The organism is Aquimarina megaterium XH134 (assembly GCF_000520975.1).
Classification (GTDB): domain Bacteria; phylum Bacteroidota; class Bacteroidia; order Flavobacteriales; family Flavobacteriaceae; genus Aquimarina; species Aquimarina megaterium.
Genome location: NZ_JACB01000016.1, coordinates 114970 through 162878 on the forward strand (window position 1 = coordinate 114970; position 47909 = coordinate 162878).

Annotated in this window: 43 protein-coding genes (1 of these 43 running past the window's edge); 20 read left to right on the plus strand and 23 right to left on the minus strand. The window is 33.2% G+C overall.

What is annotated here, in order from left to right; genetic code table 11:
• Both Z053_RS0112225 and Z053_RS0112230 read right to left on the minus strand, forming a co-directional pair.
• Window positions 1–160: the 5' portion of a hypothetical protein gene (locus tag Z053_RS0112225; protein ID WP_025665296.1), read on the minus strand. 116 nt of this gene lie to the left of the window's left edge; the window shows 160 of its 276 coding nt (coding positions 1–160); it begins with the start codon at window positions 158–160; its stop codon lies off the left edge, out of view.
• Between the two features lie 5 nt (window positions 161–165).
• Window positions 166–408, minus strand: a complete 243-nt coding sequence (locus tag Z053_RS0112230) for a hypothetical protein (RefSeq protein ID WP_025665297.1) — start codon at window positions 406–408, stop codon at window positions 166–168.
• A 172-nt stretch (window positions 409–580) separates the two neighbouring features.
• On the opposite strand from Z053_RS0112230, the gene Z053_RS0112235 reads away from it, so the two are divergent.
• A complete protein-coding gene (locus Z053_RS0112235) occupies window positions 581–1087 on the plus strand; it encodes a CvpA family protein (protein ID WP_025665298.1) in 507 nt (168 codons plus the stop codon).
• A 55-nt stretch (window positions 1088–1142) separates the two neighbouring features.
• Here the strand turns inward: Z053_RS0112235 and Z053_RS0112240 are convergent, their stop codons facing one another.
• The 12 genes from Z053_RS0112240 to Z053_RS0112295 all read right to left on the minus strand — a co-directional run bounded on the left by Z053_RS0112240 (window position 1143) and on the right by Z053_RS0112295 (window position 15144).
• The gene (locus Z053_RS0112240) at window positions 1143–3029 is read right to left on the minus strand and encodes a SulP family inorganic anion transporter (protein WP_025665299.1); all 1887 of its coding nucleotides are present in this window, start codon (window positions 3027–3029) and stop codon (window positions 1143–1145) included.
• A gap of 97 nt (window positions 3030–3126) precedes the next feature.
• Window positions 3127–3759 (minus strand): carbonic anhydrase family protein, encoded by a 633-nt coding sequence (locus Z053_RS0112245; protein WP_025665300.1) that lies wholly within the window; start codon window positions 3757–3759, stop codon window positions 3127–3129.
• A 102-nt stretch (window positions 3760–3861) separates the two neighbouring features.
• Complete coding sequence (locus tag Z053_RS0112250) at window positions 3862–5418, minus strand: SulP family inorganic anion transporter (RefSeq protein WP_025665301.1); 1557 nt, start codon at window positions 5416–5418, stop codon at window positions 3862–3864.
• A 124-nt stretch (window positions 5419–5542) separates the two neighbouring features.
• Window positions 5543–5872: a hypothetical protein gene (locus tag Z053_RS0112255; RefSeq protein ID WP_025665302.1), complete on the minus strand. Its 330-nt coding sequence runs from the start codon at window positions 5870–5872 to the stop codon at window positions 5543–5545.
• A 78-nt stretch (window positions 5873–5950) separates the two neighbouring features.
• Window positions 5951–6700: a tetratricopeptide repeat protein gene (locus Z053_RS0112260; protein WP_025665303.1), complete on the minus strand. Its 750-nt coding sequence runs from the start codon at window positions 6698–6700 to the stop codon at window positions 5951–5953.
• Between the two features lie 3 nt (window positions 6701–6703).
• Window positions 6704–8470: a BatD family protein gene (locus Z053_RS0112265; protein ID WP_025665304.1), complete on the minus strand. Its 1767-nt coding sequence runs from the start codon at window positions 8468–8470 to the stop codon at window positions 6704–6706.
• Between the two features lie 55 nt (window positions 8471–8525).
• A complete protein-coding gene (locus tag Z053_RS0112270; RefSeq protein WP_025665305.1) occupies window positions 8526–9413 on the minus strand; it encodes a tetratricopeptide repeat protein in 888 nt (295 codons plus the stop codon).
• 6 nt (window positions 9414–9419) lie between these two features.
• The gene (locus Z053_RS0112275; RefSeq protein ID WP_025665306.1) at window positions 9420–10454 is read right to left on the minus strand and encodes a vWA domain-containing protein; all 1035 of its coding nucleotides are present in this window, start codon (window positions 10452–10454) and stop codon (window positions 9420–9422) included.
• 58 nt (window positions 10455–10512) lie between these two features.
• Window positions 10513–11517: a vWA domain-containing protein gene (locus tag Z053_RS0112280; RefSeq protein WP_025665307.1), complete on the minus strand. Its 1005-nt coding sequence runs from the start codon at window positions 11515–11517 to the stop codon at window positions 10513–10515.
• A 2-nt stretch (window positions 11518–11519) separates the two neighbouring features.
• Window positions 11520–13172, minus strand: a complete 1653-nt coding sequence (locus Z053_RS0112285) for a hypothetical protein (RefSeq protein WP_025665308.1) — start codon at window positions 13170–13172, stop codon at window positions 11520–11522.
• A 13-nt stretch (window positions 13173–13185) separates the two neighbouring features.
• The gene (locus Z053_RS0112290) at window positions 13186–14052 is read right to left on the minus strand and encodes a DUF58 domain-containing protein (RefSeq protein WP_025665309.1); all 867 of its coding nucleotides are present in this window, start codon (window positions 14050–14052) and stop codon (window positions 13186–13188) included.
• A 90-nt stretch (window positions 14053–14142) separates the two neighbouring features.
• On the minus strand, window positions 14143–15144 hold the full coding sequence (locus Z053_RS0112295) for an AAA family ATPase (RefSeq protein WP_025665310.1): 1002 nt from the start codon (window positions 15142–15144) through the stop codon (window positions 14143–14145).
• Window positions 15145–15399: 255 nt separating this feature from the next.
• On the opposite strand from Z053_RS0112295, the gene Z053_RS0112300 reads away from it, so the two are divergent.
• The 4 genes from Z053_RS0112300 to Z053_RS0112315 all read left to right on the plus strand — a co-directional run bounded on the left by Z053_RS0112300 (window position 15400) and on the right by Z053_RS0112315 (window position 19117).
• The gene (locus tag Z053_RS0112300) at window positions 15400–16152 is read left to right on the plus strand and encodes an SDR family NAD(P)-dependent oxidoreductase (protein ID WP_025665311.1); all 753 of its coding nucleotides are present in this window, start codon (window positions 15400–15402) and stop codon (window positions 16150–16152) included.
• Window positions 16153–16237: 85 nt separating this feature from the next.
• Complete coding sequence (locus tag Z053_RS0112305) at window positions 16238–17374, plus strand: ATP-binding protein (RefSeq protein ID WP_025665312.1); 1137 nt, start codon at window positions 16238–16240, stop codon at window positions 17372–17374.
• A gap of 35 nt (window positions 17375–17409) precedes the next feature.
• Window positions 17410–18138 carry a metallophosphoesterase gene (locus Z053_RS0112310; RefSeq protein ID WP_025665313.1) on the plus strand — a complete coding sequence of 243 codons (729 nt, stop codon included), beginning with the start codon at window positions 17410–17412 and terminating at the stop codon, window positions 18136–18138.
• A gap of 493 nt (window positions 18139–18631) precedes the next feature.
• Window positions 18632–19117, plus strand: coding sequence for a collagen-like protein (locus Z053_RS0112315; RefSeq protein WP_152538296.1), 486 nt, complete (start codon window positions 18632–18634; stop codon window positions 19115–19117).
• A gap of 147 nt (window positions 19118–19264) precedes the next feature.
• On the opposite strand, the gene Z053_RS0112320 is transcribed toward Z053_RS0112315, so the two are convergent.
• A complete protein-coding gene (locus tag Z053_RS0112320; protein ID WP_025665315.1) occupies window positions 19265–19876 on the minus strand; it encodes a TetR/AcrR family transcriptional regulator in 612 nt (203 codons plus the stop codon).
• A gap of 71 nt (window positions 19877–19947) precedes the next feature.
• On the opposite strand from Z053_RS0112320, the gene Z053_RS0112325 reads away from it, so the two are divergent.
• The 5 genes from Z053_RS0112325 (at window position 19948) to Z053_RS0112345 (ending at window position 25144) form a co-directional block, all read left to right on the plus strand.
• Window positions 19948–20823 (plus strand): alpha/beta fold hydrolase, encoded by an 876-nt coding sequence (locus Z053_RS0112325; protein WP_025665316.1) that lies wholly within the window; start codon window positions 19948–19950, stop codon window positions 20821–20823.
• Window positions 20824–20982: 159 nt separating this feature from the next.
• Window positions 20983–22821: a sensor histidine kinase gene (locus tag Z053_RS30095; RefSeq protein ID WP_025665317.1), complete on the plus strand. Its 1839-nt coding sequence runs from the start codon at window positions 20983–20985 to the stop codon at window positions 22819–22821.
• Window positions 22822–22833: 12 nt separating this feature from the next.
• Window positions 22834–23586 (plus strand): LytR/AlgR family response regulator transcription factor, encoded by a 753-nt coding sequence (locus Z053_RS0112335; RefSeq protein ID WP_025665318.1) that lies wholly within the window; start codon window positions 22834–22836, stop codon window positions 23584–23586.
• A 175-nt stretch (window positions 23587–23761) separates the two neighbouring features.
• Window positions 23762–24607, plus strand: coding sequence for a hypothetical protein (locus tag Z053_RS0112340; protein WP_025665319.1), 846 nt, complete (start codon window positions 23762–23764; stop codon window positions 24605–24607).
• Between the two features lie 348 nt (window positions 24608–24955).
• Complete coding sequence (locus tag Z053_RS0112345; RefSeq protein WP_152538297.1) at window positions 24956–25144, plus strand: hypothetical protein; 189 nt, start codon at window positions 24956–24958, stop codon at window positions 25142–25144.
• Between the two features lie 514 nt (window positions 25145–25658).
• Here Z053_RS0112345 and Z053_RS0112350 read toward each other — a convergent pair.
• A complete protein-coding gene (locus Z053_RS0112350) occupies window positions 25659–25850 on the minus strand; it encodes a hypothetical protein (RefSeq protein ID WP_025665321.1) in 192 nt (63 codons plus the stop codon).
• Between the two features lie 110 nt (window positions 25851–25960).
• On the minus strand, window positions 25961–27691 hold the full coding sequence (locus Z053_RS0112355) for an AraC family transcriptional regulator (RefSeq protein ID WP_025665322.1): 1731 nt from the start codon (window positions 27689–27691) through the stop codon (window positions 25961–25963).
• 304 nt (window positions 27692–27995) lie between these two features.
• Between Z053_RS0112355 and Z053_RS0112360 the strand changes: the two genes are divergently transcribed.
• The 4 genes from Z053_RS0112360 to Z053_RS0112375 all read left to right on the plus strand — a co-directional run bounded on the left by Z053_RS0112360 (window position 27996) and on the right by Z053_RS0112375 (window position 32198).
• Window positions 27996–28823, plus strand: coding sequence for a hypothetical protein (locus Z053_RS0112360; protein WP_035095998.1), 828 nt, complete (start codon window positions 27996–27998; stop codon window positions 28821–28823).
• 24 nt (window positions 28824–28847) lie between these two features.
• Window positions 28848–29684: a hypothetical protein gene (locus Z053_RS0112365; RefSeq protein WP_025665324.1), complete on the plus strand. Its 837-nt coding sequence runs from the start codon at window positions 28848–28850 to the stop codon at window positions 29682–29684.
• A gap of 169 nt (window positions 29685–29853) precedes the next feature.
• Entirely contained in the window at window positions 29854–30990 is a 1137-nt protein-coding gene (locus Z053_RS0112370; RefSeq protein ID WP_025665325.1) for an SPFH domain-containing protein, read from the plus strand.
• Between the two features lie 104 nt (window positions 30991–31094).
• Window positions 31095–32198 (plus strand): hypothetical protein, encoded by a 1104-nt coding sequence (locus Z053_RS0112375; RefSeq protein ID WP_025665326.1) that lies wholly within the window; start codon window positions 31095–31097, stop codon window positions 32196–32198.
• A gap of 126 nt (window positions 32199–32324) precedes the next feature.
• Here Z053_RS0112375 and Z053_RS0112380 read toward each other — a convergent pair whose 3' ends face one another.
• The 5 genes from Z053_RS0112380 to Z053_RS0112400 form a co-directional block, all read right to left on the minus strand.
• Window positions 32325–32786, minus strand: a complete 462-nt coding sequence (locus Z053_RS0112380; protein WP_025665327.1) for a hypothetical protein — start codon at window positions 32784–32786, stop codon at window positions 32325–32327.
• 63 nt (window positions 32787–32849) lie between these two features.
• Window positions 32850–36539 (minus strand): T9SS type A sorting domain-containing protein, encoded by a 3690-nt coding sequence (locus tag Z053_RS30100; protein WP_025665328.1) that lies wholly within the window; start codon window positions 36537–36539, stop codon window positions 32850–32852.
• A gap of 86 nt (window positions 36540–36625) precedes the next feature.
• A complete protein-coding gene (locus tag Z053_RS0112390; protein ID WP_035096005.1) occupies window positions 36626–36994 on the minus strand; it encodes a hypothetical protein in 369 nt (122 codons plus the stop codon).
• 194 nt (window positions 36995–37188) lie between these two features.
• A complete protein-coding gene (gene amaB, locus Z053_RS0112395) occupies window positions 37189–38742 on the minus strand; it encodes an L-piperidine-6-carboxylate dehydrogenase (protein ID WP_025665330.1) in 1554 nt (517 codons plus the stop codon).
• 415 nt (window positions 38743–39157) lie between these two features.
• Window positions 39158–40081, minus strand: a complete 924-nt coding sequence (locus Z053_RS0112400; RefSeq protein WP_025665331.1) for a hypothetical protein — start codon at window positions 40079–40081, stop codon at window positions 39158–39160.
• Window positions 40082–40204: 123 nt separating this feature from the next.
• On the opposite strand from Z053_RS0112400, the gene Z053_RS0112405 reads away from it, so the two are divergent.
• The 6 genes from Z053_RS0112405 to Z053_RS0112430 all read left to right on the plus strand — a co-directional run bounded on the left by Z053_RS0112405 (window position 40205) and on the right by Z053_RS0112430 (window position 46898).
• Window positions 40205–41200: an NAD(P)H-dependent glycerol-3-phosphate dehydrogenase gene (locus Z053_RS0112405; protein WP_025665332.1), complete on the plus strand. Its 996-nt coding sequence runs from the start codon at window positions 40205–40207 to the stop codon at window positions 41198–41200.
• A gap of 39 nt (window positions 41201–41239) precedes the next feature.
• Complete coding sequence (locus tag Z053_RS0112410; protein ID WP_025665333.1) at window positions 41240–41695, plus strand: nuclear transport factor 2 family protein; 456 nt, start codon at window positions 41240–41242, stop codon at window positions 41693–41695.
• A gap of 17 nt (window positions 41696–41712) precedes the next feature.
• Window positions 41713–42564, plus strand: a complete 852-nt coding sequence (locus Z053_RS0112415) for a sulfurtransferase (RefSeq protein ID WP_035096008.1) — start codon at window positions 41713–41715, stop codon at window positions 42562–42564.
• 33 nt (window positions 42565–42597) lie between these two features.
• Window positions 42598–43704: a glycoside hydrolase family 3 N-terminal domain-containing protein gene (locus tag Z053_RS0112420; protein WP_025665335.1), complete on the plus strand. Its 1107-nt coding sequence runs from the start codon at window positions 42598–42600 to the stop codon at window positions 43702–43704.
• A 117-nt stretch (window positions 43705–43821) separates the two neighbouring features.
• The gene (locus Z053_RS0112425; protein WP_025665336.1) at window positions 43822–44556 is read left to right on the plus strand and encodes a YqjF family protein; all 735 of its coding nucleotides are present in this window, start codon (window positions 43822–43824) and stop codon (window positions 44554–44556) included.
• A gap of 1031 nt (window positions 44557–45587) precedes the next feature.
• The gene (locus Z053_RS0112430) at window positions 45588–46898 is read left to right on the plus strand and encodes a zinc metalloprotease (protein ID WP_025665337.1); all 1311 of its coding nucleotides are present in this window, start codon (window positions 45588–45590) and stop codon (window positions 46896–46898) included.
• A 230-nt stretch (window positions 46899–47128) separates the two neighbouring features.
• Here the strand turns inward: Z053_RS0112430 and Z053_RS0112435 are convergent, their stop codons facing one another.
• The gene (locus tag Z053_RS0112435) at window positions 47129–47470 is read right to left on the minus strand and encodes a hypothetical protein (protein WP_025665338.1); all 342 of its coding nucleotides are present in this window, start codon (window positions 47468–47470) and stop codon (window positions 47129–47131) included.
• Window positions 47471–47909 lie beyond the last annotated feature (439 nt).

A 47909-nucleotide genomic window follows, 5' to 3' on the forward strand; every position in this document is an offset into this window, starting at 1 on the left:
ATGCCTTATCATTACCACTTATTGCTTTGAAATGCGGTACATCATTTACATTTTTGGCAGTTTTTAATGATTCCAGAACATCTTTCACCTTATGCCGTAACGAAACATCTTTAACGCTTTTAAAATCTTTTGCAAATTGTGAAGAGGTTTTTAGTACCATGTCTGCTAGGAATTAAATAATTCTTCTTCACTTACTGTGACCTGTGCATTTGCCTGTTGCATCAAAAGCAATAACCCTAAGTCCTCCTTTTGATCCAAAGACAGTGAATCCATCTGTTCTTTTTGTTTTTGTTCTATATATTGGATGATGGCCTTTTCCATAATTTTTTTCACGCTAGATCCCTCTATTGCCGCTATAATCTTAAGTTTAGGGATTATTTGCTCATCAATATCTATTATTTTTCTCATAGTATATATTATATATATAATATGCTAAATATATAAAAAATTTAAAATATCATCTTTTTAGGAATATCATTTATCAAAACAAATTCTAGTAAGAGTATATCTCACAAAGCAAAATTGAATGTGTACTTATACACAGAAAGAATTATATTTGAGATTCAATAATCATTTATTAATGAATTACATCGATATTATTTTAGGAATTCTTTTGTTATGGGGGTTAATAAAAGGATTTAGTAAAGGATTGTTTTCCTCGTTAGCTTCTCTTGTTGCTCTTATAGTAGGTATCTATATTGCTGTTCACTTCTCGCATATTGTTGGGGGATATCTTCAACAATATGTAAATTGGCAAGAAGGAGCTATGAAATTAGTAGCTTTTGCAATAACTTTTATTGTAGTGGTTATCCTTGTTTCTTTGGCTGGTAAGATTCTTACCAAAATAGCAGATTATGCAGCACTTGGGATTTTAAATAAACTCTTGGGCGGTGCTTTTGGAGTGCTGAAAATGGCATTTATCGCCAGTGTTATTATTATTTTTATAGATGCCTTAAATAGAAATATTACAATCATCAAAGAAGAAACGCTTAATTCTTCTGTATTATACACTCCTGTTCGGAAGTTGGCACCAATGATATTGCCTGATATCCTGAAAAATGTTGACAAGAAAGAACAAGAGATTTAATAAAACAAGAAGATCCAGAAAAGCTTGATCTTCTTGTTTTATGTCTTAATAGTTTTTAATCTTCATCAAATGAAATACTCGACACTGTATCTTCTACGATATTTCCTAAATAGGCGATACAGGAATCAAAATCTTCAAATATGCAGGTTGAAGGAACCAAATCTGGAATGATATCAATTCGTTCCATCATATATCTTGGTTGATTTAGTAATCCTACAAAAAGAACTTTGATGTCCTTTTGCTGTAAATCCATAATCATTTCTTCCATTGCATATAGACCAGATTGATCCATATATTGCATACGATCTAAACGCATAATCACCACAGAAGAGGTGTCTGGGATCTGAGCGGCCAATTGCTGAAAATCACTCGTAGAACCAAAGAATAATGGGCCTTTAAGATGTTTGATAAATACTTCTTCTTTTAGTTTAGTAGGGAAACCTTTTTCATCTTTCCATGCTTCTTCTTTAAGTGATTTCACATCAGAACGCTCTGCGGTAAGATCCCCGATTTTTTTCATAAACATAAGTGATGCGATCACTAATCCGATTCCAACAGCGTAAACCAGGTTCCAGAAGGTAGACAATACCAACACGATTAACATAACCAACACTTCAGAACTTAACTTAACAGGCCCTACCTTGATATCTCTTGGTAAACTTGGTATTGCTTTTAACCCTTTATAATCCATTACACCAATCCCTACAGTAATCAATATTCCTGCAAGTACTGCAGCAGGTATTTTTGAAGCTACCGGAGCAAGTCCCATCATAACAATAAACAACACTAACCCTGCAATCATTCCTGACAATTTAGTTTTACCACCAGAATTAATATTTACCACTGTTCTGATAGTAGCACCAGCACCAGGAATACCTCCAAACAATGCTGCGATACTGTTTCCTATTCCCTGTCCTACTAATTCTTTATTAGGTTTATGTTTGGTTTTGGTCATATTATCTGCCACTACACTGGTCAATAACGAATCTATCGCTCCTAATAACGCCAATGTAAGTGCTGTAAAAATATATGGAGTAATACTAGCAAGACTAAATCCAGTAAATATCTCCCATTTAGGAATAGGTAATCCGCTTGGAATTTCTTCTATTGGTCTATAGTCTAACCCAAAACCATAAGCAATACCAGACATCACTATCAATGAAACCAGAGTACTTGGTACTGCCCTGGTAATACGTTTAAAGCCGTAGATAATGATAATAGTACCAATAGCCAGCAATAACTCTAACCAATTGATGTTTCTCATAACTCTTGGAAGGACTTTAATAGCTCCTAAAGCTCCTGAAGCTTCTTTTGCTGCCAGTGTTTGAGATTCTTGTAGGATATCATCCTGTGTAATTTTTTCTGCTCTTGAGATGGTTTCTTTAAAATCTTCGAGTACCAAAATATCTTCTGCAGCTTCTTCTTTAAGAATATTTTCGAGGATTACTTCTTCTGCTTCTGGTTTGAATTGAGCTACAAACTCTGCATCTTCTTTTGGGTAATAACCAAATGAAGGTAATATTTGCGTGAGCAAAATGATGACACCAATTGCTGTCATAAATCCAGAAACTACAGGATAAGGAATATATCTAATATATTTTCCTAAACCAATAGCTCCTAATCCTATTTGCATCAATCCACTCAACAAGAAAACTGTTAAGATTGCCGGAAGGGCTTTTTCAACACTACCATCATTGGCAGCAATAATTCCTGCAATAACCACCATACTTACAGCAGTCATAGGAGCAGTCGGACCTGAAATTTGCGTATTTGTACCACCAAAAAAAGCTGCAAAAAAACTAATAAAAATAGCACCATACAGTCCAGCTGTTGGCCCTAATCCCGATGACACTCCAAACGCCAAAGCCAACGGCAATGCAACGATACCTGCGGTTAATCCACCAAAGGTATCTCCTTTTAAATTACTGAAAAATCCTTTCATCGATATATTCTGGTTTTTGTTAAAACTTTCTAAAAAATACTAAAAAAATACCGACACTTAGAGGCATCGGTATTTTTTTAATAAAATTTTAGGAGTCCTATCCTTCAAAAAACTTGACACCTCCGTCACTAATATCATACATTCCACCAATAATCTTAATTTCATCATTCGCTTCCATCTCACGAAGCACTTCACTTTGGTTTCTTATATTATCGATGGTCATCTCTACATTTTTCATAGCTACTTCATTAACAAAATCAATATTTTTAGAAGTTCTTTCAGCAGGAGCGGCTGGTTCTGCAACCGCGGCAACTGCAGGCTTAATTTTACTTAATAAAGCAGTAAGATTTCCTAGTTTAGCATCATCACATGCTCCTTTTACGGCTCCACATGCAGTATGTCCTAATACCACAACTAGTTTTGTTCCTGCAAGCTTACAGGCAAACTCCATACTACCCAGAATATCTTCATTAACAAAATTACCAGCTACACGAGCACTGAAAATATCTCCAATCCCCTGATCAAAAATTAATTCTGAAGAAACTCTTGAATCTATACAACTAAGGATCGTAGCAAAAGGATATTGTCCTCCTTTAGTATCACTTACCTGATCTAAAAGGTTTCTATCTGCCATACGCTTATCCTGAAATCTCTGATTTCCTTCTTTAAGCATCTGTAGTGCAGTTTGCGGAGTAACTGCGGCCTGTGTTTCTTTAGTATGTGCTTTCATTTATTATATTTTTATTATTTATAATTGTGTGATGAAATTTACCATCTAATATTTCAGCTAATTTAACGTATCTATTGGTGGCTCATTTCTTTGTTTAAAAATTTATGCAGTTTTAGATCTAAGCTTAAAAAACTTAATGTAACTCTCTGGATTTTCGACAATACCTCTTTCTGAAATCAGATTAATATCAATATTTCTGTTTCTTGCTTTTTCAGAAAAATCCTCAAGAATTTCTACAATATCATAATCCAGAAAACGTGTTTTTCTAACATCCAAGGTAAGATAAGTATCTTCTGGCAAACTATCAAGTTCTTTTAAGATGGCTCCTTTATTGAAAAATGTTACCTCTTCTGCAAGAGTCATTTTTACCTTACGTTTTCCATCGCTTTCATCTTCTATATGTAAGAAATGTGAGTTTTGATAGCTCTTAAATAAAATTACCACAACTCCTACCATCAATCCTAGTCCGATTCCCCACAACAAATCGATAAAAACTATACCTAAAACAGTAACTATAAAAGGTACGAATTGTTTCCAACCAGATTTCCACATAGTGGCAAAAGTAGCAGGTTTAGCCAGCTTATATCCTACAATTAATAATATAGCTGCCAATACAGAAAGAGGAATGAAATTAAGTAATTTTGGAATAGCAATTACCGAAATTAATAGAAAGAACCCATGAACAATTGCAGAAAGTTTTGACTTACCTCCAGATTGGATATTTGCAGAACTACGAACAATTACCTGAGTAATAGGTAACCCACCTATAAGTCCCGAAATGATATTTCCTGTTCCTTGTGCCAATAACTCTCGATTTGTTGGAGTAACTCTTTTTTCTGGATCAATTTTATCTGTAGCTTCTACACAAAGTAACGTTTCTAAGCTTGCTACCAGAGCAATAGTAAAAGCAATTAACCACACATCTCCCTGCGTGATCACTTCGAAATTAGGAAAACTAAATTGCCCGAAGAAACTAGATATATCTGATGGGATTGGTACGTTTACCAAGCTTTTAGGGTTAATCCCTAAAGTTCCTGATGAGCCAAGTATTTTATAAAATACAATTCCTACAACAACGGCGACTAAAGGCCCTTGTATTAATTGGAATATTTTTGCTTTTTTAGTAAGTACATTACTCCAGAGAATTAGTATTCCCAAACCTATTAAGGCAATAAGGGTACTTCCTATACTTAAATCTATAAAAGAATTAAAAATCTGCTCAAAAGCACCTTCTCCTTTTCCCGGAATATATCCAAAGAAATATGGGATTTGTTTCAGGATAATGATAATTCCTATACCGGTGAGCATTCCTTTAATTACAGAAGAAGGAAAATAATATCCTATTATTCCTGCTTTTAATAATCCCAGTACTATTTGAATAGCTCCACCCAGAACAACGGCAACCAGAAAGTTTTCGAAACCTCCTAACGATCCGATCGAGGTTAATACAATAGCGGCCAGTCCAGCAGCTGGTCCACTCACTCCAATTTGAGAACCACTTAGGACTCCTACCACAATACCTCCAATGATTCCTGCAATCAATCCAGAGAACAAGGGAGCACCACTGGCTAAGGCAATACCTAAACATAACGGCAGTGCCACAAAAAATACGACAACACTTGCCGGTAAATCATTTTTTAATGTTTTAAAAAAACTCATAGCAATAATAATTCAATTTGTATTTAACATAAGTGTTAGTGTAATAAAAAAATTACCAAAAGAATGTACAGACCCTTTACTCATGTAAAGCATCAGTATTCAAAATTGGCGTCGATAATATACTTTATGAAACTTCTGGAGGAGGGGTTTTCTGTTCTAGATAAACCGAAGTATTATGCGCGTAAAAATAAGAGTACAAACTAATGTATAACTCAGCCAATCCGGCTTGGTTTACCGGATTTTCTTGGTAAATCTTATCTTTTTCTTTTTTATCCTCTTTTTCTGAGTTATCATTTTCTTTGGATTCAGATTTTTCTTCAGAGTCATCTAAACCCAAAATCATTGAAGTGTTTTCTTTATTATACATGTCAAATAGCTCTATCCCATAATTGGCTATACTTATAATAAAGCCAAAAAGAATTAGAAATTTTGCTATTTGAAGTTTGATAATCACTATAGGGTAATTTTAGAAAGCAAAAATAACAGTATTGCTTTCAAATGTTGTTAATGTATTGCAAATTTTATTGATCAATTATAACTCTCTTAAATCTGTTTTAGGAATCCAACCAATTTTGCCGTCAGCAAGTTTAATTTTTTTCCAATCATTTACGGTTTCTGTCACCTGTACTTTGGTTCCTTCATGAAGTTCGAAAACTTCTTCGCTTCTAAGGTTTGGTTCACTTTTTATGGTTGTTTCCTGAGCAAAAATGATTGCAAACTGGTTGTTCTTAATATAATTGTATTGTGAGAAAGCAAAGAATACTCCAAATAATCCCAAAATTAATATCGCCCATGACCCCACAAAGAATATTCTCTTTTTTGTAGAGCTATGTGCTATATAATATAAAATAAACAGGATAACAAATACAATAATACAGATCACCGAAAACCATGCCCAACTATCAAAATCCATCATATTCGTAAATTTCTTAAATGTTCTCGAAATAAAACCTTCTGGGATTACATCTATTGCATCTATTGTTGCTTTCTGGGCAAAAGCCAGGTTGTTTTTGATATCTTCATCATTAGGCAATAATGCTAACGCTTTTTCATAATAAAAAATACTAGGACCTATGTTACTTAATTTATAGTTTGCATTACCTAGATTATAGTATAGTGAAGCTGATTCCTGACCTGCATCCAAAATCGATTTGTATGCATCTATAGCTTCCTGATACTTTTCTTGATTATATAATGAGTTTCCTCTCTGAAATGCTTCTTGATTTTGAGAAAAACCCAATGCTATACTTAAAAAAATAAGTGTTTCAACTATTCTTTTCATACATTATAGTTGTTTATCTATTGAGGCAATTACTCTAGAGGCTTTATCATAATCTTGTTGCATTGCCGAGGTAGAAGATGGAGTATACCTTGCAAATTCACAACTCTCTAGCAATGCAATAAATTCTATAGATATTGCATCTTCAACATCACGCTCCTTTAATAATCTTTGGATACGTTCTTTACTCATATCGCTTGTCTGGATATGCAGTTTTGCTTTTAAATAATTATGCAATGCTCGTTCCATAGCAATATAGAATTCCTTTTGGTTTCCTAGATTTTTTTTAGCTTCAGAAAGGTATTTACGAGCCAGTTTATCTGCTTTACGAACTCTGTTCCCGCTTATATCACTTAGCCGTTCTTGCCTTTTTTTACCAAAGAAAAGGAATAGAGGAATTGCTAATAATGGTGCAGTTAATGATAACCAATATGCGGTAGACTTAAAAAAGTGTTCTTTTTGAATAGCCTGAAGTTCTGCATTTAGTTTTAAGAATCTAAATTGATTTCCAGCTTGAGTCACTAGCTTCTTATTTGTTCCTCCCGATTCTGATGTCACTACAGTATCTCCCCCATCAGGGCCATTTTTTACATTAATTACAATCTCGTCTGACGTAATTCTTTTATAGGTTTCTGTTTTTAAATCAAAATAAGAAAACGAAATAGATGGTATAGGATATTTACCTTTATATTGTGGTACTAAGGTGTAGGTATCAGATATGCTACCCCCCATACCTGTTAGGTTTGTTCGCACTCTTTCATTATGCTGCGGTTCATATTGTTCTAAACCATTAGGAACATTAAGCTTTGGTAAATCAAATAGCTTTAAATTACCATTACCTGTAACCAAAACCTTGGCATCTAAGGATTCTGTAGCATCCAACTCTGTTTTATTAGCGGTTACTTTAAAATCAAAATCTCCTACTGCGCCCGAAAAATCATCTGGTTTTCCTTGTATTGGTAAAGGTTTTGCTTCTATCACTCTATTACCTGCAGCAACAGTCTTATTAACTGTCGTATACAGTCTACCGCCAAAAATATCTCTTCTTTTTGTAGGAACATCTACAGAAACGGTTAACGTAAGAGGTTCTATATTTAATTTACCTGTCTTTTGTGGATATAGTACTGTTTTACGAAGTACTACATAACGATATGGTTCTCCTTTATATTCTCCATTTTCAATTTTGAGTTGTTTCATATCGATCGCCTGACTCCAAAAATCGCTATATTTTGGACTGTCTAGCTCTCTCCAGTTACTTACACTAATTCTCGGACTAACATACAGTTTATACACTACTGTAATTGCTTCATTTAAATAGGGGTTTGATTTAGAAACCTCTGCTATAAGATGAAGGTTTTCACTTGCCACAAAATCAGTATCATTACCATCTTTTGGTTTATCTACTGCACCTGTAACCTCAACTCTAATAGGTAATGTTTTATACGTCTGCCCATCAATCTCTATAGTTGCTTGCTTTATAGTAAATTGTCCTCTACGAGTAGGTTCAAGGAAATAACTAAATGTTTTGGCGTATGATCGTTTTCCATTAACCCAAGAATTACTAATAGATTGATTAGGTCCACCTACAACGGTAAACCCCGAAAAGGAAGGAGGTGTAAAATTGTCTCCATCTTTATTCATTTCAAAATCTACTCGTAATCTTTCATTTACACCTAACTTTTTCTTGCTTACTTTAGCCTCGAACCTCACCTGTGCCAATGCAAGCTGCATCGTGGCCAGAAATAGTGTTAGAAAAATTAGTTTTAGTTTCATTTTTTATGCTATTTAGACCATTAGATTCTTAAAACCTAACATGTCTTTTATCAAATTACCAGTCTTTATCTGTTTTAACTTTTGATCCCTGAGCTTTTTTGGCGTTAATCTTATCCTGAACTTTCTTTTCTTGATTATTCATAGCTTCGAGTAAGCTTTTAACCTGTTCTGGGGATAATTTACCCTGAACCTGTTGTTGTTGCTGTTGTTGATCTTTAGGTTCGCCTTCCTGTTCTTTTTGATCTTTTCCTTTATCCTTTTTCTCATCTTTAGGCTCACCCTTGTCATCCTTTTCTTTATCTCCCTCATCTTTTTTATCCTCTCCTTTATCTCCTTCTTTATCCTTTTGATCTTCTCCCTTTTCTTTTTCCTTATCTCCATCATCTCCCTTTTTATCTTCTTTATCGTCGCCCTCTTTCTTATCTTTATTATCTTCCTTCTGATCTTTGTTTTGGTCTTTATCCTTATTCTGATCATTTTGCTGTTGCTGTTGCTCTAGCATTTTCTTGGCCAATGCCAGATTATAACGCGTTTCATCATCTTTGGGATTATTTCTAAGCGCATTTTTATAAGCTTCAACAGCTTCTTTATATTTTTTTTGCTCCATATAGGTATTTCCCTGATTATGAAACGCCTTATGTTTTTCTGACTTAGCCGAAGCTACCTTAGCTGCTTCTGTATAACGATGGGTAGCTTCATCATATTTTTCAGAATTATAATATGCATTAGCCAAATTATACTTTGCTGTAGGGTTTACAGGATTTTTGGCAATTGCTTTTCTGTATTCTCCTTCTGCCTTAGGAAAATTACCATCTTTAACCAGAACTTTATTACCTGTAGCTATAAACTGATTTGCTTCGTTAATAATTTGATCACGATTCTCTTCCTGAGAACATATGATCCCTATCTGAAAACATAATATAACACATAAAATCTTTTTCATACCTCACTATTGTTCGTTAAACAGGTTTAATTTTTTTACCCAAGATGTTTTTCTTTCTAACAAGAAAATATCTAAAAATAATAATAACAGTCCGGCAAACAGAAACCACTGAAATTGATCTTTAAAATCTGCAAACTGCTTGGCTTCAAATTCTTTTTTATCCATATTTTGCAGTACAGTAGTCACTTCTTCTACAACTTTACTTGTATTTCTACCATCAATGTATGTGCCATTTGCTTCATTAGCAATTTCCTGTAAAGTTGTCGGGTTTAATTTGGTAATTACAGTACTTCCCTGACTATTTTTCTTGTACGTTTGTACAATTCCATTTCGCTTTATAGGTATAGGTGCTCCTTTTTCTAATCCTACACCTATTGTAAAAATCTTAATTCCTTCTTTGGCCGCTTCTTCTGCAATGGCTTTTACATTACCTTCATGATCTTCTCCATCACTTACAATAAATAAAACTCTATTGGTTTGTTCTTCATCATTATAATATGTTTTTGCTAATTCTATAGCTTCATAGATTGCAGTTCCTTGAGAAGATAGCATTTCTGTATTCATAGATTGTAGAAACATCTTTCCCGAAGCGTAATCTGTAGTAATTGGCAATTGAGGAAAAGCACTACCTGCATATGCAATGATCCCAATGCGATCACTTGCCAGATTATTGATAATCTGGGTAACTAACTGCTTTGATTTTTCTAATCTATTGGGTGCAATATCTTCTGCTAGCATACTTTTAGATACGTCTATTGCAAAAACAACATCTACTCCTTCTCGTTTTACGGTTTCGAGTTTTGTACCTACCTTAGGATTAACTAGGGCAATCACCAGGCAAGCCAGAGCTAAACTAATTATAATAATCTTTAATACTGATTTAAAGATAGATCGATTAGGGCTCAATTTTTTAAGAAGTGCTGCATCTGCAAACTTCTTTTGAGCTGCCTTTTGCCATACTAACACTCCTAAAAACAGCAGAATTAGTACTGGAATACCCAATAATAACCAGAAATATATTTTCTCTTCTAATACGTACATTTTCTACCTTATTCATTAAACCTCATTGATTTTCAAAGTCTATGAGGTTTATATTTTTTTAAATAAAACTTCTAAATATTGTATATCTAAACAAAAATTCTATAAAAATTAATAATCCTGCCAGCAGCACCAATGATCTAAATTTTTCTTCATAATTATAGAATTTAAATTCTTCGATATCTGTTCTTTCTAATTTATCAATTTCTTGATAAATCTGTTGTAATTTTTTGTTATTTGTTGCTCTAAAATATTTACCTCCGGTAACTTTAGCAATTTCTTTTAATAAATCTTCATCGATTTCTACCTGCACTCTACCATATTGAAAAGATCCGTTTGGTAATATAGCTACAGGAGCCAAAGCCATTCCGTTTGTACCAATACCAATTGTATAGGTTTTAATACCATATTCTACTGCTAGTTCTGAAGCAATCTTAGGATCGATAAAACCAGCATTATTAGAACCGTCTGTAAGTAAAATAATCACTTTACTCTTAGCTTTACTGTCTTTAAGTCGATTTACAGATGTTGCCAGTCCCATTCCTATAGCCGTACCATTCTCTAAGACATTATCATATTTTACATCTTTTAAACTACCTAACACAATTGATTTATCACTTGTAATTGGGGTTTTGGTAAAGCTTTCTCCCGCATATACGACTAAGCCAATACGATCATTAGGTCTATCCTTAATAAATTCTGCAGCTACTTCTTTTAATGCTTCTAACCTGTTTGGTCTAAGGTCTTTTGCCAACATACTGGCAGATACATCTATAGACATCACAATATCGATACCTTTGGTAGTCTTGGTTTTGGTAGATACATCTACTGTTCTAGGCCTCGCTAATGCAGTAATAATTAAAGATAACGCCATTAGACGTATGATAAACAACAATGGCTTTAATTTGGTGAGCCAACTTCCCGAAACTTTAAATCCTTTAACACTAGATATTTTTAAAGCAGCTTGCTGCTTATTTCGTTTCCATATATACCATCCTATTGCTAATGGAAGTAGTAAAAACAACCAAAAAAACTGTGGATTTTCAAATGTAAAATTTTCAAACATCGTTATTTGGTATTTCTAAGTTCTACAGAATTAATAATACGCTCGGCAACATCTTTTGCATAACGATCCTCAACATCATATACCAAAGTGATTTGTTGAAACCCTCCATTTTCTGCAAAATTCAACATCAAGTAACTGTTTTTTTGTTTCTTTTTGGTTACAGGATTCACTATTTCCAGATTTCCAAATACTTTAACTCCTTTTGCTCCGCCTAAAGTTTCATATTCTTCATCCTTTACAGAAATATTCTTCGCTCCCATAGATTCAAATTTTCCCACTACACCTTCTACTACTTTATTTAACTTTATTTCGGTAGGCTGTTTATATTGTACTGTAGTTACCACTACATAGAAATTTCCTGCCAGGCTTCCATATACAAAAGTTTCATTTCCTTTAAGAATCTGCTTTTGTTCTTCTGTCATTTGATACGCGTTACGAATCAATACTCTGGGAGTGGCAACAGTAACAGGAGGAGATCCATAAGCACTTGTAATCCATTCGGTTTCTGCCAACTCTTTTGTTGGATGCCCAAGTAGTGTGTCTTTTACAACATCATACCCTTTTACCAAAATAAAGATGAGTAATGTAATAGTAACTACTGCAATGGCTCCAATGCTACCAAAAATAATTTTCTTTCTGCGTTTTTTCTCGGCTACTGTTCTTCTATACTCTTCATCTGCCAATAATTCTTCTTCGGTTGGTTCTGGTATCGCACTTTTTGTCTTATGAATCACCTGTTCGATAACATTACGATCTGCTCTTGCTGTTATGATATCGGGTTTAGATTTGGCAAATTTGGCCATATCTGCAGTTTTCAACACATTCTTAAGTTCTTCAATAGTGGTTTTATCCAAATTAAGATTTCCTGATCTAATCTCTTCATCAAGTCTCGTAATTAACTCATCGGTTGTGCTCTCCATAGCATGATCATACACTTCTTCATCGATATATTTACGAGCGGTATCACTTAACTGCGAATAGTATTCTTTATGTGAATCTTTTTCTAATAAATGAGACTCATCAATTTTCTGAAGTGCTAATATTGCTCTTTCATAAGGAGGTAACTCATCTTCTTTATTTGCTTTTCGTTTTTTCCTTCTAAATATAAAAAAAGCGATTACTCCTAATATGAGTAGAGAAACACCAATCCATAAGAGCCATTTTTTCCAGTTAAAAGCAAATTTAGCATCTACATCAACCAGAGGTTTGATCTCATACATTTTTTGTTTAGTGGTATCGACCAAAACATCTTTGACCTCAACTTTAAGAGAATCGGTAAAAAAAACCTTATCACCGATCACTACTTTTTGCCTTGGTATGGTATAATGACCAGAATCAAATTGAGTTAATGCATACTCTTTGGTAAGATTAAAACGTTTTCCGTTTCTAGAGGTATCTATTTTTTGAGATTCGATTACTTCTAAAGGAGTAAATGTTTGTCCTTCAGGAAAAACAACTATTTGAGTCGAATCTGCTTCGACTTGCATTTTATATCGAATCTCATTTCCTATTTCTATTGTAGTAGAGTCGATTGTAGCCGAAACTTGGGCAAAAGCTCCAAGCCCACTAAAAACAAAGAATATCATCCAGGTAAAAAGCCTAAGGGCTCCCGGTTGTATAGTTCTTTTTTCAAATCGTAATTCGTAATTCGTCATTCTTAAATCTTCCTTATCCTCTTCTTTTAAAATAGCCTAACAATTTCTTCACATAACTCTCATCAATTCTACTACTCAAAGAACCCGCTCCACTGCGAGTAAAACTATCTTTAAAGTAATCTACTCTTTCATGATAATATTTACTATAATTGGTTCGTGTTTTTTTAGAACCTGTATTCACTAGCAAAAGTTCTCCTGTTTCTTCATCTTCCATTTGCACCATTCCCAGATTAGGGATTTCTTCTTCTCTTCGATCATACACTCTTATCCCAGTAACATCATGTTTTCCTCCTGCAATTTTTAATGTATGTTGGTAATCATCTGCAATAAAATCAGACAGTATAAAGACGATTGCTTTCTTTTTCATCACATTGGATAAAAACTTCAATGCTTCTGTAATATTCGTTTTTTTACTTTTAGGCTCAAATTCTAATAATTCTCTTATAATTCTTAGCACATGAGATCTTCCTTTTTTAGGCGGAATAAATAATTCTATTTCATCGGTAAATAAAATCAATCCGATCTTATCATTATTCTGAGTTGCAGAAAATGCTAAAGTTGCTGCGATTTCGGTAATGATTCCTTTTTTAAATTGTTCTTGAGTACCAAAAAGTTGTGATCCCGAAACATCTACCATCAACATCATAGTAAGTTCTCGCTCTTCTTCAAACACTTTTATATAAGGTTCATTATATCGAGCCGTTACATTCCAGTCTATATTACGAACATCATCACCAAATTGATATTGTCGTACTTCACTAAAAGTCATACCACGCCCTTTAAAAGTAGAGTGATACTCTCCTCCAAAGATGTGGTCACTCAAGCGACGCGTCTTAATTTCAATTTTTCGAACTTTTTTTAGTAACTCTTTAGTATCCATTATTATGATTTACGATTGATGAATCGGCGATTAACGATTTCGGATTCTCATATTAAAAATCCAAAATCGTAATTCTAAAATCCAAAATCTCTATGGTACTTCAATTTCGTTTACAATCTTGTTAATGATATCCTCTGAAGTTACGTTCTCTGCTTCGGCCTCGTAGGTAATCCCAATACGATGGCGAAGTACATCAAGAATTACTGCACGAACATCTTCTGGAATCACATATCCTCTTCGTTTAATAAAGGCATAACATTTTGCTGCAGTAGCCAAATTGATACTTCCACGAGGTGATGCTCCAAAGTTGATTAAAGGCTTAAGTTCTTCTAAACCATATTTTTCTGGATAACGTGTGGCAAAAATGATATCCAGGATGTATTTTTCGATCTTTTCATCCATATATACTTCTCTAACTGCTTTCTGAGCATTAATAATCTGCTCTACAGAAACAACAGGGTTTACCTTCTCAAAGGATCCTTTGAGGTTAGCACGAACAATTAGTTGTTCTTCGTCTAATTTTGGATAATCAATTACTGTTTTTAGCATAAAACGGTCAACTTGAGCTTCTGGCAAAGGATATGTTCCTTCCTGCTCAACCGGATTCTGTGTTGCCATTACCAAAAATGGTTTGTCTAATACAAAAGTCTCATCACCAATGGTAACTTGTTTCTCCTGCATAGCTTCTAGTAAAGCACTTTGCACTTTTGCCGGCGCACGGTTAATTTCATCTGCTAAGACAAAATTGGCAAAAATTGGTCCTTTCTTAATCGAGAAATCATTCTCTTTCATATTAAAAATAAGAGTTCCCACTACATCAGCTGGTAATAAATCTGGTGTAAACTGAATACGACTAAAACTACCTTGAACAGCTTTAGATAATGTATTAATAGCTAATGTTTTCGCCAAACCAGGAACCCCTTCTAGCAAAATATGACCTTGACCCAATAACCCAATGAGTAATCGTTCGACCATATGTTTTTGACCTACAATTACTTTGTTTATTTCTAGAGTTAGTAAATCTACAAATGCAGATTCTTTTTCTATTTTCTGATTGATTGAAGCAATATCAATAGCATTATTCTCTTCCATCTATTTTATTTTTTAAGGCGTGAATTTAACATTCATAATCCAACATTGCAAATTGTCGAATTAATTTTCATGCTCTTGTTAATTCTTGGTTAAATGTGCACTATAAAACCTGTTTTAGGCATAAATTTTACAGTATATTTAAACCACTTTTACAAAAAATTGGACATAAAGATTTTCATCGTTTTTACGATGATCTTATCAAAAGACGTATCTAATGTAAAGGTGTTGCATTTTTTTAAAATATTAAACTTACTTATGAAAACAGCATTAATCACAGGGGCCACTAGTGGGATTGGAAAATCTACCGCAATAGAGTTAGCAAAACATAATATAAATCTTATTCTTTGTGGGAGAAGACAAGACCGATTAGATACACTACAGAGTGAACTAAGTAAAAAAGTGCAAGTACACACACTTTGTTTTGATGTTAGAGATAAAGATAAGGTTCTTTCTATGATTGAAAATCTTCCTGCAGAGTTTAGTACAATTGATATTCTTATTAATAATGCTGGAAATGCACATGGCCTTGACCCTATTCAGACCGGAAACCTTGATGATTGGGATGCTATGATAGATATTAATGTTAAAGGATTACTGTATGTTTCTAAAGCGGTTATACCAAAAATGATTGCGCAACAATCTGGCCATATTATCAATATTGGCTCAATTGCAGGAAAAGAAGTCTATCCAAACGGAAACATATATTGTGCAAGTAAACATGCTGTAGATGCTATTAACAAGGGAATGCGTATGGATCTTAATTCATACGGCATTAGAGTAGGTGCTATTCATCCAGGATTAGTAGAAACTGAGTTTAGTAACGTTAGATTTAAAGGTGATGATCAAAAAGCAGATACTGTGTATAAAGGTTTTGATCCACTCACTCCAGAAGATATTGCAGATATTATAACTTTTGTGGTTACCCGGCCATATCATGTTAACATTGCAGATCTTATTGTATTCCCTACTGCGCAGGCGGGCAGTACAATAGTTAATAAAAGTTTATAATTTCTTTATTCTCATCGCATTGTTGACCCAATAAAAATGGCTAAGTTTATATTGGGAAAAGTTTCAATTGCTATTTGTAAACGGAATGATTAACAAACGCCTCCTTATTAAGAACCTACTGGCACATAATGACGAAAATAGTTTTTATGACAAGAAACGTAAACTTAATATTGGTGAGAAAGAGGGAAAAGCTAAATTCTTAAAGCATATTTGTGCACTGGCAAATTCTAATCCCAAAAATAATTCATATATCGTAATAGGGGTTGAAGATGAAGATAATCAAATTATAGGAGTTGATTTTTTTGACGATAGTAAAATCCAAAACCTGGTAAATGCATATTTAGACAACCCTCCTATTGTGTCATATGAAAATATTCCTTTTCCGCATTTGCCATCGGATAAAGTAGTAGGATTAGTAACCATTCGACCCCAAGGTGGACAACTCTGTTCTCTGCGCAAGAATATCTGGAAATATTATGGCGGTAGTGTCTTTTTTAGAGATGGTAGCATGAGTATGCCTAAAGTTTTTGATATTGAAATCAAAGATGTCAATTCAGAAATTGTAACTGCTATAGAAAGTCATGCCCAGAACAATATAGAACTTACTCTAGACGGAGTTTTTGATTTTATGAACTCTAGAACAGATTACAATCCGACGTATAAGGTTTTTAAAGAATATTTTGTGGTCTGCTGGGCAGCCAAAGAAAAACGGCAAAATGGAGAAGTATATTACTCCCGAGTAGATATCGAATTAATCAACGAACATGTAAAGTTATTTTATTCAGAATTAGACGAAGTGAGCATATCGTTAACCGATGATCAATTTAAAATTATAGAATATGTGCAATTAGGCTTACAGGATACTTTTAGCTATTATCCTCTAGAAGAAGTCGTAATTACCTTTAAGGACAACGCCAGTTATGATATCGAAAGTAAGCTTCTTTTTGAACCACCACAATTTGATCGTAAAACATTACATCATTTATATAATAGCAATAATGCATTAATCGAGAAATTAAAAAACAAAATTCCCCTATCAAAAAACGAAGAAAAAGATATTGTAAATCTTCCTGCTACGTATTTGATTTGTTATTTTAATGACCTTAGTGATGCAAAAGAAAAACTAGAAGAGGCAAAACCATATTTAAAACTCTATGACGATACTATATATTCTCTCTGTAAAGAAAGTATTCGGATTTTGAGAAAAGTTAGATATAGTTAATGTAATACATCAAAATGATCAATAATTAACCAACCATGGGAAGAATTTTAGTAATTGGAGATATTCACGGTGCACTAACCGCATTAGAGCAAATACTTGAAAGAGCAAAGGTAACTAGAGACGATACTCTTATATTTCTGGGAGATTATGTAGATGGTTGGAGCCATAGTGCCCCATTGGTTTCGTTCCTGATTAAGCTCAAAGCTTCTCACAATTGTATTTTTATTAAAGGAAATCATGATGAACTTTGTTATACCTGGCTCACACAACATACTCACAATCCCGAGTGGGTACAACACGGTGGCCAAGCGACTATGGATTCATATGCTAAACTATCACAAGAAGAAATCAATGCCCATCTTAGTTTTTATGAAACTCTTAATAATTATCATATAGATACTCACAATCGTTTGTTTCTTCATGCTGGGTTCACCAATCTTCATGGACCGCATCGAGAATATTTTAGTGAATTATTTTATTGGGATAGAACTTTATGGGAAACTGCGTTGGCTACAGATCCCAATCTAAAAAAGACAGATCCAAAATATCCTAAACGAATGTTACTTTTTGATGAGATATATATTGGCCACACTCCCGTTACACGAATCAATCAGACCACCCCAATACAAGCTATTTGCGTATGGAATATGGATACAGGAGCTGCATTTAAAGGGCCACTTACCATAATGGATATTAATACCAAAGAGTTCTGGCAAAGTGATCCCGTATACCAATTATATCCACATGAAAATGGTAGAAACTAAAAATTTATCGTAAATAAGGGGTAACAAAAATTTAAAGCTATTGATCTAAGGTTGTAAATGATAAAAAATCACATATCATGAAAACAACAATAAAATTTTTGGCGTATTTGTTAATAGCTTTTTCCTTACTATTTATCATTATAAAGGAAAAGATCAATTTAGTAGAAAAATCAATCCTAAATGCCGAGTCTAGCTAGGTAGATTTTGAGTACAATTACAACTCTTCTTTTTGTTCTATTCTTCAAAATGAAATAGGCTACATAACTAGCAGTATTTTTTTAAATACGAGTCTTAGGCCACACAAATTCAGGAAACAACCCTTATAAATATATGGTTTTACCCCACTTAAATTAAGGTTTTAACCTCTTGATAGCTTTTTAAGCACTCTTCATCTTTGTAGCATAAGGTTGTAATTGTGGAATCGATCACTAAAAACACTTCGCAAATAAACAATCGAATATTCACACAATTAATAATTAATAACATGAAAAGTATGGAAACAATAATGAAATTTTTTAAGTATGGCATTTTGGTACTAATCTTAGTTTTAAGTGCTTGCTCTGCAGAAGATGGAGTCGATGGTCAAATAGGACCACAAGGACCTGCAGGAGCTGATGGGGCAAATGGACAGGATGGAAACGCTAATGTAGTTTCTGTTTTATTCGAAAATCAAACGATATCTAACGGGGATAATGTTTTTGACATTCCCCAATTAACAAAGGAAATATTTGACACTGGTATTGTTTACGCCTATGTAACAGTAACAGGAAATAATTATTGGGAAGTATTACCGCTTAGTCTAGGACAGCAAATCATTCTTGAGATTGATAAGATTGAAGTTGGAAAAGCTACATTACGTGCTACTTTTAATCAATCTAATCTTAGACTTCGATTTGTACTGGTAGAAGGTAATGATGCCAGCGGCATTAATTTTGAAAACTACCTAGAAGTGCAATCATTCTATAATCTAACAGATTAGCTTCACTATGTAATAGTCAAACATACGTAGCAAAAAAAGTTTTTGACTATATAATAAACTACAAATAACCTTTACCTAATTAAATTGGGTAAAGGTTATTCTAATTATAGTGTTTCAAAACTAATTTATCTCTTTTTAGAAAAATATTTAATCCGCTTTATAGGTATTATATTGTTCTAGACCATTTGATGTGAGGTATGGAATAAGTAATCTATTTACATACTCTACATATTTGTTTTCCAGTTCTTTATCCAGAAAATTTTCTGAAGAAAGATTAAGAAAAAAGAATGTTCTAATAGCCCCGCTTAACTCCATTAAATAATCCAAATCTTTTGTACTCAATTCTGCCCGAATTATTCCTTGATCTTGCAATTGCTCTAAAATACTTTTATAGAACACTTTTCTAATATCATTGTTTTTTTCAAAGTTTATGAAAACAGTGCTGAAATTGCGTCTTATTTCAATATAATCAACATAAAAGAAAAGGTATTTCATAGAAATCTTAAACGTCTTTTTGGGGGCATCCAAGATTTCATAAAACAAATTAACATTACTAAAAAAGGTCGCTATTGCTTTTGTTTCGATCATCATATCATTATACAAAGCAGTTATCAGGTAATTTTTGGTTCTATAATGATATGTAATATTACCATAACTTTTATTCAATTCTTTTGCAACCTCTCTTAAGGTTACATTCATAACTCCTTTTGTATTAAAAAGTTCAAGGGCTTTTTCCTTAATTATATCCTTAATATTCATCAATATAAATTTAATTAGTCCAAATGGACTAATTTTTGGCAAAATAATATATTTTTGTTAAAAACAACACAATGGCAAACACAAGTATTTATAAAAATAAAAAAACGAAAGATGTTATAATGAAATTATATGATGAAAAACTACAATCATGTGAAATCGAATATGAAGATATTTATGTAAATACAAAAGCCGGTAAAACGCATATAATTACCACAGGAATGCCAGGAAATCCTCCTGTTATTATTTTACATGGCATAAATGCAGGTGCACCATTAGCTATCGAGCCTATAAAAAACCTAAGAGATAATTACCGAATTTATGCCATAGATACTATAGGTCAAACCACCAAAAGCACAGAAAACAGATTACCTATTAATGACAATTCTTATGGGGAATGGATTGCTGAAACCATGGATATTTTAAATATAGAGAAGGCTGCTATAATCGGTATCTCCTACGGAGCATTTTTATTACAAAAAATAATGTCCTACCAACCAGAGAAGGTACACAAAGGTATATTTGTTGTCCCCAGTGGTCTTGTAAATGGCTCTTTTGGCATATCAATGAAGCATTTAACCTTCCCCCTATTAAGTTTTCTATTTACTAAAAAAGAAAAATACCTTCTAAAATTCATGAACGCATTTTACACTACAATAGATCCGTATTCTATTGCTTTTCAAAAGAACGTTTTATTAGGTACAAAAATGGATTATCGAAGACCCCCTCTTTTACAAAAGAAAGATATAAATCATCTAAACGCCCCTGTTTATGCAATATTTGCTGATAATGATATCTTTTTTCCTGGTGAGAAAGCTCTAAAAAGATGTAAAGAAATATTTGACAATTTTCGGGACTCTATTTTCTTAAAAAACACAAAACATATTCCCGATCAAAAAACATATGCTCAGATCGAAAAACAAATTAGCGAATGGCTTATAGAATCATAAATCAACATAAAAAAAACATGTTATTTTACTATTATGTGATAAGCTCTAATCTAGAAATAGAAAATATTTCTAACACAATTTATATGAAGGACTGGGGTCTTACCTTCTATAAACGTTATATTAATAACAAACTCTCAACGATAAATAGCAATAGGGCATATGCTAAAAAAATTACTATATATAATTTCTGTTCTTATTGTATCGAATGTATATTGCTATAATCTCAATGCCCAAAATAATTTAGATAAAAGTATAACCCAAATTCCTTTTAAGGTATATAAAACTACTTATGATACACTATCGATTCATGGTATTATAAAATCTGATACTCTTTTTCGATCATCTAAATATTTTACTAAGAAAACCAGGCCTAAAGATATTTACTGGATAAAAATCGACCTCAATAAAGAATTAAAAAAAGATAGTCTCTGGTTCCTAAGATCTAGTAATTATGCACATGCATCTATATTTTGTGTCGAGAATAATACACTGATAGAAAAGAAATTTGGTTTATTTGACGGTTCAGAAAAAATGAATTCTATATCCTATATTAATAGGATACCTCTTAAATACAGCTCACTTATCAAAAACCGATTTATATATTTAAAAATAAGGCGTTTAAGATATTCAGATCGTGTTACTAATTGGAAATTTCACTATGCTTCACAAACCTTAAACCATACTACACAAAACCACTACCTCCATAATAATATTAAAAATCCAATACGTAAATATATTTTTACCGGAGTGTGTTTGGTTATGTTTATTCTCACTCTTGCATTCTTTATAACTTCGAGAAATTTTGAATTCTTATTTTACTCATTATACATTTTATGGTTATTTATATACCTAAATGGTCCTTTACTTATAGCAAACAACATCATTTTTGATAGCTATAGTATAGTGGTACATTGGTTTTTTCAGATTATACAGGTATTAATTAATTTATGTTATGTTTATTTTGTTTGCTTCTATCTAGCTACAAAAAAAGACTATCCTACCCTTAATCATATCATAAAATATATCATCTACGCACTTATTACCATTATCATTTTAGATAGTATCTTTTTGTATTTCAAATATTTCGAAGGAGCTATTTATATCATGAATATTCAGCGTTTAATAATGACTCTTTTTGGTGTTGGTGGGATGATTTATTTACTGCTAACTGCCAAAAACCGTTTGGCTTATTTTATAGTTGCTGGATCATTCTTATTCATGATAGGCACCCTGGGTTTCTTTTTTACCAAGGCATGTGATTATATGATGGCAGGAGCAACTCTAGAAATCATAATTTTTGCACTAGGTTTGGCGTATAAAATACATCAGGAACATAAAGAGAAACTCCTCTTCGAAAAAGAATCATTCATTAACAACTGTAAAGCACTACGAGCTCAGATAAATCCACACTTCATTTTTAATTCTTTAGGGTCGATTCAACATTTAATTGTATTCGAAAAAAAAGAAGCTGCTTTAAAATATCTTTCTAAGTTTAGTCATTTAATGCGAAACCTGCTTGAAAATTCTATAGAAACAAATATCGTATTATCTGATGAAATCAACTTATTACACCAATATCTAGAATTAGAAGCTTTACGTTTTGATGCCAGTTTTGAATATGCTATTCATATAGATGATTCGCTAAACGCAAATGCCGAAGAGGTACCTATGTTGATCATTCAACCATTTGTCGAAAATGCAATCCTGTATGGGTTATTAAATAAAAAAGGTGAGGATAAAAAACTAAATATTTGTTTCAGAAAAGAAAAAAATCATATTATTTGTGAAGTAGATGATAATGGTATAGGAAGAAGTGCTGCTAAAAACATAAATTCGTCTTATAAAAAACCTACAAAATCCAGAGGTCTAGAACTAACTGAAAAAAGATTACAACAATTTCATGAATCTGAGCAAAAAAATATAGAAATTATAGACAAAATTAATAACCATGGCAAACCCATAGGAACTAGGGTAATTATCAAAATTCAAACCGAATAAAATTTTCTAATTATGAGCTTAACAGCAATAATTGTAGATGACGAAAAACACAGTAGAGAGGCTTTAACAAAATTAATAGAAGAGTTTTGCTTAGAGACCACCGTTTTAACCACTGCAAATTCTGTAACAGAAGCCATTGATAAAATTAAGAGTAATAAACCTGATGTTGTTTTTTTGGATATAGAACTACAATCAGGAATAGGTTTTGATATATTAACCCAAATCGATACCATAAATTTTGAAGTAATTTTTACCACAGCTTACGAGCAATACGCCATACAGGCTATAAAATTTTCATCTTTAGATTATTTACTTAAGCCTTTAGGTATTGAAGAACTCAAAACTGCTGTAGAAAAAGCAAAGAAAAAGAAAGATCAAGAGGTATATAAAAAACAGTTAGAAACCCTAATAGATAATCTACAACAGCAGCCAAAATTTAATAAAATATGTCTTTCTACGGCAGATAGTGTAGAGTTTATTAATATCCAGGATATCATATACTGCAAGGCTAATGGAGCTTATACTTCATTTATTCTCAAAAATAATATATCTCTACTAGTAAGCAAACATCTTAAAGAATATGAAAATTTATTGATCGAACAACAATTTATGAGAACACATAATAGTTTTTTGATCAATTTAAAAGAAGTGAAAAAATTCGTGAAATCAGACGGAGGTTATATTATGATGAATAATAATGATATCATTAATATTTCAAAAAATAAAAAAGAGAAGTTTCTTATTGCCATGAGTCATATACAGTAATTGTGTCACTAAACTTATCTTCATCAATTCTATTTTCAAAAATAAAAACATACTGATTAATAGTACATCAATTGAAAAGCTATATCTATAAATTGAAACTAGATACCTATTAATTCTACCTGGTCATTATTTTCAGAAGTCTTTAAGTTTGATCTTAATCTTAAAACTTATAACCATGAAAAACAAAATCAAATTTAATTTAGCGAGGATCATTGTAATTTTTACTCTTTTCTTATGCTACTCTTGTAATTCTGAAGAAGATACTATCCCCGAAACTGAAGAATCGATAGAAGCACCTGTTTTAACAACTAAAACTTTGGCAACTATAAGTTTGCCTAGTAACACTATAGTTACTTTTAAAACAGAAGCCGATGGTATTGTCTTTGAAGCTTCTGGAGACTCTGATAATTTTGGCGAATTAGATGGGCTAGATGATTTAAGCTTATTAGATCGTTTTTTAACTTTAACCGACGAAAATGTTGCCGTACCTACAGATCTTATCAAATTAGAAGAAGATCAAAAAATCAAAGAAAAAGCACTACAACGAGGTACAATAGAAAAACATAGTACAAATATTCCTGTTTCTAAATCATTTTCAAACCATATTAAAGCCTTACCATTCCCTTCTTTGTGTAATGGGTGGAAAGAAAGGTACGTTGAAAACTTACTTTCTAAACCTGATCGTGTTACAATATCCTTCAAAAATTATAATACATATGATCTTTCCGGTAGTGAACTTCATAATAAAAAAAATAAATGTCGAAGAGTACAGTTTGGTTTAACCAATTGCGATTATAACAAAGAATTAAGAATCTATCACCAGTACGCTCCTAATAATGGTCCTGCAAAAACTTATGCCATTATCGATATTCCTCCACGGAAACATAAATATTACTCAAAATCATTTTTCACAAAGGGAAGACGATACATTTATATCTCAAGTATTAATGAGCAACGATATGGAGGAAAAGTACGTTTTTCAGGATACAAAGACCTTGTATTGGGATTAGATGGGATTTAAATAAGAACTAAATAATTATTTATCTATTTAACATAAAAAGTGTCTCAACTTAAACTCTTAGCATCTATAATGTTTGTTAGTAATGTTTAGTTAAGGAAAGGAGTACTCTCTAATCTCAAATTTGGGATTAGGGGGTTCTTCTTATTTTAACAACAACCAATTTGTTCGATGATCAATTAAAAAGCTATACTCATCTATTGAAACACTCCTTCTATCAATTACGCCTCACTGCTCTTAATTAATACTCTAAATTTACTCAAATATTGATATGATAGAGGTTAGAGTATAACACCTAAACTCTTGATATAAAACAGTATAATTATTTAAAAAATCATAATATTTCACATCATGCTAAACAACATTTTAAACTTAGAAAACGTCAAAAAAATTGACAAAAAACAGCAAAAAGGAATTGCTGGCGGAGGGTTATTCATTACTAGCAATTGCGGACAGTGTTGCCAGTACTGTAAAAGTCTTGGACATGACACAGGAGCTCTTCATAATGGAGATTGTTATTGCTCTAATTATAGACACTAAAAAAATATGTTTTTTTATGCCCACTCTAATTTTAATCTGATGGAGCATAAAGGCAATATCAATTCGTGACCCTTTTAATCACTCATTTCGGATATAGGTTTATACTATCCTGAGTATAACGTTTTACAAAAACACCTTGTCAAACATTGATAACATAGAGTTTTATAAGTAACCCAGAAGTAGTTTGTGTAGTATATTTTTTGAATTTAATATCACTATACCGTTTTAAATGTTTTCCAATCTTCTAAATCCCCCATCTGGGTTACTAAATATCCCCGCACTCTCTAGCTCTTGATCGAATTAGAGAGTGTTTTTATAGTATAATTGTACAATTTTGCAGTGCAGATTTACATTTACAACTTTTGTTACTTAAGTTGAGTTAAGTAAGGGTAGGAATTTTCCCTAATTACGCATTCGCAATTAGGGATTTCCTTATTTCAAAAGTATTAAAACACAACATAAAAAAACCGCCCAGAATACTTTCTTGACGGTCTTTTTTTATTTTGATATTCTGTTAATTTCGAATAACAGTTGTTCCTGGACAACCATAAGTATGACAGCCCGTTGTGTTTGCACAATCATCTGGATCATAACTTTTTATAAATGAGATAGAGATAATACCTCCTCCTCTCACGGCATCTAAACGATCAAATTTTGCAATTTTAAATTTTTTAAGTTCCAACTTTTTTGCTTCCTGTTTTTTCATGTTCCTTACTTTATAAATGTTTGTGTAATTTTCCTCAAATCTAGAATAAGCATTTTAAAATAAATTCTATAGTGTAACCTCATTTCAAGGATTTCATGAATTTCGAGAAATTATTCTATACTTAAAGCAGTTAGTTTTCTCATAAAATATGAAGGTTTCATCCCTGTATTTCTTTTAAAAGCCGATGAAAAAGATTCAGCACTATTAAAACCCATTTCCTCAGCTATACCTTGAATCGTATAATTTTTAAGAGAACTATTTTCTTTCAATTGATCAACACTATACTGTACTCTTAACTCATTTACATAATTGGTAAAACTCTTATGTTTATGATGATTAATTATCTTCGATAAATACTTGGTGTTTGTATTAATTTCTTTAGCCAAAGAAGAAATACTTATATTTTTTTTCAAGAATTTATGCCTCTCTTCAAAAAGAGCTAGTTTTTCAAGAATATCACTAACTATATCATCAGCAATACCGATATCACCTAACGGCTTTTTAGGTAATTCTTTAGTTCTCTTACCTTCATCAAGTAACTCCTTGAATTTGCGCTCATACTTCTTTCTTTTTATATATTGATAATACATAAACGTAATAGCCATTAAAAACAATACAATCAGAAATCCTACCCAAAAACTTAGTGTGTTGGTATTTTTTTCTAATTTCTTGATTAGTACTTTCTTTTCTTTAAGGAGTAATGGAGTGTCGAATTCTTTAAACAATTTTGTAGAAACAGATGTTCTCTGGCTATTTACAATACTATCAAACCGAAGTAACTTATTAATGTACACCAATTGTTTCTCTCTTTGTACTCTGAATTTGGATAAGCCGATTAAAAATTCATATCCTTTTCTGGTTTCAGAAAGGGTAATTCTTTCTTTTTGAACAATAGAGTCCATACTTAAAAACTCTTTTTCAGCTTTTATTGTATCTCTTCTTTTGAGATAAAGTTGGCCTAAATAGAAAGATCCCAGTACATAACTTTCCTTATCTTTTGAATTATACTTGTTTTGCAAAGCAATCCCTTTAATGATACTATCATATGCTTGATTATACTGTTTTTCAAAAAACAGATTGATCCCTTCGTTCAAAACCAATTTACCATAAAACTTACGCTTTAGTTTTTCCGTTTTCAAAGATTTAGATATCCCTATATAATTATAAAAAGATGCAGAATCGATTTGTTTATTATAGCGAAAAGATTCTGCCATGGGAATTAACGACTGTAAATAAGAAACCATATTCAACTCATCCCTGTCTCGTTCATAAACAAAATTTTCTTTAAAAAGTAACAAAGCTTCCTGATGCTTATCAATTTTTGTTTTAATACATGCAATATTATGATTTGTATATTGCACATATTCTTTGTTATTAACCTTTTCTGCAAGTGATAGTGCTTGTATATAATTATCTAGAGCAAGTTGATAATCACCTTTCATAAAGTAATATCCTCCCTTAAAAGAATACGCTTTAACAGGATATTTATCATGATTCTGTTTCTTACTTATATGTATAGCCAGGTCTAATAATGCAATTTTTTTAGATTCTTCTACCTCATAATATGATAAATGACTGTAAGCTTTAGCCATTTTTATGGTATCCTTTTCTGCAATTGCTTTATCCAAATATGCCAATAGATATAATCTAGATTTTATAGTATCACGACTAACGTTTCGATAGGAAGCATATAAACGATTATAACTAAGTTTTTGTAACGAATCTGAAGAAGCATCTATTTGTCCTTGTCCCAATACCATTTGCACGCCAAGAATTATCCAAATTAATAGTCTTACTAGACCATCTGGATCAAAAATGAAGTCTGTTTTTTTTGGTATCAAGAGCACTTATCTACTTTATAAAATCTTATGGTAAATATAATCTTTTGATCAAAAAATTTACTTCATAAAAACCCCCTAATTGGTATCAGAAAAAACTTACATTTTGCCATTTATTAGCTGAAGACATATCTATGAAGCTCTGAAAAAAAATACCTGAAAAAACAATATCGAAATTCGTGGAATTTCGACCTTGATTTCAGGAATTTCGATATAATCAATTTGTTTTCAATAAGATAGCGAATCTATATTTGCCTCAATCACAAATTAAAACAGTAGACTAATTAACATTAAAAAATTAAAACAAATGAAAAACTTATTGAAATTAAAAGCCAACATAACGGCAGTTATGTTATTTACATTTATCACATTCTTTTCATGCAATGTAGAAGAAGAAACCGAACCAGAAAATGAAGTTGGGTTAGATACAGAAGAAATCACATTAATACCCAAAACTTTAGCAACAATACAGCTCACCAATGATGTAGAAGTAGTTTTCAAAACTGAAAAGGATGGAGTTGTATTTGAGGCCACAGGAAATGTTAACAATTTTGACGGATTAGGAACATTAGAGAATGAGAGTATATTGAATCGTTTTTTGATACTAACCCAAGAAAACGTTCCTGTCCCTCAAGATTTGATAGACATAGAGGAGAATCAAGAATTAAAAAGCGAAGCTTTAAAAAGAGGAGCCATTAAGCAACATACTACCAAACTAAATTCTGAACTGGTATTATCGTATACCAAAGCACCTGCTAATTCTAATCACTGTTCTGGAACACCAGGGTATTATAATACCGATGCTTCTGGTCAGTTTTATCGTACCTATAAAAATTATTTGGCCGGAGGTGCCGGAACAACAATTTATAGTTCTTGGAAAAACAATGGTAACAAATGCAAAGCTGTAAAATTGTGGCTTTCAAATTGTAGTACCAGTAAAACTTTAAAAGCTCGAACGTATTACAAAAATGTATTTGGTAATTATAAACACCTTAATACAATTAATATTTCTCCCAATACTTCCAGATTTTGGTCTAAAACCTATGTGTCTCGTAGATATAGAAAAACATCTGTAGCAGCAACTGGTCAGGCTGGGCATCGATTTGGAGGATACTTACTATTTACAAATTATTAATCTAGGAAATTAAAAAACAGAATTATGAAAAATAAAATCATATCAACGCAAAGGATAACAGGCACTTCTATATTCATACTTATCATTGCTTTGTTTTTCCTTTATTCTTGTAGTAAAGAAGAAGAATCTATACCAGCATCAGAATTAGAAACTGTTAATGAAGAAATAACTCTGGTACCAAAAACACTAGCTACAATTAAATTATCTAACAATGTGGATTTAGTGTTTAGAAGCGAACTTGATGGTGTAGTCATGGAAGCTAAAGGAAGTACAGATAATTATAATGGCTTGGGAGACTTAAAAACATTAAGTTCATTAGAAATCTTTCTTGCATTAACCGATAATAATGTAGAAGTACCAGGTGACCTTCTACTTATAGAAGAAAACCAAAAAGTTAAAACCAGGGCTCAAGAAAGAAATATCATTGAAAAACATGATAAAATACTTGCCGCAAAAGATTCGCAAATATTTCAAAAATTTGAAGGAAGTTATTGTGTAGGATCTGCCAATTATAATACATACGATCAATCCGGAAAATATTATCGTATATATAATAACTATAATGCTGGTGCAGCAGGAACTACTTTTTATAGCTCAGGAAAACAAGGAGCAGATAAATGCAAAAGATTAGAATTAGAAATAACGAATTGTAATGCTAACAGTTCTATAAAAGTGAGAACTTACTATAAAAATGTATTTGGAAATTATAAAATAAAGAAAACTATTAATGTCTCTCCACATACTTGTTCTACATATAGAAAAACGTTTCCATCAAAAAGATATCGACGTACTTCAATTTCTTCATCAGGAAATTTAAACAATCATCGATTTGGCGGATACTTATTATATACCAGATATTAGCATACTTACATCATGTTAAAATGGGTGAAGCCAATAAGCTTCAAAGGAAGTATTTTCTTTGAAGCTTATTTTTTTTATCCTCTACTTTCTTTTCATTTATTCAAAATTAATTTTTCATCAACCATTCAATTTTGTAGCTTTAGAACACAAATTTAAAATCAACTCATCAATGGGAATTTTTGACGAAATAAAGAAAAAACTTAGCCACGAATTTATAGATATCATAGAATGGTTAGACCATACAGATGATACTATTGTACATCGGTTTGAACGATATCAAAATGAAATTAAAAATGAAGCAAAGCTTATTGTAAGAGAAGGGCAAACCGCAGTTTTCATTAATGAGGGACAACTGGCAGATGTGTTTACTCCCGGAACATATACTTTAAACACACAAAACCTTCCTATTTTGGCAACATTAAAAGGTTGGAAATATGGATTTAATAGCCCTTTTAAAGCCGAAGTATATTTTGTAAATACACATTTATTTACCGATGAAAAATGGGGGACCAAAAACCCGATTACCTTAAACGATGATCGTTTTGGGCTTGTAGAAATTCGTGCTTTCGGAACCTATGCGTTTAAGATTAATGATGCTGGTAAATTTGTCATTGATATTGTAGGAACAGATGCTAATTTTACCAATTTCGAGATTAATGAACATCTTAAAAGCTTAATCTCTACACGATTTACAGATACTGTTGGTGAAGCTAATTTACCTATCGAACTATATGCCGCTAATACTACAGAATTATCTGATACCTGTCTTGAGGTAATGCAACCCGAATTTAACGCTGTAGGTATTTCTCTGGAAAAATTCTTTATCGAGAATGTTTCTATGCCAGAGGAATTGAAAAAAGAAATATTTGAATACAGTAGAATTGATAAGCTTGATCTGGATAAATTAACCAAATTTAAAACTGCAAAAGCTATTGAAGCTGCAGCAGCCAATGAAGGAGGTACAGCAGGGGCTGGAATGGGAATGGGAATGGGATTTGTTCTAGCTCAACAAATGGGAGGCATGATGAACCCAATGACAGGACAACAACAAGTACAACCTCAACAAACTACTCCAGTGGCTCCACCACCAATGCCAGTGCAAGTACAGTATTTTTATGCTCAAAATGGGCAACAGGCAGGACCTGTATCCTTTGAGCAATTAAAAGCACTATTTGCCAATAGAACCATAAATAAAGATTCTTTGGTATGGAAACAAGGAATGGAAAGCTGGGTCGCATTAAAAGATGTAGAAGAGCTAAAATCTTTTCTAGGCGGAAGTACTCCTCCTCCATTACCAGGGAATTAAAAAATAAAAAAGCATCTCAAAATTAATTTTGAGATAGGACTTAACCTTCTCTCATATGGGAGAAGGAACTATTCTATATAACATCCAGTATTATTAGTTCCTAAATGGAAGAAGAAAAAAAAGCAGTTTCAGAACGTAAAAAATCCTGTACTAATTGTGGTGCAGAATTAAAATATAAACCTGGAACGACTGAGATTACTTGCGAGTATTGTGGTCATCACGAAACGATTATATCTGATCAAAATGGATTTCAAGAGTTAGAACTTAAACCCTATCTCGAAGAAATGGGTTCTCAATCACATTCTGAAGAAATCATGATGCTGCATTGCAAAAATTGCGGTGCAAACCAACATATCGAAGAAAACTACAAGTCTCTACATTGTGTGTATTGCACTATGCCTTTGATTATAGAAGATGCATATAAAGAGGATTGGATATTACCGGGAGCAGTTCTTCCTTTTCAATTTGATCAGAAGAAATCACATCAAATATTTTCAAAATGGGTAAAAGGGTTGTGGTTTGCCCCTAATAACTTAAAAAAAGCAGCACTAGATCCGCAAAACACCAAAGGTCTCTATTTACCCTACTGGACCTTTGATGCCCAATTGTATGCGAATTATACCGGACAACGCGGAGACTATTATTATGTTAGTGTTCCGTATACAACAACGGTAAATGGTAAATCTGTTACCAAAACCCGACAAGAACGTAGAACAAGATGGTCTCCGGCAAGCGGAAATGTAAATGGTTTTGTTGATGATACTTTAATCAAGGCATCACACCAAAATAAAAATCCGGTACCAAGAAAAATATCAAATTGGAATCTGGATGCTCTTTCACCTTTTAATACTAATTTTTTAGCGGGGTTTGTTACCGAAAAATACACGATTCCATTAAAAGATGGTCATTTAGCATCTACCAAAGAAGCCGAACGTATTGCTACTTCCTGGGCCAGACGTGATATAGGAGGAGATACCCAAAGAGTACACCATATAGATATGAGTTTAAGCGAAGAAACCTTTAAGCATATTCTACTTCCGGTATATATTAGTGCCTACCGATTTAATGGTAAAAAGTATAATTTCTTTATCAATGGTCAAACAGGGGCTATTTCTGGAAAAAGGCCCTACTCTTTCTGGAAAATATTCTTCTTTGTATTGTTTATACTCATTATTATTGTAATAATCGTGTGGTTTGCCGAGCAATAATTTTACTTGCGAAAGAAAAATTAGTAGCCGTAAAATTTAATTTATAAAAAAGGAGACTGGTCAAAAACCAGTCTCCTTTTTTTAATATTGTTTTTCTAAAATAATGCTATTATAAAGCCAGAGTTTCTAATCCTTAGTTTTAAACCCAATAACCTCATAGACTGTCTTACTCATATCAGGACATAGGTTTTCTCTAATTTTAAAAGAAACTTCCTTGTTCTTAGGTATTAGTTGTTTTAGCGTATCAAAATCATTTGCTGGCGAGTTCATAAAACCAAAAGTAATCTCCTGTCCGGGAGAAATCATATTTGTAATACTCGAACCAGAATTTATAATGCGTTTCACTTTTACCGTAGTAGCCGTTTTAAAGCTTTTTTCACAAATAGATGCATTTTTAGTTACATCTTGTATTACAGCAATCAAATGCACGGTATTAGGATCGATCGTATTATCCTGAAGATCGCTAAACTTCGGTTTTTCTACTTTAGGTTTAGGTTTTATTTTTTCGGTTTCCTTTTCCTGGGCAATACTATTTGATTTGCAAGAAAATAAGCCAACTACTATTAATATATATAGTATTTTATCCATTGTATAAAAATAAAAAAAGGAGTTGAAAATTTCAACTCCTTTTAAGTTTATCACTATTGCAACTTATTTCTTAATAAGTTTAAGAGTACTTTGATTTCCATTTTCTGTAATTCTTGCGAAATACAAACCAGATCTTGCATTTGAAGCATCCCAGGTTGTATTATCACCAACATTACTATTTGAAAACAACTTATTACCCATAGAATCGAAGATCTCGATAGATCTAGAAGTATCTCCATTAGATTTTAATGCTGTATCTTTAAAATTAAAAGAGAACATCCCGTTAGATGGGTTTGGTGAAGCTGTAGTGTTTTTTGACACTTCTATTACAGCCAAAGGATCTACCGAAGTTTGAGGCTCACCTGCACCACCATCATCTACCATTCCATAAATCTGGAATACCTGATCAAGAGGATCTCTACCGAATGCAACCGAAACCGGTGTCCAATCTGTAGCTCCTGTACCAAATAAGTCTAAATTATCTTTAAAATGTGGCTCCTGACCAATTCCTCCATTTTGTGAAGACCAGAACCATTGTTGTTGCCCTGCACCAAAAGCTAAGTTAGCATAAACTGATAACCAATAGTTACCACTTTCTAATGTTACCGTTGCTGGAAGCACTAGGTTTAGGTTTGTATCTGTTGGGTTAGAGATTGGAGTTATCTCTCCGCTATTATAAACCTCATCGCCTGGAACTCCTGCATTATCACTATATATTACAACAGTTGCATTAGTTAACGCTGGTGAGTTATTAGCTCCTCCAAAAGCTACAATTCTCTCTAATGTCCATTCATTCCCTGCAGGAATAACGAAGTCATCTGCAGATTGTGCAAGACCACCAAAATCTACAAAGAATTGAGATGCCAATGATGATGTAGCACCTTCTATTTGCTCATAAATCGCAAGCTCTGTTACAGACACTGTAAATCCTTCTGCAACTTGCTCATCTCCAGAAGTAGCTATTAGACCAATTGTTGCCTTACCTAGGCTATCTGGTGCAAAAGAAAGAGTGATTGTATTTCCTTCTAATGTAGCTGTCACTAATTCTGGATTAGAATTCGTAAATTCTATATCTATTGCATTTCCGTTAGAGTGAACAAATAAATCTGTTACATCTATTTCTACATCTTCACTATTTTCTGCTACAAGAAGATCATCTAGTAAATAAGCAACACTTAATGAAGATTCTGGTAATTCATTAAATACTGGGAATCTTGCACTATACAACCCACTACCGTGTGCAGCTACAGCAATAAATCCATCTTTACGAGTTTTTACCTCATCGGTTACAGCATTACCAATAGCAAAAGGTTCTTTAATCCAACGGGTTCTTTCTCCATTTAATCTATTTGCATAGTATAATCCTGTACTTGTTGCTGCATATACTTTTTGTAATCTAGAACCAAAGAATCCTTGACTACTTCCTAAGAATGCAGTACTTCTTACAGATGGTCCATTTCCTGATCCATCAGCATTTTCTTCTAAATTACCACTAATATTTGTCCAGGTATCTCCTCCATCGGTCGTTAAGAATACACTTATTACTCTATAATTTGAAAAAGTAACAATTACTCTATCAGAATCTGAAGGGTCTACGTTAATATCGTTAACAAATCCTTCTGGTAATCCTTTCCCAGTAGAAATATCTACTACTTCCTGGTCATCAAGATTAGCATTATCCATTCTATAGATACCTCCTGTATTGGTACCATAATATAATCTATTTGCAACTGGATATTTAGAAACATCTAAAGATGATATTGAAGTTCCTGCCGGAGTATCGGTATTAGGAAGATCAACCCAGTTTACTGTTGCGAATGCATTTGAGAAAAGAGGGATTTCATCCAGATCGTTATTCCTCCAAATTCTATTACCTGCAGGTAAATACATAATGTTATCATTATTTGGATCCAGAATAAACGGTGTAATAAAAGCAAGGTTGTTAGCTCCTGCTGGTCTTACTCTGGTGAATGATTGAAATTCTCCAGCTTCATCAAAATTAAATCTATATACATTTCCTCTTTGTGAAGATACGTATCTTGTACTTCCGTTATCTGCAATTGCACTATAAGCACCATCACCTCCAAAATCTTCTATCCATGGCTCTATAGAGCTCGTAGAAGAAGTAAACCAGGTACCGTTATCCTGAAAACCAGCTAGTAGATCATCACTATTTGGTTCTGGATCAAAAGATACGTGGTATGGTTGTGTTGTTACATATCCATTATTTAAAGAAATCCAATCTACAGGTTCTGCAGCAGATGTAGAAGTAGTAACATCTTCGGTTACAAATACACCTCCATCATTACCAGATAATACTTTGTTAGGATTAGATGGATAAAAAAGTAATTCATGCTGATCAGGGTGTTGATCTGGATATACACTTACGTTGTTTAGAGGAGAATATCCTGCAATCCAGCTTTCTTGTCCTGCTGGAGTTGTAAATCCAGTTGTAGATCTGTATATGTTAGTTCCGCCTACAAACATTAAGTTAGGATCTGCCGGACTAACCTTAACGATCATATTATATCCACCCTGAAGATTTAAGTTTCCTACTCTTCCACCAATTGCGGTAGGTAGATTAGCACTTAAATCTGTCCAGGTTTCTTCTGGTGTAGCTGCGGCAGCATCGTATTTAAGTAAAAATGCTGGTCCACCTGCACTTAAATTCTGTGTAAAGAAATATACAATGTTTTCATTAGAAGGATCTATCCCCATAACTGTTCTACCATAATCTGCTGGTAAAACCTCTGGTGATATTTCTGTCCAGGTATCAACATCTCCGTTGGTAGATGTAAAATATCCATTATTAGGATTTCCTCCAGAATCGATAGTTGCATAGATCTGACCTGTACTTGTAACTGCAACTTCTGCAGTATTATCAAAATCGCCTGCTAATACTTCTTCAAATGATTTTCCACCATCTTTAGATTTGTGTACACCATTAAAAGTACCTACGAAAATATCTCCATTAGTTGGATTAATCACGATAGAATTAATCAAATCAAAAGGAGAGAATGTTCTTACGTCATTATCGTTGGTAGCTTCAAGAAGTCTCCAGGTTCTTCCACCATTGGTAGATTTATAAACTCCGGTTCCTTGAAAAAAGGCTCCTCCTGCTCCTGCAGAATTACCAAAACGTTCTCCTGATCCATAATACCATGTATTATGTTTACCAGGTCTAGGATCTTGTACAATACAAGTAATACTTGGTGATTGTCTACGAGACGTTACTTTTCTCCAGGACTCTCCACCATTAGTAGAGCGCCATAATCCTCCCGAAACTCCACCGGCCAGGATTACATTCTCGTTTGTACGATCAATAGCCAATGCTCTTGTTCTTCCTCCTACATTGTAAGGACCTCTGTTTTTCCAATACGAAAAACGACCGGCTTTTGAAGATTTTGCAGCATTGCTAATTGATTGTTTCGAATCATTTCCTTCTGAAATCTTACTAGAGAAGTTAACCTCTTTGTCTCTAATTCCGAAAGGAATTTCATTAGTGTTCGGGTCTTTGAGTCTTTCAAATTCCCACTTCATTCTTTCTAATGCTTTGTCACCAACTTTTTTTACATCAGACTTAGATCCATATTTACTATCGTAAATTTTAGATTGTTTGTAAAGTGAATGACCACCAGGTTTTTCCTGTTGATCTGCCTGTGTTTTAAGCTGTTGAGCATTTACTGAAGTAATGGTTCCCACAAGAGAAACCGCCCAAACGGAACGTTTGAGATAAAATAAAAGTGTTTTCATTTTAAGCTGATTTGTGAGTGATTTTTTCAAAACTAGCTTAAATTTTTGAATTTTTTTCTTAAATCTTCAGGAATTTTACGATTTTTTTACTTTTTCTCCAATAAAACCTCTAAACTCTCGGTAATTACATGACATATATCTTCTGTTACTATAATTGGATCACTAGTAATTGTTGTATAACCTGTTTTACTCACTGTAATCACATAAGTACCAGTACGTTCATGAGCTCCAACAAAAATAGTAGTCCCTGATATATTCTCTAATGTTTCTTTATATTCGTTATCTGTCGCTACTACGGTAATACCATCTACCAAAAATGTAGCATCCATAGTATCTTTAATCGTTACTTCTAAACCAGGTCTAGCCTCTAACGTACATAGAACAGGATCTTCTGTCTTATCGTCATCATTACATGCCACACAGAATATTAATAAAAGTAAAAAAACTTTTTTCATGTATTTTAAAACTTTATAAGTTATTACTTGTATATAAGATGCTTCTAAAAAGCTATGGTTGCGTTTTTTTAACACACTCTATACAATATTCATTACATATATAAACCGAAAAAGTTACATATTAGTACAACATTTAATAAAAAAAGCATCCCACGTTGGGATGCTTTTTTATTATTTATTACAAAATTATCTGGCTATAAATCGAATTTGATTCCTTGTGCCAATGGCAATTCTGTAGTATAATTTATGGTATTGGTTTGACGTCGCATATAAACTTTCCATGCATCTGATCCCGATTCGCGACCACCACCTGTTTCTTTTTCTCCTCCAAAAGCGCCACCAATCTCGGCACCAGAAGTTCCTATATTTACATTAGCAATCCCGCAATCAGATCCTGCATGAGATAGAAAACGTTCTGCTTCACGTAAATTATTGGTCATAATTGCAGAGGATAATCCTTGCGCTACTCCGTTTTGAGTTTCGATAGCATTTTCTACATCACCACTATACTTTAATAGATATAATACTGGTGCAAATGTTTCGTGCTGTACAATTTCAAACGAATTATCTGCTTCTGCAATAGCAGGTTTTACATAACATCCGCTTTCGTAACCTTCTCCAGAAAGCACAGCTCCGTCTACCACAATATTCCCTCCTTCTTCTACTACTTTTTGTAATGCATTTTGGTAACCTTTTACCGCATCTGTATCTATTAATGGTCCCACATGGTTATTTTCATCCAGAGGATTACCAATTCTCAACTGTCCATATGCAGCTACTACTGCATTTTTTACTTTATCATAAATAGATTCATGTATAATTAATCGGCGTGTAGAAGTACAACGTTGACCTGCTGTTCCTACTGCACCAAACACGGCTCCAATCACTGTCATTTTGATATCTGCATCGGGCGTAACAATAATTGCATTGTTTCCTCCTAGTTCTAAAAGTGATTTTCCTAAACGTTGTCCCACGGTTGCTCCTACAATTTTACCCATTCTAGTAGAACCTGTAGCAGAAATTAAAGGAATCCTTTTATCTGTTGTCATCATCTCTCCTACCTTATAATCTCCATTAATCAAGCAAGAAATTCCTTCTGGCAGGTTATTATCTTTTAAAACTTTGGCTATAATATTTTGACAAGCTATTCCGCAAAGTGGTGTTTTCTCACTAGGTTTCCACACACATACATCTCCACAAATCCATGCTAATGCAGTGTTCCAGGCCCATACTGCTACCGGAAAATTAAATGCAGAGATTATTCCCACAATCCCAAGTGGATGATACTGCTCATACATTCTATGACCAGGGCGCTCAGAATGCATTGTTAAACCATGCAATTGTCTGGATAATCCTACGGCAAAGTCACAGATATCGATCATCTCTTGTACTTCTCCTAAACCTTCTTGGTAAGATTTTCCCATTTCATAAGAAACCAATTTCCCAAGAGGCTCTTTTAATTCTCGTAATGCTTCTCCAAACTGTCTTACGATTTCTCCACGTTGTGGAGCCGGCATTATTTTCCAGGTTTTAAATGCTTCGGTTGCAGTTTGTATTACTTTTTCATAATCTTCTGCTGTTGTGACTTCTACTTTACCTATTAATTCTCCATCTACAGGTGAATATGATGAAATCATTTCTTTTGAAGAAAGCCAGTTTGAGCCTGTCGAAGTGCCTTTATTGTCCTCAGAAACGCTCAATTGCTGTAGCGCTTCCTGAATTCCGAAATCTAATATTGCTGTTGCCATGTATAAGTTACTTTTTGAAAAGGTAAAGATACTGTGTTTTGGAGATAAATTAAATTTTGGCACAATCTAACGTTAATTTTGAATGATTTTTCTAAAAATCAATTTCAAAAAAATCAATTTTACCATAAACGGAAGTTTAACAAACTAAATTGACTCACTCCTTTCAGTATACAAAACGTTTTTCTGTTATATTTTAAGAGTTATAAAAGTACAGAAATCTTTAAATAAATTAAAAGATTTCTTCGTTCAAAAAGATGGATTTAAATACTGTTATGTTTAATTTTATAACCCCTTTTCTTATTCAGAAATTTTTATACTAAAAAAAGAAATCGCTCAAACAAGATTTCTCTTGTAGAGCGATTCCCAACTAAATAACCAACCAAAAAGTTAATATTGTTTAAGTGCTACCTTACTTTTATTTTGAAAGCTTCATAAAATCAGCTTTTTTTATTCTTTTCTTTTCATTCTGAGTCGGTTTTCCTTTCTCAGAACTCTTAAATTGTATATGTCCTCTACCTACAAACTGGTACACTGTTTCTGAGCTTGGATGAAACAATTCTATTTTACTATCATTTATAACGGACAACTCGAAGAATTCATTGCCCAGATAATCGTAATCAAGTGTTAAAGTTTTCCTATCAAAAATGTTAACGATATCATTAACCTCATAATGCCCGGTATAATCATAAAAGATATCATTAATATGAATTCCGTTTTCATCTCGAGAGCTTTTAAAATTTTCTCCGGATCCAAAATATGAGAATTTCAAATAGTTTTCGTTATCAAACTCATTCAGTACCCCAAACTCACTGGTAAAGACTTTTTCCCAGGTTTCATACTCCTGCAGGAAATAATGAATATTATCATAAAATACCTGATCGTAATCAAAATTACTACGTTGGTACCCAACTAAGAAGTAGCTGGTATTCGTTACCCTATCATATACTTCTATCTGATTATCTGATAATTGAGTAATTACTAATTTATATGTACCATCGATATCATGACTAATATCCAGATCCATTCTAAAAGTATCATAGAAACCAACATCTAATCCATAACCGTTTCCATTACTTCCCATACCAACCAGATTATTATTGGCATAAAATGTTCCGTTTCGGAAAGAAACTGTAAACGCTTTTTGTAAAAACGGAATCTCACCATTACCTTTTGTGCGTTCGATATCTACATACCAGATCTCATAGGTATTCAATAATTCATTTAAAGTAATTGTTGGTTCCTCTATATAAACATCTTCTTCGATAACAACCTCTGCTACACAAGAAGTTAATAGTATTGAACCTAAAAAAATAACCGAAAGTAATTTTAGCGTTTTCATATGCTGTGTGTTTTCAATTTCATTAATTGAGAACCAAAACGCGTGCCAAAATTATAATAAACTGATTATCAGATCTTTATTTTGAATTGTATTTTTCCTATTTTTGAACCCACAATATTTTTTATGGAAAAAAATCCAAAATTTGCAGTACTGGGAGGTGGTAGTTGGGCAACTGCCATTGTAAAAATGCTTACCGAAAACCTAAATGAAGTTGGATGGTATATGCGAAGTACTTATGCTTTAGAGCATCTTAAAAGACAACAACACAATCCTAATTATTTAAGTTCTGTCGAATTTAAAGTTGAACAACTTAAACTCACTAATGATATAAACGAAGCTGTTGCCTATGCAGATTACCTGATTTTTGCTATTCCATCTGCTTTTCTACATAGTGAACTCAAAAAATTAACAATATCTTTAAAAGACAAGATTATTTTTTCGGCCATAAAAGGTATTGTTCCAGAGACAGGTCTTATTGTAGGAGAGCATTTTCATGACGAGTATAACATTCCTTTTAATAATATTGGGGTAATTACCGGGCCATGTCATGCAGAAGAGGTTGCGCTAGAACGATTATCATATCTTACTATTGCTTCTAATGATGAAGAAAAAGCCAAAATAATGGCGAATCATTTAAGTAGTGATTATATTAAATGTAAAACAAGCGATGACATTATCGGTACCGAATATGCTGCAGTACTCAAGAACATCTATTCTGTAGCGGCAGGGATTGCGCATGGTCTAGGGTATGGTGATAATTTTCAGAGTGTTCTTATGAGTAATGCTATTCGTGAAATGAAACGTTTTATTAAAAAAGTACATAAAATGAAACGTAACATTAACGATTCTGCCTATTTGGGGGATTTATTGGTTACCGGGTATTCTATTTTTTCTCGTAATCGAATGTTTGGTAATATGATCGGTAAAGGGTACACGGTAAAAAGCGCCCAGATGGAAATGAGTATGATTGCCGAAGGATATTATGCCGCAAAGACCGCATATGAACTCGATGCCACCAAAGCTGCTCGAACTCCTATTATTGACGCAGTACACGCTGTGTTATATGAAAATAAAAATCCGAAAAAAGTATTTAAGAAACTAACTGATAAGCTAGACTAATTATTCTTATCTTCATGCCTCTGATTATTTATACATCTTATGAAGAAGCTTATCGAAACATTTTATACCGGATTAAGCAATCTCGATGCCGAAACTATGATATCATGTTATCATGATGATGTGGTATTTGAAGATCCTGGTTTTGGAAAACTAAAAGGTAATCGTGCAAAAGGTATGTGGCGTATGCTATGTAAAAATGCAAGAAATTTTAGAGTAGAATTTTCACAAGTTGAAGCTAATGATCAAAATGGATCAGCGCATTGGGAGGCCTGGTACTCTTTCAGTAAAACAGGCAGATCGGTTCATAATAAGATCGATGCTCAATTCGAATTTAAAGATGGCAAAATCATAAAACACACAGATGATTTTAACCTACACCGTTGGGCTTCTCAGGCTATCGGATGGAAAGGTGCTTTGCTTGGTGGGACTAGTTTTTTTAAGAAAAAACTAATTCGGCAAACCAATAAAATGCTCGATAAATTTATGGCGTCCTGATTTTGATACCCTAACCTATGAATACACTACAAATCACACAACCCATTGTATCGGTAAACTGGCTTTCTAAGCATTTAGATCATCCTGATTTGGTCATTCTGGATGCTACAATCAAAAAAGTAACCGCACCAAATGAGTCAACAAATTCGAACCTAAAGATCAAAGGAGCTCGGTTTTTTGATATCAAAAATGTTTTTTCTGATACAACTACCGATATTCCTAATATGCTTCCTTCTGCAGAAGCTTTTTCAGAAGCTTGTAAAATATTAGGTATTAGTTCTCATCATACCATAGTGATCTATGACACCTTAGGAATCTACTCTAGTCCAAGAGTACGATGGATGTTTATTGCTATGGGGCATCAAAACGTTGCTGTATTAGATGGTGGCCTCCCCGCTTGGCAAAAAGCAGAACAACCTTGTGAAACTGAAGATACCATACCACAAAAATACAACCGTGGAAATTTTGAAGCCAATTACATCTCTAAGTTGGTTACCAATGCTAAAACGGTACTTACAGAAATGAATTCTGAAAGCACTCTAATACTAGATGCACGTTCACCAGGTAGATTTACTGCATCAGAACCCGAGCCCAGAGAAAGTCTTAAAGGAGGGCATATTCCAAATTCAATGAATCTGCATTATACAAAAGTACTTGATGATGGTAAAATGAGATCTACTGCCGAATTACAAGAAATTCTACAACATTTTAACATTGAAGACAAAAAACTGATCTTTACATGTGGATCAGGCATTACCGCGTGTATTATTATGCTTGCTGCAGAGTTGGCGGGATATCATGATGTATCTGTATATGATGGATCATGGAGCGAATGGGGACAATTAGATGAAGTTCCTATTCAGTGTTAAACACAAATCAAAATATCTACTTAATTATATTATATGAACTGTTTTTTTCGATTGATTTTTTGCATTGTCTTAGTATCGACCACCAGCTATGCACAAAAAGCACCAAAATTTAGCTTACAAGATTTTTATACCTATACTTCTGAATTAGAATATACTGTAGATTCTATTTTTAACACATTAAGCGACCGACAAAAGGTAGCCCAAATGATCATCACTTCTGGCGGAGAAATAGGTAAGCCAGCAGCTACCGTTCGTAAATTAGCCATGCAAAATGCAATTGGAGGTGTAGTCTATCTAAAAGGGCATAAACAAAAACATACCGAAGATATTAACGCAATTAATGCTATTACTACAAAAAATAAGACTGTTCCGCTTTTGTTTAGTATGGATGCCGAGCCTAGTTTATTCTCTAGTAGAATTAAAGGAGCCCGTAAAGTAGGTAAAACCATTGATATCAAAACCGAAGCACAATCCGATTCTGTAGTTAATATCATCAACCAGGAACTTAGAGATATTGGTGTGCATCATAACTATGCCCCTGTACTGGATATCAGCCCTAATAATGAGGCTATAAAATCCAGAAGTTACGGAGATAATAAAGAAGATGTTGTTCGTCTTGCCAATCAATTTATAAAATGTTCTCAGGAAAGTGGGATCATAGCCACCGCAAAACATTTTCCCGGTCATGGTCTTGTAAAAGGAGATACCCACAAGCAAAGTGTATACATAGATGGCCCTTTGCAAGAGGTAGATAACTATACAAAAATTATCGAAGATGGTGTACTCTCTATTATGGTTGCCCACATCACTATCAAAAATAATGAGGAGTATGATACCGATGGATTACCATCTAGCTGTTCTAAAAAAATTGTTACTGGCTTATTAAAAGAGAAAATGGATTTTAGAGGTATTATTATATCTGATGCACTTAATATTATGAAAGCTGTTACTATATTAGACAACGCCCCCCTACTTGCTTCTAAAGCAGGTTGTGATTTAATTCTGATGCCACAAAACGAAATAAAAACGATAAATGCTATCCTTGCCGAAATGAAAACTGATGCAGCCTATAAAAAACAGGTAATGCAATCGGTAAAGAAAATTTTACGATTAAAAGTATGTGCCGGGGTCATTAGATAGTTGATAGAAATACTCTCCATCATATATCCTAATGGGATCTGGAAAAGCAAAAATTCTCAATTCTAATTAAAATTGTAGTAAACAAATTATACAAATAAACATCTTGTTTTATTAACTGTGTCAATCAAGGAACTATTAAATACGACCGAACACCGACCCTGGAAAATCCCTGATAAAAACTGGAAATTCTACCAGGAATGGAACAATGCAATATTTCTTCATTGGGAGGTCGAAGTATCAGAATTACAAAAATTTGTTCCTAAAGAGCTAGAAATTGATCTTTTTGAAGGTAAACCCTGGGTTTCTTTGGTAGCTTTTACTATGGAAAAAATTCGACCTAAAAACCTACCACCATTTCCTCCGATCTCTAATTTTGATGAAATTAATATTAGAACGTATGTTAAGTCTAATACAAAAACGGGAGTCTATTTTCTAAGCATAGAAGGAGGAACAAGCTTATCCTGTAAAATAGCTAAGGCAATTTCTCAATTGCCATATCGGTATTCAAAAATAAAACGAAGTAAACACCAATATCAGTCAACAAATCCAGAGTTTAAAGACGAACTAGACATACAATTTTCTATTGGAGAAAAAATTACGGATAAAGGTGCTCTCGACACATGGCTTACAGAAAGATATGCTTTGTTTCAAGATACAGAGAAGTCAATTAATGAGTTTGAGATTCATCATATCGAATGGCCAATACAAAAAATCGAGCTTACTAAGCTAAAGGTAAACTACACAAGATTTGATAAACTAATCCAGGGTAAGCCAGATAAAATTCAATATTCAAAAGGGGTAAACGTAATTGCCTGGGGGAAGAACAAAAAAGAAAGAATCTTACCATTATGAATATTAGTTTTTGCGCACCATTATTACGAGTAATGCACTAGAAAAAATAGACGAAAACATAGTATGCTATTACAATAGAAAACAACATAATTTGTCCTAGATATATTTCAACAAAAAACAAGAAACAGATGGTATATTATTAGTAATCAAGTTTTTTTAATAAAAAAGATCAAACAAAAAGCTACCGAAACAAAATAAATAACACTACAAAAACCAGATTGTTTTCCTCAATTATATAGTTTTCTAAATAGCATCTTTATATGCATTATGTATACCATTTCTTATATAAAATTATTTGATGGCGAGGATTTTCAATCCGTGCATAAAAATCTGATGACGCGGATTTGTAATCCGTGTTTTTAAAACTTCAGAATACATGTAAAGAAACAACTTCTAATTCGTGACTAAACCTGCATGATTTATTGTAGAATCAAAAACATAATTCTCTGGGTTTAAAACGATCTTATTTACAGCTAACTTATTAATATTTTGGTTGTTTCACAGATTACAAATCTGTGCTATCGAATTTGCGCCTTAAATCAACACTATCGGGTTTTACACAAAAAAATTCCTAAATTTAGAGTATCTAAAGTAAGCAAGGTAAAAAGAAACAACCTTGTAAAGCTTAGCAATGATTAATATTAACCAACGGAAAGATTATGAAAACACTCACACAAAAAACCTTATGGTTACTCACACCGTAAGTATACAACTCTCAATTTCGCGATAACGAATTCTAATAGGTATCAAAGCTGTTTTATGATTCTTAAGTCTCATTGGCTGTGTAATCCAAAACCTCAGCCCCTTTATTAAAAACAAGAGGAAAAAGATAATGATGCCATTATAAGTAATAGCACACGGTGCATATTACAAAAGAGAAATTCAATTTCTTTAAGCTAATCTTAAGAAACAAAATAGGCTTCGCAATAACAAAAAATACTTCACTACCGCCAGGAGCTATTAATCACAAGGAGAAAAATGTGACCCGAACACTCCATAACAAAGTAGGGCAAAAATTAAAACTCAATAATATGAAAAAACTAAGTATTTTAAGTCTGTTGTTCGCTATCCTCCTAGGATGTTCTGAAGAAGATCCTCTGGTAGAAAACGAAAATTTATCACAAAACGATGCTGTACTCAAAACCTTAAAGAGCTGGGGGTTTTCTGATGATCTAATCGAAGACAAAGGAACCTATTATTTGGTAGATGGAGATATGGTTTTTTATAAAAACAAAAAATACCATGCTCCTAAAAAATCCAGCACTAAACAAAGAGAACATCCCAATGCTGTAACGATTAACAATATCAATGTGTTTATAAATCCCGGTATGAATGTAGATTGGAGAAACGCTTCTATAAACGCAATTGGTCGCTGGAACGCTACTAGTTCGGGTTTGTTTCTTAATATAACTGCTACGGCTGCCAATGCCCATATCCAGATCATGTATGACTCACAAGATCCTAGTATGAATTTAGCTGCCAATGTTTTCGGAAGAGGAACATTTCCTACAACCAACGGTTTGCCTGGAGTAAGAATCTGGGTAAATCCAGATTTTAATGCATGTAGTGGGGCCATTACGCAGAATATGAGAATTTCTAATGTACAACATGAACTGGGTCATAATCTGGGTATTATGCATACCAATCAAACTTCTGCAAGTCTTATCCCAGGTACACCAAGTACAGATGCGCAATCTGTAATGAACGGTGGTAAAGCATGCTCAATAAACAACTTTAGTGCCGGGGATTTTATAGCAATAAGACACTTATTTCCTCCGCTCACTTTAGTGGGATCATCGCTAATATGCAACACTTCTACTGTGACATATACTGCGAGTATTTCGACTATCCCAATAAACTGGACAACCTCTTCAAATCTTCAAATCGTATCCTCGACAAATACCAGTATTACGGTAAGACCTACAAATAGCGCGTTTAACGGGTCTGGATTTATTCAAGCTACTTTACCGTCACATACGGTCCGTAGAAATATTTGGATAGGAGAAGCTGTCGTAGATTTAAGTATGATCGAATTCGAAAATGGTATAGGTGAGATCGGTTATTTTTGTTCTAGTCACACAGGTAATACCTATAGCATTGCTCCGAGATTATCGGGTACAACACACCAAATAAGGCTACGTAGATATCCTAATCTATCTATTGTATACAGCCCATCGACTAATTACTCGGGAAATTCTGGAACCTTACATTATACTCCAACTCCTGGTTGGTATCTTTTTGAAGTAAGAAGAACCAACTCTTGTGGCACTACAGAATGGTCTGGCACAGAAGTCGAGTTTGTAGACTGCTCTAATGGCGGTGGTGGCGGTGAGGAATTTTAATTTCTCGATATTCTTAACTCAGATACAGAAACCACAACTATTGTTGCATAAGTTTTCTTAATAAAAATTCCCTAGAGGCAAGGTCTTGCTTCTGGGGGATTAACCAAATCAACTGTTATAGTGTATTCTCGACGGCATAAAGACCAGCATTAAAAACAGATTGTTTTCCTCAATTGTATAGTTTTATAAATTGAGGGTAAACAAATTTTTCTATCACATTACTTATTAAATTACCCTTGTTCGCTATGTAGCTTGATGCGTAATGCAATATAAAAATCAAAAGTAACGGCTCTGGTAACGGCGTGATCGTCTAGACAAATTTTTGCTGCATATAGATCTACAGTATCATGATACCACTCCCACAAAGCATCGGTTCGGGTTTTAAAGCCCATTAGTGATAAAATGGCCATCCCCAGTTCTACACTAAAAAAAGAAGTGTCGAAACCTACCGAGGCCAATTGATTGATAAACCGGGTTCCTACTAATTCGTTCTTAATAAGATATAAGATCAAATCCTGCTGTGTGGATAATTTAAATTGCGGAAAAATCTGAGTGTCTAGATCTATTTTCATCTGCTTATAGTTATGATTTCCTTTGATTTAGATAAAATTAGCGTAGTCTCCGGCCTTTGCTAAAACACACATTAGATAAATCAAATGCATGCCAAGTGCTATCTTCTCAAAAAAGAAGCGGATATAAGTGTACTCGACTTGTAAAGAGGTAAGTCCAAATTATACATTAGAAAATCTACTAAAGCTCTAATCACAATCCTGGTAAAAACGTATGATCTACCATACATTACTTTCTCTTTATAATTAACAGATTTACAGGATTGCCAGGTAGGATGTGCAATGTAGTCCCGAAAAAAGGAATACCTTAAATCTGTAAAAAAGGTATTGTATTTAATTTGTTGTGCATTTAAGATTTTTGAATCAAAAAAGCGTCAATTCGAGTGCTTCGATACACTCAGGATGACAAGGATTATTGGTTTAAAAAAGCTATTCTCGATAC

Coding starts and splice junctions, on each gene's coding strand:
- Z053_RS0112230 (WP_025665297.1), bottom strand. CDS start 408: ATGAGAAAAATAATAGATATTGATGAGCAAATAATCCCTAAACTTAAG.
- Z053_RS0112235 (WP_025665298.1), top strand. CDS start 581: ATGAATTACATCGATATTATTTTAGGAATTCTTTTGTTATGGGGGTTA.
- Z053_RS0112240 (WP_025665299.1), bottom strand. CDS start 3,029: ATGAAAGGATTTTTCAGTAATTTAAAAGGAGATACCTTTGGTGGATTA.
- Z053_RS0112245 (WP_025665300.1), bottom strand. CDS start 3,759: ATGAAAGCACATACTAAAGAAACACAGGCCGCAGTTACTCCGCAAACT.
- Z053_RS0112250 (WP_025665301.1), bottom strand. CDS start 5,418: ATGAGTTTTTTTAAAACATTAAAAAATGATTTACCGGCAAGTGTTGTC.
- Z053_RS0112260 (WP_025665303.1), bottom strand. CDS start 6,700: ATGAAAAGAATAGTTGAAACACTTATTTTTTTAAGTATAGCATTGGGT.
- Z053_RS0112265 (WP_025665304.1), bottom strand. CDS start 8,470: ATGAAACTAAAACTAATTTTTCTAACACTATTTCTGGCCACGATGCAG.
- Z053_RS0112270 (WP_025665305.1), bottom strand. CDS start 9,413: ATGAAAAAGATTTTATGTGTTATATTATGTTTTCAGATAGGGATCATA.
- Z053_RS0112275 (WP_025665306.1), bottom strand. CDS start 10,454: ATGTACGTATTAGAAGAGAAAATATATTTCTGGTTATTATTGGGTATT.
- Z053_RS0112280 (WP_025665307.1), bottom strand. CDS start 11,517: ATGTTTGAAAATTTTACATTTGAAAATCCACAGTTTTTTTGGTTGTTT.
- Z053_RS0112285 (WP_025665308.1), bottom strand. CDS start 13,172: ATGACGAATTACGAATTACGATTTGAAAAAAGAACTATACAACCGGGA.
- Z053_RS0112290 (WP_025665309.1), bottom strand. CDS start 14,052: ATGGATACTAAAGAGTTACTAAAAAAAGTTCGAAAAATTGAAATTAAG.
- Z053_RS0112295 (WP_025665310.1), bottom strand. CDS start 15,144: ATGGAAGAGAATAATGCTATTGATATTGCTTCAATCAATCAGAAAATA.
- Z053_RS0112300 (WP_025665311.1), top strand. CDS start 15,400: ATGAAAACAGCATTAATCACAGGGGCCACTAGTGGGATTGGAAAATCT.
- Z053_RS0112305 (WP_025665312.1), top strand. CDS start 16,238: ATGATTAACAAACGCCTCCTTATTAAGAACCTACTGGCACATAATGAC.
- Z053_RS0112310 (WP_025665313.1), top strand. CDS start 17,410: ATGGGAAGAATTTTAGTAATTGGAGATATTCACGGTGCACTAACCGCA.
- Z053_RS0112315 (WP_152538296.1), top strand. CDS start 18,632: ATGGAAACAATAATGAAATTTTTTAAGTATGGCATTTTGGTACTAATC.
- Z053_RS0112320 (WP_025665315.1), bottom strand. CDS start 19,876: ATGAATATTAAGGATATAATTAAGGAAAAAGCCCTTGAACTTTTTAAT.
- Z053_RS0112325 (WP_025665316.1), top strand. CDS start 19,948: ATGGCAAACACAAGTATTTATAAAAATAAAAAAACGAAAGATGTTATA.
- Z053_RS30095 (WP_025665317.1), top strand. CDS start 20,983: ATGCTAAAAAAATTACTATATATAATTTCTGTTCTTATTGTATCGAAT.
- Z053_RS0112335 (WP_025665318.1), top strand. CDS start 22,834: ATGAGCTTAACAGCAATAATTGTAGATGACGAAAAACACAGTAGAGAG.
- Z053_RS0112340 (WP_025665319.1), top strand. CDS start 23,762: ATGAAAAACAAAATCAAATTTAATTTAGCGAGGATCATTGTAATTTTT.
- Z053_RS0112345 (WP_152538297.1), top strand. CDS start 24,956: ATGCTAAACAACATTTTAAACTTAGAAAACGTCAAAAAAATTGACAAA.
- Z053_RS0112350 (WP_025665321.1), bottom strand. CDS start 25,850: ATGAAAAAACAGGAAGCAAAAAAGTTGGAACTTAAAAAATTTAAAATT.
- Z053_RS0112360 (WP_035095998.1), top strand. CDS start 27,996: ATGAAAAACTTATTGAAATTAAAAGCCAACATAACGGCAGTTATGTTA.
- Z053_RS0112365 (WP_025665324.1), top strand. CDS start 28,848: ATGAAAAATAAAATCATATCAACGCAAAGGATAACAGGCACTTCTATA.
- Z053_RS0112370 (WP_025665325.1), top strand. CDS start 29,854: ATGGGAATTTTTGACGAAATAAAGAAAAAACTTAGCCACGAATTTATA.
- Z053_RS0112375 (WP_025665326.1), top strand. CDS start 31,095: ATGGAAGAAGAAAAAAAAGCAGTTTCAGAACGTAAAAAATCCTGTACT.
- Z053_RS0112380 (WP_025665327.1), bottom strand. CDS start 32,786: ATGGATAAAATACTATATATATTAATAGTAGTTGGCTTATTTTCTTGC.
- Z053_RS30100 (WP_025665328.1), bottom strand. CDS start 36,539: ATGAAAACACTTTTATTTTATCTCAAACGTTCCGTTTGGGCGGTTTCT.
- Z053_RS0112390 (WP_035096005.1), bottom strand. CDS start 36,994: ATGAAAAAAGTTTTTTTACTTTTATTAATATTCTGTGTGGCATGTAAT.
- amaB (WP_025665330.1), bottom strand. CDS start 38,742: ATGGCAACAGCAATATTAGATTTCGGAATTCAGGAAGCGCTACAGCAA.
- Z053_RS0112400 (WP_025665331.1), bottom strand. CDS start 40,081: ATGAAAACGCTAAAATTACTTTCGGTTATTTTTTTAGGTTCAATACTA.
- Z053_RS0112405 (WP_025665332.1), top strand. CDS start 40,205: ATGGAAAAAAATCCAAAATTTGCAGTACTGGGAGGTGGTAGTTGGGCA.
- Z053_RS0112410 (WP_025665333.1), top strand. CDS start 41,240: ATGAAGAAGCTTATCGAAACATTTTATACCGGATTAAGCAATCTCGAT.
- Z053_RS0112415 (WP_035096008.1), top strand. CDS start 41,713: ATGAATACACTACAAATCACACAACCCATTGTATCGGTAAACTGGCTT.
- Z053_RS0112420 (WP_025665335.1), top strand. CDS start 42,598: ATGAACTGTTTTTTTCGATTGATTTTTTGCATTGTCTTAGTATCGACC.
- Z053_RS0112430 (WP_025665337.1), top strand. CDS start 45,588: ATGAAAAAACTAAGTATTTTAAGTCTGTTGTTCGCTATCCTCCTAGGA.
- Z053_RS0112435 (WP_025665338.1), bottom strand. CDS start 47,470: ATGAAAATAGATCTAGACACTCAGATTTTTCCGCAATTTAAATTATCC.